51 protein-coding genes, 1 tRNA gene, 6 pseudogenes, 2 CRISPR repeat arrays and 1 riboswitch (1 of these 61 only partly in view) are annotated in these 55035 nt (G+C 71.5%); of the genes and pseudogenes, 17 read left to right on the forward strand and 41 right to left on the reverse strand.

Features of this window, described 5'->3' with window-relative positions; all coding sequences use genetic code 11:
• The first annotated feature begins 152 nt into the window (after window positions 1-152).
• The gene (locus ACFV88_RS11460; RefSeq protein ID WP_385488778.1) at window positions 153-1328 is read left to right on the forward strand and encodes a Yip1 family protein; all 1176 of its coding nucleotides are present in this window, start codon (window positions 153-155) and stop codon (window positions 1326-1328) included.
• Between the two features lie 331 nt (window positions 1329-1659).
• On the opposite strand, the gene ACFV88_RS11465 is transcribed toward ACFV88_RS11460, so the two are convergent.
• The 5 genes and pseudogenes from ACFV88_RS11465 to ACFV88_RS11485 form a co-directional block, all read right to left on the reverse strand.
• A complete protein-coding gene (locus ACFV88_RS11465) occupies window positions 1660-2529 on the reverse strand; it encodes a GNAT family N-acetyltransferase (protein ID WP_385488781.1) in 870 nt (289 codons plus the stop codon).
• 88 nt (window positions 2530-2617) lie between these two features.
• Window positions 2618-2782 carry a hypothetical protein gene (locus tag ACFV88_RS11470; protein WP_385488784.1) on the reverse strand — a complete coding sequence of 55 codons (165 nt, stop codon included), beginning with the start codon at window positions 2780-2782 and terminating at the stop codon, window positions 2618-2620.
• Complete coding sequence (locus ACFV88_RS11475) at window positions 2779-3903, reverse strand: radical SAM protein (protein ID WP_385488787.1); 1125 nt, start codon at window positions 3901-3903, stop codon at window positions 2779-2781. The genes ACFV88_RS11470 and ACFV88_RS11475 overlap by 4 nt, the downstream gene beginning before the upstream one ends.
• Window positions 3903-4373, reverse strand: coding sequence for a hypothetical protein (locus tag ACFV88_RS11480; RefSeq protein ID WP_385488790.1), 471 nt, complete (start codon window positions 4371-4373; stop codon window positions 3903-3905). Before ACFV88_RS11480 ends, ACFV88_RS11475 begins: the two co-directional genes overlap by 1 nt.
• A gap of 186 nt (window positions 4374-4559) precedes the next feature.
• A pseudogene (locus tag ACFV88_RS11485) lies at window positions 4560-4806 on the reverse strand (hypothetical protein).
• 105 nt (window positions 4807-4911) lie between these two features.
• Between ACFV88_RS11485 and ACFV88_RS11490 the strand changes: the two are divergent.
• Window positions 4912-5658 carry an XRE family transcriptional regulator gene (locus ACFV88_RS11490; protein WP_385488792.1) on the forward strand — a complete coding sequence of 249 codons (747 nt, stop codon included), beginning with the start codon at window positions 4912-4914 and terminating at the stop codon, window positions 5656-5658.
• A gap of 2 nt (window positions 5659-5660) precedes the next feature.
• The gene (locus ACFV88_RS11495; protein WP_385488794.1) at window positions 5661-6131 is read left to right on the forward strand and encodes an NUDIX hydrolase; all 471 of its coding nucleotides are present in this window, start codon (window positions 5661-5663) and stop codon (window positions 6129-6131) included.
• Window positions 6132-6667: 536 nt separating this feature from the next.
• Here ACFV88_RS11495 and ACFV88_RS11500 read toward each other — a convergent pair.
• Entirely contained in the window at window positions 6668-7177 is a 510-nt protein-coding gene (locus ACFV88_RS11500; protein ID WP_385488795.1) for a phosphoribosyltransferase, read from the reverse strand.
• On the reverse strand, window positions 7174-7749 hold the full coding sequence (dcd, locus tag ACFV88_RS11505) for a dCTP deaminase (protein ID WP_385488798.1): 576 nt from the start codon (window positions 7747-7749) through the stop codon (window positions 7174-7176). The genes ACFV88_RS11500 and dcd overlap by 4 nt, the downstream gene beginning before the upstream one ends.
• A gap of 602 nt (window positions 7750-8351) precedes the next feature.
• Here dcd and ACFV88_RS11510 point away from each other — a divergent pair.
• Window positions 8352-8425: transfer RNA gene (locus ACFV88_RS11510), tRNA-Gly, on the forward strand.
• A 353-nt stretch (window positions 8426-8778) separates the two neighbouring features.
• On the opposite strand, the pseudogene ACFV88_RS11515 reads toward ACFV88_RS11510, so the two are convergent.
• The 3 genes and pseudogenes from ACFV88_RS11515 to ACFV88_RS11525 form a co-directional block, all read right to left on the reverse strand.
• Window positions 8779-9084, reverse strand: a pseudogene (locus ACFV88_RS11515) (UTRA domain-containing protein); the annotation flags it as partial.
• A gap of 134 nt (window positions 9085-9218) precedes the next feature.
• The gene (locus tag ACFV88_RS11520) at window positions 9219-10193 is read right to left on the reverse strand and encodes a hypothetical protein (RefSeq protein WP_385488801.1); all 975 of its coding nucleotides are present in this window, start codon (window positions 10191-10193) and stop codon (window positions 9219-9221) included.
• Between the two features lie 267 nt (window positions 10194-10460).
• Window positions 10461-11105, reverse strand: coding sequence for a TetR/AcrR family transcriptional regulator (locus tag ACFV88_RS11525; RefSeq protein ID WP_385488804.1), 645 nt, complete (start codon window positions 11103-11105; stop codon window positions 10461-10463).
• A gap of 103 nt (window positions 11106-11208) precedes the next feature.
• Between ACFV88_RS11525 and ACFV88_RS11530 the strand changes: the two genes are divergently transcribed.
• A complete protein-coding gene (locus ACFV88_RS11530) occupies window positions 11209-12102 on the forward strand; it encodes an NAD(P)H-binding protein (RefSeq protein WP_385488807.1) in 894 nt (297 codons plus the stop codon).
• A gap of 43 nt (window positions 12103-12145) precedes the next feature.
• On the opposite strand, the pseudogene ACFV88_RS11535 reads toward ACFV88_RS11530, so the two are convergent.
• The 3 genes and pseudogenes from ACFV88_RS11535 to ACFV88_RS11545 all read right to left on the reverse strand — a co-directional run.
• Window positions 12146-12340: pseudogene (locus ACFV88_RS11535) on the reverse strand (CopG family transcriptional regulator); the annotation flags it as partial.
• Between the two features lie 94 nt (window positions 12341-12434).
• The gene (locus ACFV88_RS11540; protein ID WP_385488810.1) at window positions 12435-13082 is read right to left on the reverse strand and encodes a response regulator; all 648 of its coding nucleotides are present in this window, start codon (window positions 13080-13082) and stop codon (window positions 12435-12437) included.
• Entirely contained in the window at window positions 13073-14293 is a 1221-nt protein-coding gene (locus ACFV88_RS11545) for a sensor histidine kinase (RefSeq protein WP_385488812.1), read from the reverse strand. The genes ACFV88_RS11540 and ACFV88_RS11545 overlap by 10 nt, the downstream gene beginning before the upstream one ends.
• Before the next feature lie 109 nt (window positions 14294-14402).
• Between ACFV88_RS11545 and ACFV88_RS11550 the strand changes: the two genes are divergently transcribed.
• Window positions 14403-16013: a serine hydrolase domain-containing protein gene (locus ACFV88_RS11550; RefSeq protein ID WP_385488814.1), complete on the forward strand. Its 1611-nt coding sequence runs from the start codon at window positions 14403-14405 to the stop codon at window positions 16011-16013.
• Here ACFV88_RS11550 and ACFV88_RS11555 read toward each other — a convergent pair.
• Window positions 15983-16726 (reverse strand): class I SAM-dependent methyltransferase, encoded by a 744-nt coding sequence (locus tag ACFV88_RS11555; RefSeq protein ID WP_385488817.1) that lies wholly within the window; start codon window positions 16724-16726, stop codon window positions 15983-15985. The genes ACFV88_RS11550 and ACFV88_RS11555 overlap by 31 nt on opposite strands.
• 82 nt (window positions 16727-16808) lie before the next feature.
• Here ACFV88_RS11555 and ACFV88_RS11560 point away from each other — a divergent pair, with 82 nt between their 5' ends.
• Window positions 16809-17303, forward strand: a complete 495-nt coding sequence (locus ACFV88_RS11560; RefSeq protein ID WP_385488819.1) for a hypothetical protein — start codon at window positions 16809-16811, stop codon at window positions 17301-17303.
• Window positions 17304-17314: 11 nt separating this feature from the next.
• Here ACFV88_RS11560 and cobM read toward each other — a convergent pair whose 3' ends face one another.
• The 4 genes from cobM to ACFV88_RS11580 form a co-directional block, all read right to left on the reverse strand.
• A complete protein-coding gene (gene cobM, locus ACFV88_RS11565) occupies window positions 17315-18064 on the reverse strand; it encodes a precorrin-4 C(11)-methyltransferase (protein ID WP_385488821.1) in 750 nt (249 codons plus the stop codon).
• Window positions 18061-19341: a precorrin-6y C5,15-methyltransferase (decarboxylating) subunit CbiE gene (cbiE, locus tag ACFV88_RS11570; protein ID WP_385488824.1), complete on the reverse strand. Its 1281-nt coding sequence runs from the start codon at window positions 19339-19341 to the stop codon at window positions 18061-18063. The genes cobM and cbiE overlap by 4 nt, the downstream gene beginning before the upstream one ends.
• A 114-nt stretch (window positions 19342-19455) precedes the next feature.
• The gene (locus tag ACFV88_RS11575) at window positions 19456-20049 is read right to left on the reverse strand and encodes a dihydrofolate reductase family protein (protein WP_385488827.1); all 594 of its coding nucleotides are present in this window, start codon (window positions 20047-20049) and stop codon (window positions 19456-19458) included.
• 83 nt (window positions 20050-20132) lie between these two features.
• Window positions 20133-21257 (reverse strand): cobalt-precorrin-5B (C(1))-methyltransferase, encoded by a 1125-nt coding sequence (locus ACFV88_RS11580; protein ID WP_385488830.1) that lies wholly within the window; start codon window positions 21255-21257, stop codon window positions 20133-20135.
• 17 nt (window positions 21258-21274) lie between these two features.
• On the opposite strand from ACFV88_RS11580, the gene ACFV88_RS11585 reads away from it, so the two are divergent.
• Complete coding sequence (locus ACFV88_RS11585) at window positions 21275-22024, forward strand: cobalt-precorrin-6A reductase (protein ID WP_385488833.1); 750 nt, start codon at window positions 21275-21277, stop codon at window positions 22022-22024.
• Window positions 22025-22031: 7 nt separating this feature from the next.
• Here the strand turns inward: ACFV88_RS11585 and ACFV88_RS11590 are convergent, their stop codons facing one another.
• The 8 genes and pseudogenes from ACFV88_RS11590 to ACFV88_RS11625 form a co-directional block, all read right to left on the reverse strand.
• Window positions 22032-23633, reverse strand: a complete 1602-nt coding sequence (locus ACFV88_RS11590; protein ID WP_385488836.1) for a precorrin-2 C(20)-methyltransferase — start codon at window positions 23631-23633, stop codon at window positions 22032-22034.
• A 2-nt stretch (window positions 23634-23635) separates the two neighbouring features.
• Window positions 23636-24262 carry a precorrin-8X methylmutase gene (locus tag ACFV88_RS11595; protein ID WP_385488839.1) on the reverse strand — a complete coding sequence of 209 codons (627 nt, stop codon included), beginning with the start codon at window positions 24260-24262 and terminating at the stop codon, window positions 23636-23638.
• A 42-nt stretch (window positions 24263-24304) separates the two neighbouring features.
• Entirely contained in the window at window positions 24305-25675 is a 1371-nt protein-coding gene (locus tag ACFV88_RS11600) for a cobalamin biosynthesis protein CobG (protein WP_385488841.1), read from the reverse strand.
• A 32-nt stretch (window positions 25676-25707) separates the two neighbouring features.
• Window positions 25708-25861: a CRISPR direct-repeat array (repeat unit 29 nt; unit sequence GGGTCCATCCCCGCATGCGCGGGGAGCAG).
• Between the two features lie 378 nt (window positions 25862-26239).
• Window positions 26240-26806 (reverse strand): hypothetical protein, encoded by a 567-nt coding sequence (locus tag ACFV88_RS11605; RefSeq protein ID WP_385488844.1) that lies wholly within the window; start codon window positions 26804-26806, stop codon window positions 26240-26242.
• Window positions 26790-27418 (reverse strand): annotated as a pseudogene (locus ACFV88_RS11610) (HAD domain-containing protein). The gene ACFV88_RS11605 and the pseudogene ACFV88_RS11610 overlap by 17 nt, the downstream one beginning before the upstream one ends.
• 33 nt (window positions 27419-27451) lie before the next feature.
• On the reverse strand, window positions 27452-28057 hold the full coding sequence (locus tag ACFV88_RS11615; RefSeq protein WP_385489391.1) for a class I SAM-dependent methyltransferase: 606 nt from the start codon (window positions 28055-28057) through the stop codon (window positions 27452-27454).
• Between the two features lie 97 nt (window positions 28058-28154).
• On the reverse strand, window positions 28155-29066 hold the full coding sequence (locus ACFV88_RS11620; protein ID WP_385488847.1) for an aminoglycoside phosphotransferase family protein: 912 nt from the start codon (window positions 29064-29066) through the stop codon (window positions 28155-28157).
• Window positions 29067-29149: 83 nt separating this feature from the next.
• Window positions 29150-29899, reverse strand: a complete 750-nt coding sequence (locus ACFV88_RS11625) for a hypothetical protein (protein ID WP_385488849.1) — start codon at window positions 29897-29899, stop codon at window positions 29150-29152.
• Between the two features lie 228 nt (window positions 29900-30127).
• Here ACFV88_RS11625 and ACFV88_RS11630 point away from each other — a divergent pair, with 228 nt between their 5' ends.
• Window positions 30128-31483 (forward strand): tetratricopeptide repeat protein, encoded by a 1356-nt coding sequence (locus ACFV88_RS11630; protein ID WP_385488852.1) that lies wholly within the window; start codon window positions 30128-30130, stop codon window positions 31481-31483.
• Between the two features lie 140 nt (window positions 31484-31623).
• Window positions 31624-31754 (forward strand): annotated as a pseudogene (locus tag ACFV88_RS11635) (NUDIX domain-containing protein); the annotation flags it as partial.
• A 311-nt stretch (window positions 31755-32065) separates the two neighbouring features.
• Here ACFV88_RS11635 and ACFV88_RS11640 read toward each other — a convergent pair.
• Together ACFV88_RS11640 and ACFV88_RS11645 are read right to left on the reverse strand one after the other, a co-directional pair.
• Window positions 32066-32395 carry a hypothetical protein gene (locus ACFV88_RS11640; protein ID WP_385488854.1) on the reverse strand — a complete coding sequence of 110 codons (330 nt, stop codon included), beginning with the start codon at window positions 32393-32395 and terminating at the stop codon, window positions 32066-32068.
• 449 nt (window positions 32396-32844) lie between these two features.
• The gene (locus ACFV88_RS11645) at window positions 32845-33282 is read right to left on the reverse strand and encodes a hypothetical protein (RefSeq protein WP_385488856.1); all 438 of its coding nucleotides are present in this window, start codon (window positions 33280-33282) and stop codon (window positions 32845-32847) included.
• 188 nt (window positions 33283-33470) lie between these two features.
• Here ACFV88_RS11645 and ACFV88_RS11650 point away from each other — a divergent pair, with 188 nt between their 5' ends.
• On the forward strand, window positions 33471-34541 hold the full coding sequence (locus ACFV88_RS11650; protein ID WP_385488858.1) for a helix-turn-helix domain-containing protein: 1071 nt from the start codon (window positions 33471-33473) through the stop codon (window positions 34539-34541).
• 12 nt (window positions 34542-34553) lie between these two features.
• A pseudogene (locus ACFV88_RS11655) lies at window positions 34554-35126 on the forward strand (HD family hydrolase); the annotation flags it as partial.
• A 50-nt stretch (window positions 35127-35176) separates the two neighbouring features.
• A CRISPR array of direct repeats spans window positions 35177-35570; the repeat unit is 28 nt; unit sequence GGTCCATCCCCGCGTGCGCGGGGAGCAG.
• A 170-nt stretch (window positions 35571-35740) separates the two neighbouring features.
• Here the strand turns inward: ACFV88_RS11655 and ACFV88_RS11660 are convergent.
• The 4 genes from ACFV88_RS11660 to ACFV88_RS11675 form a co-directional block, all read right to left on the reverse strand.
• On the reverse strand, window positions 35741-36070 hold the full coding sequence (locus ACFV88_RS11660; RefSeq protein ID WP_385488860.1) for a hypothetical protein: 330 nt from the start codon (window positions 36068-36070) through the stop codon (window positions 35741-35743).
• 153 nt (window positions 36071-36223) lie between these two features.
• On the reverse strand, window positions 36224-36469 hold the full coding sequence (locus ACFV88_RS11665; RefSeq protein WP_385488862.1) for a hypothetical protein: 246 nt from the start codon (window positions 36467-36469) through the stop codon (window positions 36224-36226).
• A gap of 56 nt (window positions 36470-36525) precedes the next feature.
• On the reverse strand, window positions 36526-36933 hold the full coding sequence (locus ACFV88_RS11670) for a hypothetical protein (RefSeq protein WP_385488864.1): 408 nt from the start codon (window positions 36931-36933) through the stop codon (window positions 36526-36528).
• 91 nt (window positions 36934-37024) lie between these two features.
• Window positions 37025-38203 carry a helix-turn-helix domain-containing protein gene (locus ACFV88_RS11675; protein ID WP_385488867.1) on the reverse strand — a complete coding sequence of 393 codons (1179 nt, stop codon included), beginning with the start codon at window positions 38201-38203 and terminating at the stop codon, window positions 37025-37027.
• 112 nt (window positions 38204-38315) lie between these two features.
• Here ACFV88_RS11675 and ACFV88_RS11680 point away from each other — a divergent pair, with 112 nt between their 5' ends.
• Complete coding sequence (locus ACFV88_RS11680) at window positions 38316-38852, forward strand: flavoprotein (protein WP_385488869.1); 537 nt, start codon at window positions 38316-38318, stop codon at window positions 38850-38852.
• Between the two features lie 91 nt (window positions 38853-38943).
• Window positions 38944-39429 carry a hypothetical protein gene (locus ACFV88_RS11685; protein ID WP_385488872.1) on the forward strand — a complete coding sequence of 162 codons (486 nt, stop codon included), beginning with the start codon at window positions 38944-38946 and terminating at the stop codon, window positions 39427-39429.
• A gap of 466 nt (window positions 39430-39895) precedes the next feature.
• Here ACFV88_RS11685 and ACFV88_RS11690 read toward each other — a convergent pair whose 3' ends face one another.
• Both ACFV88_RS11690 and ACFV88_RS11695 read right to left on the reverse strand, forming a co-directional pair.
• Window positions 39896-40351, reverse strand: a complete 456-nt coding sequence (locus ACFV88_RS11690) for a hypothetical protein (protein WP_385488875.1) — start codon at window positions 40349-40351, stop codon at window positions 39896-39898.
• Window positions 40352-40398: 47 nt separating this feature from the next.
• The gene (locus tag ACFV88_RS11695) at window positions 40399-40902 is read right to left on the reverse strand and encodes a DinB family protein (protein WP_385488878.1); all 504 of its coding nucleotides are present in this window, start codon (window positions 40900-40902) and stop codon (window positions 40399-40401) included.
• 337 nt (window positions 40903-41239) lie between these two features.
• Window positions 41240-41314, forward strand: a riboswitch (cobalamin riboswitch).
• Window positions 41315-41367: 53 nt separating this feature from the next.
• Here ACFV88_RS11695 and cobN point away from each other — a divergent pair.
• Window positions 41368-45063 carry a cobaltochelatase subunit CobN gene (gene cobN, locus ACFV88_RS11700; RefSeq protein ID WP_385488881.1) on the forward strand — a complete coding sequence of 1232 codons (3696 nt, stop codon included), beginning with the start codon at window positions 41368-41370 and terminating at the stop codon, window positions 45061-45063.
• 64 nt (window positions 45064-45127) lie between these two features.
• Here the strand turns inward: cobN and ACFV88_RS11705 are convergent, their stop codons facing one another.
• Both ACFV88_RS11705 and ACFV88_RS11710 read right to left on the reverse strand, forming a co-directional pair.
• Window positions 45128-45538, reverse strand: coding sequence for a hypothetical protein (locus tag ACFV88_RS11705; protein ID WP_385488884.1), 411 nt, complete (start codon window positions 45536-45538; stop codon window positions 45128-45130).
• A 183-nt stretch (window positions 45539-45721) separates the two neighbouring features.
• Window positions 45722-46657 carry an RNA polymerase subunit sigma-70 gene (locus tag ACFV88_RS11710; protein WP_385488886.1) on the reverse strand — a complete coding sequence of 312 codons (936 nt, stop codon included), beginning with the start codon at window positions 46655-46657 and terminating at the stop codon, window positions 45722-45724.
• A 172-nt stretch (window positions 46658-46829) separates the two neighbouring features.
• Between ACFV88_RS11710 and ACFV88_RS11715 the strand changes: the two genes are divergently transcribed.
• Window positions 46830-47534 (forward strand): hypothetical protein, encoded by a 705-nt coding sequence (locus tag ACFV88_RS11715; protein ID WP_385488889.1) that lies wholly within the window; start codon window positions 46830-46832, stop codon window positions 47532-47534.
• A 45-nt stretch (window positions 47535-47579) separates the two neighbouring features.
• Here ACFV88_RS11715 and ACFV88_RS11720 read toward each other — a convergent pair whose 3' ends face one another.
• The gene (locus ACFV88_RS11720; protein ID WP_385488892.1) at window positions 47580-48113 is read right to left on the reverse strand and encodes a hypothetical protein; all 534 of its coding nucleotides are present in this window, start codon (window positions 48111-48113) and stop codon (window positions 47580-47582) included.
• A 112-nt stretch (window positions 48114-48225) separates the two neighbouring features.
• Here ACFV88_RS11720 and ACFV88_RS11725 point away from each other — a divergent pair, with 112 nt between their 5' ends.
• Window positions 48226-50316, forward strand: coding sequence for an NB-ARC domain-containing protein (locus ACFV88_RS11725; RefSeq protein WP_385488894.1), 2091 nt, complete (start codon window positions 48226-48228; stop codon window positions 50314-50316).
• A 14-nt stretch (window positions 50317-50330) separates the two neighbouring features.
• On the opposite strand, the gene ACFV88_RS11730 is transcribed toward ACFV88_RS11725, so the two are convergent.
• The 4 genes from ACFV88_RS11730 to ACFV88_RS11745 form a co-directional block, all read right to left on the reverse strand.
• On the reverse strand, window positions 50331-52208 hold the full coding sequence (locus ACFV88_RS11730; RefSeq protein ID WP_385488897.1) for a translation initiation factor 2: 1878 nt from the start codon (window positions 52206-52208) through the stop codon (window positions 50331-50333).
• A gap of 83 nt (window positions 52209-52291) precedes the next feature.
• The gene (locus ACFV88_RS11735; protein WP_385488900.1) at window positions 52292-53569 is read right to left on the reverse strand and encodes a YrhB domain-containing protein; all 1278 of its coding nucleotides are present in this window, start codon (window positions 53567-53569) and stop codon (window positions 52292-52294) included.
• Window positions 53566-53877, reverse strand: a complete 312-nt coding sequence (locus ACFV88_RS11740) for a YrhB domain-containing protein (protein WP_385488903.1) — start codon at window positions 53875-53877, stop codon at window positions 53566-53568. Before ACFV88_RS11740 ends, ACFV88_RS11735 begins: the two co-directional genes overlap by 4 nt.
• Before the next feature lie 20 nt (window positions 53878-53897).
• A protein-coding gene (locus tag ACFV88_RS11745) for a putative T7SS-secreted protein (RefSeq protein WP_385488905.1) crosses the window boundary here: on the reverse strand, window positions 53898-55035 show its 3' portion. The gene runs 530 nt beyond the window's last position; only the last 1138 of its 1668 coding nucleotides appear in the window; its start codon lies beyond the right edge, outside the window — the gene reads right to left on this strand; it ends in the stop codon at window positions 53898-53900.

Below are 55035 nucleotides of genomic sequence, written 5' to 3' on the forward strand. Positions count from 1 at the left end.
TCCCCTATCCGGCCACCGAGGGGGTCGGCGGGGGGGCCGCGCGGCCCCCCCGCCGAAGCCGCTCCTCCCCCTCGGGTACTACTCCTCGTGGACGAGCCGTCCGAAGTGGCCTCGACTACCCGAACGAGCCCCCGTACCTGCCCCCTTAGGGGATGTCACAGCTCGGCCGCAAAGCCCCTTCCGGTGGCCCCGCCCCGGCACACCGCCGCCGCGGACCGGGTACGTTCGATGACGTGGCTGGATTCAGGATCGGACGCGGCCGGGACAACCGCACACCCCAGACGCGGGGGCAACAACAGCCCCCGCCGCAACAGCCGTACGGGCAGCAGGCACCTCCGCCCCCGTACGGCGGACCGCCCGCGCCTGCCCCCGGACGGCCGCCGTACGGGCAACCGCAGCAGTACGGCGGCGGCCCCGGTGGCCCCGGCGGACGGGACGGTTCCGGTCGGAGACCGCCCTACGGTCAGCCGCAGCAGTACGGCGACCGCGGTGGCCAGCCCCGGCAGGGCGGCCAGGGCGGCGGCGGTTGGCCGCAGGGCCCGGGCCCCGGCCAGGGGTACGGGCAGGGCCGCGGTCAGGGACCCGGCCGGGGCGGTCAGGGCGGCGGTCACGGCGGCGGGTACGGGGAGCCGGAGTACTTCGGCGACGGTGGACACCAGCAGCACGGCGGCCCCGACCCGTACGCGGCCAACAACGCCGGCCACACCCAGGCGTTCTCCATCGGCGAGGACCCGTACCAGCAGGGCGAGACCTACCACGCGGGCCAGCAGGCGGCGCCCCCCTCCGGTCCGCCGCTGCGGTGGAAGGAACTGCTCAAGGGCATCGTGCTGCGCCCCGCGCAGACCTTCCTGCGGATGCGCGACTACACGGTCTGGGGCACCGCCCTGGTCGTGACGTTCCTCTACGGCCTGTTGGCGATCTTCGGCTTCGACGGGGCGCGCGAGGACGCGATCAGCTCGACGCTGTCGGCCGCGGTGCCGTACGTGCTGCTCACCGGTGTCGTCATGGTGTTCGGCGCGTTCGTGCTCGGCGCCGTCACCAACACCCTGGCCCGGCAGCTCGGCGGCAACGGCGCCTGGCAGCCCACGGTCGGGCTCTCGATGCTGATCATGTCGATCACCGACTCGCCCCGCCTGGTCTTCGCGATGTTCCTGGGCGGCGACGCGCCCTTCGTCCAGGTCGTCGGCTGGGTCACCTGGCTGGCGGCGGGTGCGCTGTTCACGGTGATGGTGAGCAAGTCGCACGACCTGCCGTGGCCCAAGGCCCTGGGCGCTTCGGCGATCCAGTTGGTCGCGCTGCTGTCGATCATCAAGCTCGGCACGTTCTGACCGCACGAAGGCGCGCCCCCGCTGGAGGGGGCGCGCCTTCGGTCGTCTACAGCGCGTCGCGCGAGGGGGTGACCGGCGTTCCCGCCTTGCGGACGGGCGGCTCGACGCTCCACGGCAAATGGACTGAATGACGCGATGTCACGTGCACCACCCATCAGCTCACCAGGACAACGAGGCCGGCCGAACCGCACGCCGCGCGCTCCTCTCCAACTCGACAAGTCGAAAGTGGGGTTGGAATCAGCCCGTCTCTGGGCACGACGACCACCCCGGATGCTGTCCAGGCCGAGGGGTGGTCCGGTCTTTCGTTGTCGTAGGTCAGCCCGCGATCCCACTACGCCCGTGTGGTGTGGCTGAAGCCGAGGGAGGTCAGCCCTTCGGACTGACACAGCCTGTCGGAGGGGCCACCGACCTCGGTCTGTAGGAGCTGGTAAGCGGCGCCATGGGACTGACCCCAGTGCATCGCGGCCCTCCACAGAACGCGCCCGAGGCCCTGCCCCCGGGCATCGGGCAGGACGGCGAAGTACTGGGGCATGAGCTGGGGGCAGCCGATCGCGTCGGGGCGTACTTCCATCGGGCCGATCGCGCCCACGATGCGACCGTCCACAGCGGCAGCAAGGACCGGGCCGCACCGGCCGGCCTGCATCTGCCCGTGAAGGAAGGTCAGGCCATCGGCGGCCATGGCCGAGGCGAACGGAGCAAAGGTCTCTTGAACAGCGGCTGGCCAGCCGGCGACGGGCCGGACCGGGCCGCCAGGGTCGGGACAAGGGCGAGCGGTGAAGTCCTGAAGCTGGATGCGGGTGCCATGCGGGAAGGCGGTTTCGGGACCGAGCGGGCGCACGACCCTCGCGTTGACCACGTCATGCACGACGGCGAGCTTCGCGGACAGTTCGGCCGCTTCGTCCACGACGCTGTCACGGTGCCCGTAGGCGAAGACCTTGACGGTGCCACGTCCGCGCCGGGTCAGCGTGGGGATGAGAGTGTGATCGGACTGGTGGACCACGTCGCCACGAAGAACCGTCTCGTCCTTCTCACTGCGCCAACGCCGATCCTTGTCATAGTGCAGGAAAGAACGGTCAGCGACGGCCGCCCGCAGCGTGTCCTCGAAGAGATCCACGGTGAGGACGTGGGGGTGGACCGGGCCGAGAGTCGGCACGATCGGCGCGGTCAATACGGGCCGGAGCCAGTCCCAGCGGAAGAACATGTGCGGCACCTTAACGATCGGCCGGCCAGGGCTCAGGCCCCGACGCGAAAACGCCAGGGCCTGAACGGAACCGACCGGATTCTGTCGGTTAGTGGGGGTTGTCGTCACCGGCGTCGCAGGAGCACTCCGCACTCTCCACGACCACGTCCAGGTCGAGGACAGCGGTGACCGCCGAAGCGGCGACGGGCGGGGCCGCGCGGCGCGCCGAGGCCGGCGGGCTGGAAAGGATGGTTACCGGTACGGGCGGGGTCATGAGGCGTTCTCCTTGTCTCCGTGCTGGCAGTAGCTGTGCAGCGGCGCCTTGGCCTCCTGGTAGTGCTTGGCCAGGGGGCGGCAGACCCGGCAGGTGCCGGACAGGGCGCAGCCCTCGCACCCTCCGGTGCGAAGCATGAGGCGGTCGGCGATGGAGCCGAGCCGGGCGAGGCCGTCGATGCCTTCGGCCATGAGGTCGATCTGATCGTCGCGGCCGACCTTGCAGATCGAGACCTTGGCGTGGGGGTCGGCGTGGAAGAAGGTGTGCCCCGCGTTGCAGCCGGCGAACGGCTTGCGCTGCCGCAGGTGGGCGGCGGACTGGGCGAGGAGCGGCTCTCCGCCGCCGTAGATCGTGGGCGTCATGTTCGTGTACGCGTGGTTCTCGACGTTCCACTCGTCGGCGAGGGCGGCCATCTCGTCGGCCTCGTCCGCGTTGTCCTCGGTCACCACAACGTTGATGCGCAGTGGCAACCCCGCCTCGCGGGCGGCGTCGATGCCGCGCCGGAACGCCTTCCAGGCCCCGCGGCGCTGGGTGAGCGTGTCGAAGGACTCCTCGCTCGCCCCGTACATGCTGACCACCAGCCGGTACGGCGGAGAGTCCCGGAGGAGCTTGAGGAGGTCCGGCCGCCAGAGCAGCGAGCCGTTGGTGGAGATGGTGAGCATCATCCCGGCCTGCCAGGCGTACCGGTAGGCGCCCTGGAAGTCCGGGTCCATGGTGGGCTCGCCGCCAGTGATCTGGAGCCAGAGGACGCCGGCCTCGCGCATGATGTCCAGCAGTCGCACCTTGTCCTCCCAGCCAAGGCCGGAGAAGGGCCGCTCGCCGAGGTAGCAGTGCTTGCAGCCGAAGTTGCAGCCGAGGTTGATCTCCCACGAGGCGCGGCAGTAGCCGTACGGGGACGGCTCGCGCACCAGCACCGTGCCCTGCGCGGGCCGGCCGCTCAGGTCGATGCCCCACACGTCGGACGCGGTCTGCACCGCCCAGGCGGGCAAAGCCTCACCGTCGGCAGCGGCCTGCCGCAGGCCCTCGTAGTGCTCGGCGGGGATGCGAGCCCCAGCCCTGGCGCCGGGCTTGAGGATGAGATGTCCATCAAGGAACGGGGAGGCGATCAGAGCGTGGGCCATCAGTGGTGCTCCTTCCGGATCGAGAAACGCAACGGCACGCGTGCGGCCTGGTGGTCGACGCGGCAGTAGATCTCGCCGAGCCCGTTGCGGGTGCCGCAGCTCTTGCCGGACGAGTCGGCGCCGCTGCCGCCGCAGTCCCCGCAGCTCTCGTTGCGAGAAGGGCGAAGGGGCCGGGTCAGAGTGGATGGTGCAGCTGCCACGCGGAAAACCTCCCAGGACAGGGCCAGGCGGGCGAGTCCGTCTCGTCCGGCCACGAGTCGCACTCGCGTCCGCGACGTCCGCATGACCTGGATGGGCAGCGTGGGACCCAGCACGTAGACGTTGCCGTCGGCGAACTCCAGGACCTTTCGCCCGCCCGCGACCCGCCGCACGTTCGTCACGGTGTGCGGGTTTCCGCCGATCGTGATCACGTCTCCGAGAGGGACGCCGTCACCGACCGTCGTGAGGATCTGGCTCGTCGAACCGTTCATTGCGCCTCCAGGCGTACGTCGTGGCCCCCTGCCGCGACATTCACGGACGGGAAACCGCGGATTCGGCAGCCGTCCAGGGCGGACCGGTCTAGATGCCGGCACCGAGGGCGATCCCCCTCACGAATCCGCACGAAGCGCTGATGCAGATGATGAGGACGACGCCGGCATACCGGCCGATGACGCGCATCACAGGCCGACCCGGCTGTTGTTGTTCTTCACGACCAGGAGCGCGCTCAGTTCCTCTCGCGCCTCGGGTGTCACCACGTCATCGGGCATGGCATCCCACTCGATGCCACCGCCGACCGGTCGGTCGTATCTGCACCCGGCCACCGATCTCACCCATGACGATGCCGATGCGTCCGGTCTTCTGGTCCTTGGCCAGTTCACCGATTCCCGGGCTGGCCTGCTGCTTGCTCGCCATGGGCACGAGCATGCTGCCGCTCATAAGGACGTCGGAACCTCCACCAAACCCCACTTCGGGACGTCCCGCGTCAGGTAGAACGTCCCTAGTGCCGTCCCAAGGATCAGGGGGAGACTCATGCCGAACGAGAGGCTTCGTGCCGTCATGGCGGACGGAGGCTGGACGTACGCCACCCTCGCGGAAACGGTCGACGTAGACCCCAAATCCGTAGAGCGATGGGTCAACCTCGGCCGTACGCCACGCCGTGTCACAGCCATGCGGGCGGCAGAGACCCTAGGAGAAGACGTGCACGCACTCTGGCCGGCCCTCCGGCAGGCGCGCGCGGCGCGAGCGATCAGCCCCGAGCTCGTGGCGCTCTACGACCAGCGGGCGGACATCCCCGTGTCGGCGTTCGTGGACATGCTGACGCAGGCCCGCGAGCGCATCGACGTGCTGGTGTACGCCGCCGTCTTCTTGCATGAGGCGTATCCCCGCCTCAACGAGCTCTTGCAAGAACGAGCCGCCGAGGGCTGCGTGATCCGGATCGCGGTGGGCGACGCCGAGAGTGAGAACGTTCGGGCTCGCGGCCAGGAGGAGAAGTTCGGCCACGGCATCGAGTCCCGTTGCCAACTGGCACTCATGCATTACCGGCCCTTGATCGGCGTGCCCGGCATCGACATCCGGACCCACGGGACGACGCTCTACAACTCGCTCTACCGCGCCGATGATCAGTTGCTGGTCAATGCCCACGTCTGGGGGGTCAACGCGTACGGGGCCCCGGTGTGGCATCTTCGGCGAAGCGGCGAAGGAGGCATGTTCGACACCTACGCCGAGAGCTTCAACGCGGTGTGGTCCACGGCGACGCCCGTACGGCACGAGGGGTGACCATGGCACGGACCGAGTACTACGACGACCCGAACGCGCCCAAGCCGAACAGCATGGTCGTCGCAGCTTCGGCCGTCGTCACCAACGAGCAGGGGCGCATCCTGCTCCAGCGTCGGCGCGACAACGACCTGTGGGCCCTTCCCGGCGGGGGCATGGACCTCACCGACTCGCTCCCCGGCGCAGCCGTCCGCGAGGTCAAGGAAGAGACCGGCTTGGACGTGGAGATCACGGGGCTGGTCGGCACGTACACCGACCCGAGGCACATCATCGCCTACACGGATGGCGAGGTGCGCCGGCAATTCAACGTCTGCTTCACCGCGCGGATCATCGGCGGAGAACTTGAGATCTCCGACGAGTCGACGGAGCTGCGGTTCGTCTCTCCGGACGGGCTGGACCAACTTCCGATGCACCACACGCAGCGCCTCAGGCTCAGCCACTTCCTGGAGCATCGCGAGCAGCCCTATCTCGGCTGACCTCATCGGTTCCGACCGGCTGCGACTGCCTGACCGTCCCCAACCTGTGCCGGCGGACGCTCCGACACCAGAAGAATGATCGAGCCGGAAAGCCCCTTTATTTCCACCCGTGAAAGTTGGGCAAATGTGAAGTACGCCCGATTGGAGCACGCACCGCGCTAGGCAACCTTGGCCGTCAAGCGGACTGTTTCAGCAGGTCAGAGGCATACGATCGATGCTTGAGCACCAGCTCCTCCAGGGTGCCCCCCGGTTGCACCCAGGACCGAGCTCAGGCGTGGAGTTCAAGCGAGCCCGGCCGAGTAGACAACGGCCAGGCTCGTTTCTTGCTGCCCAACCTTGATCGTTTCCTTCGTGCTTCGACGTCCGCCTTCTTGCCATGTCGCACCACCAATCCGGTGAAACGGTCCCCATAGAACTGGGTTCCTCGACCTCCTGGCCGAGGCGCAGGATGGACCGGAAGTGGACGGCAAGAGCATGTATGTAGGCACCAACACCAGCCGGGGGCTGAACCGTCGGCGCCTACCGCCGCTCCAGGACTACAGTGCTTCCAGGTTCGGCTTGGGCGGCTCGCCCGACCTACTTACTGGAGGCAAGACCGACCACGGGAAGTTGATCCAGTCGTCGGTGCGCTTCCACACGTACTCGCACTTCACGAGCGAGTGCGACTTCTCGTAGACGACGGCGGACCGGACCTCGGCGACGTGGTCGAGGCAGAAGTCGTGCACCAGCTTCAGCGTCTTCCCGGTGTCGGCGACGTCATCCGCGATCAGCACCTTCTTGTCGGTGAAGTCGATCGCGTTCGGCACCGGTGCGAGCATCACCGGCATGGCGAGCGTGGTGCCGACCCCGGTGTAGAACTCGACGTTGACCAGATGAAGGTTCTTGCAGTCCAGGGCGTACGCGAGCCCACCGGCGACGAAGACCCCGCCGCGCGCGATGGAGAGGATCACGTCGGGCTGGTAGCCGTCGTCCGCGATGGTCTGCGCCAGCTCGCGCACGGCGGTGCCGAACCGCTCGTACGTGAGGTTCTCGCGCTCGCCGCTCATACCTGGGTCCGGTGGAAGTTCATGAAGGAGCGCGAGGCGGTCGGCCCGCGCTGTCCCTGGTAGCGGGAGCCGTAGCGCTCGGTGCCGTACGGGAACTCGGAGGGCGAGCTGAGCCGGAACATGCAGAGCTGGCCGATCTTCATCCCCGGCCACAACTTGATCGGCAGCGTCGCCAGGTTGGAGAGTTCGAGCGTGACGTGCCCGGAGAACCCGGGGTCGATGAACCCCGCGGTGGAGTGCGTCACCAGTCCGAGGCGCCCGAGGCTGGACTTGCCCTCCAACCGGCTCGCGAGGTCGGCGGGCAGCGAGATGACCTCGTACGTCGAGGCGAGCACGAACTCGCCCGGGTGCAGGATGAACGGCTCGTCGCCCTCGGGCTCCACCAGTCGCGTCAGGTCCGCCTGCTCGACCGAGGGGTCGATGTGCGGGTACCGGTGGTTCTCGAACACCCGGAAGTAGCGGTCGAGGCGCACGTCGATACTCGACGGCTGCACCATGGATTCGTCGTACGGGTCGATGCGCACCCGTCCCGCGTCGATCTCGGCCCGGATGTCCTTGTCTGAGAGAAGCACGTCCCGAGGATACGCAGTGCGGCCCGCCCGCCGCGCCGCCGGGCGCGTCGGCCCCTGGACGGGGCGGGTCGCGGGGGTGCTCGGCGCGGGCCCACGGTGCCGGGCGGCAGCCCGCCCGGGCCCGTGGCTAGCGCTTGGTCAGCGGGACGGGGACGGGGACGGCGCTGCGGAGCCTGGCGCACCGCGGGCAGCGCAGGAGCCGCCCGGGGCCGAGCCGCCCGGCCTGCTGCATCGGAAACGAAGCGGTGCTGAACACGTGCCCTTCGGCACAACGAACTACCGTGCGCTCCATCAAGTCCTCTGAGCCCCTTCCCCACGATCCGCGAATGGGCGCCGGGCACCGGGAGCCACCCATCTGGGGGCCGCCAGGCCGGCACGAAGCGCTACATTACGGGACGAATAGGGCGGCCCTCCAGGCGGCACTCCGATACCGGGAAGCCCTCCCGGTCGGCCCGTGCGCGGGGCCACCGTACGCCCCAACTCCCGCCACCCGCACACGCGTCCAGCCGCCCACGACACCCGGGGCGTGCGGCGGGGACGTCGGGGGTCCGGCATGCGGTAGAGTGAGCGGCGATGCACCACCGGTTCAACCGAGTGCACTCGCGGGTGTAGTTTAATGGTAGAACATCAGCTTCCCAAGCTGAGAGCGCGAGTTCGATTCTCGTCACCCGCTCCACGGCCAAGGCCCAGGTCACAGACCCGGGCCTTTTTGCTATCCGCCGCGATCGGCGCTCATGGCCAGATCCACACCAGAACGTGATCGTCACGATCAACGGCAACGTCGTCCGAACCTTGGACTCAGAGGCCTCGGTCAGCAGAATCGCCACAGCCGAGCTCTCGACACGAATGACGCGCAAGGCAGTTCGCCCATCCGCTCGTCGACACGTCGCGCACCTTGCGAACCCGAGCCCTCCAGCCCACGCGGACAACCTTGCCACACCACCACTTGCCGACTCGTCGACACCAGTACGCCTGTTGGGGGTACGAGTCGGGGAAGCCCTCCCCCGCGCACCACCACATATCACCCCATCACGTCGCTGAAAGCTGATACGCCAGCACGTAGGCGTCTGCCGCCATGACGGTGTCCCAGACCTCCACGGTCCGACCCTCCGTGTCGAACGCGGTCCGGATCAGGTGGCACTGGGACGCCGGAGGCCAGTCGAAGCGTCTTCACCTCAGCGGCGAAGGCATCCGCGCGCACAGATCTCCTCCTTCCACGCTGAAGGCGGACTTCCCCTGCTCCCCGTGGCGGCGGCCGAACCGGTCCGAGGCGAGTCGCCGCACCAGCGGCCGGGGCCGCACGAAGACGCCCTCGCCGTCGGCAGCGGGACAGAGCGGTGGTCGAGGAGGCGTCCGCAGGTCGCGCCGCCGGTACTCAAATGCGGTTGCCCTGATGGAGAGCGAGACATGGCGTCGTGCGGCACCAACAAGGCCGGCACATTATGTCGAGCGCTGATCAAATACCCGTTCTACACGGAACGATCGGCCAGCCGCAGACGAGCCACATGGTAAGCCCACGCATGGGTGGACACTTTCTTTTCGACGGCAAAATGACGCCCAGTTGCCGCATCTAGGACTCGATGATACTCCTCCATGAACTCCCAAGAGACTGCCGCGAAATCATCTTCTGACCAGCCATGCAAATGGCGCAGCTCGAACTGAACGGCAGCAAGGAACTCCATTTCGCCGCGATCAACGGGCTCAGTTCTGCCACCATGAGCTTTCACCCAAAGCTTCACCTCTTCTGGTACCCGCAGCCACTTACTTCCGGAATCCCGCTGCTCCGCATAGTCAACCCAGGCCCAGAAAGATTCCGCATCGGCTATATCCGGCGCCTGTTTATGATGATCTACACACAGAAGGGCGAAGTTACGGACATCCATAGAACCTCCCAGTGAGGCAGGGACAACGTGAGCCCGTTCAACTGGAGAGTCCCAGCAGATTAGACACTCTTCACCGATGCCGAGGTAATCCATGATGGCCCGCTTAGTCGGATAGGTCTTCCTGCTGCTCCCCTTAGCCTCCCTCGTGCGCAAGGGGAGCGACTCAATGTCATACCAAAATTCCCTTTCCTCACCTTCCGGGTACCCGATTCGCATCTCCGCAGGAACGTCATTGATCTGCCGCCGAGGATTTTTAGCTGCATACATCGGCGTATGCAACTCCGCAAGATAAGGGAGTGCCACATCGAGTAGAAAATATTTGATCATCTCCCAAGCGTCTCGATCGTATCCGTTTTCGCTATTTCGGTGCCCCTGCACGTCAAAGTAGAGAATTCGCGGGACATTCGGTTTGGCTTCCTGCGCTTTAGCAATGACCTCGAAGATTCGAGGCGCACAGCGCTCAAAGTTTTCATAAACAGCCATATCGTGATAGAGCGCGATGGGCTTGACCGCGGTTGGCTGCCTCCTGGTGCTCTTCCTTCTGGCGTTCTTCTTGGGCACCTCTGCTAGCTCCCGATCTGGAGGGTGTGAGACGAGAACAGGGTGCCACCACCCACTGACACTGCCTCAACGACGAGTAGCTTTTCCCTGGCGGCAGTTGATGAGGAGCTACTCAGACGGTGCCACGGGCAGATTGATCAGCGATCCCGTCACGGCATCATGAGGCTGGCGGTTCTCATCGCCTGACACCTGGCGCGACTGTCCCCGGTGCTCCGTCCGTACGAGTGACGTCCGCAAGGGCGCTCAATTGGCTCCATGCAGGGCGAGTTATGTCCCTCGGGTTTCCACACAGGGCCTCACAGAACTCCCGGACGACCTAAGGGCGTTCCCGGACGGGCCGGTGAGCAGGGTGGTGGTGAAGGCGGCGAGGTCGGCGCGTAGTTGCTCGCGCGATCTGTGTTGGCGGTCGACCAGGTGGTCGACGAGGTCGGCGCGGACAGCGGCGAGGAGGGCGTGTGCGGCGAAGTCGGCGCTCGGGAAGCCGGGCAGCCGCTCCAGTGCGCGGCGCAGCGTGTCGTGCCACCAGTCGTAGTGTTCCGCGCCGTAGGGGCTGTCGTGCCCCGTTCCCTCCAGCGCGAGCGAGAGGTGGCGGTGGTCGAGTTTGAAGCACAGGAGCGCGTCGAGCAGGGCGAGTACGCGTTCGCGGGGCGGGGTGTCGGGGCCGAGGGGGCGCGGGCCGTCCGTGACGGCCCGGCGGACCGGTTCGAGCCGGGCTGCGTAGAGCGCGTGGATGAGGCCGGTGCGGTCGGTGAAGCCGCGGAAGAGGGTCGCCTTGCCGACGCCGGCCGCGGCTGCGACGTCGGCCATGGTGACCTGCTCGGGCCGGTCGCGGTCGGCGAAGAGGCGGTCGGCCGCCGCCAGGACGGCTTCGCGGTTGCGGACGGCGTCCGCGCGGGGCTTGCGCTCGGGCACGGGGTTCCTCGGGGTTCCTTCAGTTGCACAAACGGACCCGGGGTCCGTATCTTGCTCAGCAGTAACCGGACCCGGGGTCCGTATCGTATCCGAGGGAGCCCCCATGACCGAGCCCGCCGCCGTCCTCGTCATCGGGGCCACCGGTACCACCGGAAGTCGGGTGGTCCGAGGGCTCGTCGCCCGGGGGCACCGGGTCAGGGCGGCCAGCCGGAGCGGCGCTCTCGTCCCCGGCGCGCAGGGGGTCCGCTTCGACTGGTACGAGCACGCGACGCACGCGCCGGCCCTCGACGGTACGGACCGCGTCTACCTCGTGCCGCCGCCGGCCTGCGCGGACCCGGCCAGCACGATGCTCCCGTTCCTGGAGTTGGCCCGTGCGTCGGGGGTGCGGCGTGCCGTGCTGCTCAGTTCGTCGGCGATCCCCGCGGGAGGCCCGGCCGTAGGACGGGTGCACCGGGCGCTGCCCGAGCTGTTCGAGGAGTGGGCGGCGCTGCGGCCGTCCTGGTTCATGCAGAACTTCACCGGTGACCACGCGCACGCCCGGAGCATCCGCGAGGAGGGGACGATCCGTACCGCGACGGGCGGCGGGCGGGTGGCCTTCGTCGACGCGGACGACATCGCGGACGTCGCCGTGCACGCGCTGACCGATGCCCGGGTCCCGGGTACGGACCTGGTCGTCACCGGTCCCGCGGCGCTCGGCTACGACGAGGTCGCGACGATCCTCAGTGAGGTCGGCGGGCGGACCGTCACCCACCGGCAGTTGACGTACGAGCAGTTGCGCGACCGGCTGGCCCTGGCGATGCCCGTGGAGTTCGCTGCGGTGCTCGCCGGTTTGGACGGGGACATCGCCGCGGGGGCCGAGGACCGCACCACCGACACGGTCCTGCGGGTCACCGGTCGTCGGCCCCGCGACTTCCGCACGCACGTGGAGCGGGCTGCGGCGGGGGCGGGCACGCGGCGAGGGCCTGGCCCGGCCCGTCCGCCCCGCCCGGGCGCGTGAGTGCGTCAGTGGCGCAGTCGGCCGCCCGGGGCACGTTCACCGGCTTGGAGGGCGTACGGCCCGAGCCCTCGAAGGTGCGGGAGAACAACGGCTCGTCCCAGGCCCGGTTGAGCATCGCCGCGAGGTGGATTCCCTGGCGGATGATCTCGGCCTCGCTCACCCCCCGGCGTTTCGCGGCCTCTTTGATGATCTCCAGGTCCTCCGGGTCGACGTGGACGCTGGTTCGTTTCATGGGCATGCGCCAAGAGTGGCCCATGGAGCGCAGCCGCAAGGGAGTTGGCTGGTGGACGTGTTCGCCCAGCTCACCGCTCCGGGGGACGTCGGGTCGCGGGTCAGGCGCGGAGGTAGGCGAGGACGGCGAGGACGCGGCGGTGGCCCTCGCCGTCGAGGTGGAGTTCGAGCTTCTGGAGGATGTTGCCGACGTGCTTGTTCACGGCCGCCTCGGTGACGTACAGCGCGCGGGCGATCTCGCCGTTGGCGCGGCCCTGCGCCATCAGGCCCAGCACCTCCCGTTCGCGGGGGGTGAGGCGTTGCAGGGGGTCGCGGCGGCGGTTGAGGAGTTGGCGCACCACTTCGGGGTCCACGACCGTGGCGCCGCCGGCGACCTGGGTGACCGCGTCCACGAACTCGCTGACCGCGCTGACCCGGTCCTTGAGCAGGTAGCCGACTCCGCTGTCGCTGCCCAGGTCGAGCAGATGGGCAGCGTAGGACTGCTCGATGTACTGGCTGAGGACCAGGACCGGCAGGGTGGGGGACTCGGCGCGCAGGGCGATGGCGGCGCGCAGGCCGTCGTCGGTGTGGTCCGGTGGCATGCGGACGTCGGTGACGACGATGTCGGGGCGGTGTTCGCGGACCGCGGTGACCAGGGCGTCCGCGTCGCCGACCGCGGCGAGCACCTGGTGGCCGAAGCGGGTGAGCAGCCCGACCAGGCCGTCGCGCATCAGGGGGGAGTCCTCGGCGAGGACGACGGTCAACGGCACGGCAGCTCCACGTGCAACAGCGTAGGGCCGCCCGGCGGGCTGGAGATCCTCAGGCGGCCGTCCGCCGCGGCGACCCGGTCGGCCAGCCCGGTCAGTCCGGTGCCGCCCTCCGGGGCGGCGCCGCCCGTGCCGTCGTCGCGGATGGAGAGGGTGAGCACATCGGTGTGCAGTCGGGCGAGCACCTCGACACCGGTCGCCGCGCTGTGCTTGGTGGCGTTGGTCAGGGCTTCGGCGATCACGAAGTACGCGGTGGTCTCCACGGCCACGGGCATCCGGTGCGGCAGCCGGATGTCGACCGTGACGGGGAGGGCCGAGCGGCCCGCGAGGTTCTCGGCGGCGGCGGCCAGCCCGTGGTCGGTGAGGGCCTTCGGGTGGACGCCGCGGCTCAGCTCCCGCAGTTCGTCGACGGCGAGCCCAACCTGGTCCTGGGCCCGGGCGAGTTGTTCGGCCAGCGGGAGGTCGGGGCCGGCGTCGAGGCGGGCCAGGCCGAGCAGCACGTTCAGGGAGACCAGTCGCTGTTGGGCCCCGTCGTGCAGGTCCCGTTCGATGCGGCGGCGCTCCGCGTCGAAGGCGTCGACCAGTCGTGCCCGTGAGGCCCGCACATCGGTGAGTTGATGGCCGAGTTCGCTGTCGCGCGGGGTCAGCATCAGCCGGGTCACCGCGGCCCTGGCACCGGCCCAGGCGGTGATCGTGTACGGCGCCGGGGCGAGCAGGCAGACGCCGACGACCGCCAGCGGCCAGGCGTGCGGGTCGCCGATCGGGGACACCATCACCAGTACCGGGACGACCAGGGCGAAGCCCAGGACGAGGAGGTCCATCCACCACAGCGCGGTCGCCGACACCGCGGTGAAGCCGAGTTCGCGCCAGGTCGCGGTCTCCCCCAGCCGCGTCCGCAGCCAGCCGACCGCTCCGGGCGGCTCGGGGGCACGGTGCGGGTCGGGTACGGGGTCCAGGTCCACCAGGCGCAGCCGCCACCGTTCGAACCGGCTGACGGCGACGCCGGACAGGGCCACGCCGAGCAGGATCAACGGTCCGACCACCAGGACCAGGGTGACGAGGCCCGCGACCAGCGCGAGGGCGAGGCCGGTGCTGGTGAGGGCGCCGAAGGCGGCGCCGGACAGCAGGTAGGCGAAGGACCGCCAGGGCCAACTGGAGCGGAGGACCCGCAGCGGGTTCTGGCCGAGGGCCTGCCAGGCGGTTCTGTGGTGCATCCCGTGACCGTAGGGCAGGCGGGAACGGGTGTCGGTAGTGCGGGCACTACCCCCGGGACTCCCGTGCGTGCCCGTGTGCGGAGGGCGGGCACGGCGGTGGACTGTCGTCATGAAGCCGTTCGCCTCCCGTTCCCCCGTCCGCCGCCCACCCGGTGCCCTTCCGGCCGCGTTCCGGACCGCCGTGATCGCCGTGATCGCCTTGGCCGCCGCGGTCACCGTGACCGTCGCGCCCGGCACCTCGGTGGCCAGCTCCACCGCCTCCCTGGACCCGGCCTCGATCGACCGGTTCGTCCGCGACTACGTGAAGGAGACCCGTCTCCCGGGTGCGGTCGTCGCCGTGACCAGGGGCGACCGGGTGGTGCACACCGCGGGGTACGGGCGCACCGCGTCCGGCCGGCCCATGACCGCACGGACCCGGGTCCCGGTGGCCTCCCTGTCGAAGGCCATGACCGCGCTGGCCGTCATGCAGTTGGTCGAGGCGGGCGAGGTCGAACTCGACCGTCCCGTACGCCAGTACCTGCCCGAGTTCACCATGGCCGATCGGCGCGCCGGGGAGATCACCGTCCGGCAGTTGCTGACCCAGACCTCCGGCATGGCCGACTCCGCCCATCCGGATCTGACCCTCGCCCAACCCCGCACGCTGGAACAGGCGGTCGCCGCGATGCGCGGGGCGCCCCTCGCCACCGATCCGGGGCGTCGGCACCGGTACCACAACCCCAACTTCTTCGTCGCCGCACGGCTGGTCGAGGTGGTGAGCGGGCGGCCCTTCGCCGAGCAGCTGTCCGCCGAGCTGTTCGAGCCGCTGGGGATGGAGCGCACCGCGTCCGTCGGCAGCACCACCGAGATGCCCGACCGGGCCCGTGGTTACGTCCGTGCCTACGGCACCACGGTCGCCCGTCCCCAGCCGCGTTGGTTCGCGACCGGCAGCCACGGCGTCGTCACCACCGCCGAGGACTTCGCGCAGTGGTTGATCGCGCAGAACAACGAAGGGGTGTCCGCTGACGGCCGGCGCATCGCCACGGCGCGCACCGTCGCGCTGACGCACACTCCGCCCGGGGCGACGAAGGACACCGACTACGCGATGGGTTGGTGGGTGAACCGGGAGGGGAACGGGCCCCCGGCGATCCAGCACACGGGTCAGCTGCTGACCCACAACTCGATGGCGACGCTGCTGCCCGAGCAGGGGATCGGGATCGCGGTCGTCACCAACACCGGGATGATCGCGGGAGACGACGCCCCGCAGATCATGGAGGGGTTGGTCGACCTCGCCCGGGGCGAGGAGCCGGAGGTGTCCGCGCCCTTCTCCATGACGGCCGACTGGGTCCTGGCGGCGTTCACCCTGCTGGCGGCGGGCCTCGGGGTGCGCGGCGTGGTGCGGGCCGGGCCCTGGGTGCGGCGTGCCGTCCGGCGGCGGTGGTGGGTGGTGGCGTTGCGGCTGCTGCCCCAGGCCCTGCCGATCCTGTTGCTCGCACAACTCGCCGCGCTGATGGGCCTGTTGATGAACCGCTCCGGGACCCTGGCCCAGGTCGCCTACGCCTGGCCCGCGCTCGTCGTCTGGGCGGCCGTCGGCGCCCTCGCCTCCGGTGCGGTGCTCGCGGCGCGGGGGCTCGCCTTCGTCCGCCACCGCCGTCGCGTCCGGCGCGGGGCCCCCGACGCGGTGGGTGCGTCGGGGGAGGTGTCGGGGCCCGCTCAGCCGGCGGTGAACACGGCGACGTCGTAGCGTTCGGTGACGGGGGCGGGACGGGTCGGCGGCTCGCTGCGGGCGTCGGCGGCCAGGCACCGTAGGCCGTGGTCGAACTCCGCGGGGGTGAGCTGGGTGAACTTCGACTGGGGGCGGGCGGTCATCCGGGCGTGGTAGGCGCCCAGGCTCGGGGTGACGGTGTGGACGGTGAATCCCGCTCCGGTGAAGTCCCGCACCACCTGGTCCCGGGACGGGAACCGTCGTTCGTCCAGTTCGCGCAGGCGCGGCCAGTAGTCGTAGACCAGTGCGTCCAGTGCGTCCCGGAACGTCGTGCGGATGACGGCCACGCCACCGGGGCGCAGGACCCGGGCCAGTTCTCGTGCCGCCCGGGGCCGGTCGGGCAGGTGGTGGACCACCCGGGACAGGAGGGCGAGGTCGAACAGGTCGTCGCGGGTGGGGAGGGCTTCGGCGGTGCCGGTCACGTAGTGGACCGCGGGGTGCGGGTTGCGGTGCCGGGCCTGTGTGAGCATGGGCGTGGAGGGCTCCACCCCGACCACGGTCGACGCGTCCAGCCCGCGGGCCATCGCCGAGCAGAACATGCCGGTGCCCGAGCCGACTTCGACGATCGCGGGGGCCGTACGGCTCGCGAAGGAGCCGATCAGCCGTGTCCAGGCGGACAGCGCGTCGTCGGGCATCTCGTTGCCGCTCTCGTAGACCCCGGCCAACCGTTCGTCGTCATAGACCCTGTTCATGCCCGGCATGCTTCCGGTCGCGGTGCTCCGGGGCCAGACCGTCTCCCTCCGTTCGGTGGGACCCCTCACGTTGGATGGGGGCATGACGGAGCTGGTGGGGCTGGGCGATGTGGTGGAGCTGTTGCGTGGGGTGCGGGAGCTGATGCCCGTGACCGGGGTGGGTGTGGCGGGCGGGTTCGCGGCCCGGGGGTGGGCGCCCGGCGGGCGGTTGCGGGACGGGTTCGAGTCGTCGTGGGACAAGGGCGGGGTACGGGGGTGGGTGCACCCCTACGACGGAGGCGTACGCGTCGAGTTGACCGTGTGGATGCGGGACGTGGACGAGGACACCGGGTACTTCGGGGACCTGGAAGCGGTCTACCGGGACGGTGAGGCGGTACTGGCGGACGTGGTCGCCGGGCTCGCCGCGTCGCGGCTCTCCGTCGACCTCGTGGTGACGGACGGGGAGAGCCGGGACGCGGACGACTTCGTCGCGTTCAGGCGGTGGGCCCTGGGGGAACGGGTGTTGCTCGCCGGGGTCGTCCAGGAGGACACGGACCTCCCGGTCAGGGTCGTCGTGGTGTGGGAGGAGGAACGGTGAGCGGTGGGGCGTCAGTTGGGGGTGCGGTCGCGGTCCGGGGAGTAGAGGTAGCTGTCGGGGAAGGCGGACGCGCCCAGCGTGCGGCCGACGATGATCACCGCGGTACGCAGCACGCCCGCCGCGCGGACCTGTTCGGCGATGCCGGCGAGCGGCCCGCGCAGCACGACCTCCTCCGGGCGACTGGCGTAGGCGACCACCGCGGCCGGGCAGTCCGCGCCGTAGTGCGGCAGCAGCTCCGCGACCACCCGGTCCGCGTACCGGGCCGCGAGGTGCAGCACGAGCAGCGCGCCGCTGCGGCCGAGCGTCGCCAGGTCCTCGCCGGGCGGCATCGGGGTGGCCCGCTGGGCGATGCGGGTGAGGACGACGGTCTGCCCCACGGTGGGCACCGTCAGCTCCCGCCCCAGCGCTGCCGCCGCGGCGGCGAAGGCCGGTACGCCCGGCACCATCGCGTACGGCACCCCGGCCGCGTCGAGCCGGCGCATCTGCTCGGCCACCGCGCTGAACACGGAGGGGTCGCCGGAGTGCAGTCGGGCCACGTCGTGGCCCTGTTCGTGGGCGCGCACCAGTTCCTCGGTGATCCGGTCGAGGTCGAGGTTCGCGGTGTCGATCAGCCGGGCGTCCGGCGGGCACTCGGCGAGCAGTTCCCGGGGGACGAGGCTGCCCGCGTACAGGCAGACCCGGCAGGAGCCGAGCAGTCGGGCGCCCCGGACGGTGATCAGGTCGGGGGCTCCGGGGCCCGCGCCGATGAAGTACACGGTCATGCGCCGTCTCCCTGGTGCCGGACGGATTCCGGCGTCGCCGCGTCGAGTTCCTTGCGTGCCGCCCACTGGGTGACGGGCATGGCCTGGCGCCAGCCGGTGAACCGGCCCACCGGCACGGCGTGCGCCACGGCCAGCCGGACGAGTTCGCCGCCGTGGCGGTGGCGGGCCTCGGCGAGCAGCGCCTCGGACTCCAGGGTCACCGTGTTCGCGACGAGCCGTCCGCCGGGGCGCAGCGCCGCCCAGCAGCGGTCGAGCAGTCCGGGTGCGGTGAGGCCGCCGCCGATGAACACCGCGTCGGGGGCCGGTAGTCCGTCGAGCACGTCGGGGGCCGCCCCGGTGACGACCCGCAGTCCGGGTACGCCGAGGGTGCGGGCGTTGCGGGTGATGCGTTCGGCCCGGTCCGGGTCGCGTTCCACGCTCACGGCCCGGCAGGACGGGTGGGCCCGTAGCCACTCCACGGCGATGGAGCCCGAGCCGCCGCCGACGTCCCACAGCAGTTCGCCGGGTTCGGGGGCCAGCACGGCGAGGGTCGCGGCCCGCACGTGTCGTTTGGTGAGCTGGCCGTCGTTCTCGTAGGCGGCGTCCGGCAGGCCGGGCACGGTGCCGAGCGCCACGGCGTCCGGGGCGCGTACGCACTCCACGGCGACCAGGTTCAGGGCGGCGCCGGGCGGGCGGGTCCACGCGTCGGCGCGCTGCGCTTGGGTGAGGTGTTCGTCGGGGGCGCCGAGGCGTTCCAGGACGCGGACGGGGCTGGGGCCGAAGCCGCGGTCGCGCAGCAGTGCGGCCACCGCGGCGGGGCCGTCGGCGTCGGCGCTGAGCACCAGGACCCGGCGGCCCGGGTGCAGCAGCGCCGCGAGGCGGTCCACGGGGCGGCCGACGGCCGTGACCACGTCGGTGTCCTCGACGGGCCAGCCGAGGCGGGCGCAGGCGAGGGAGACGGACGACGGGTGCGGGTGGACGTCCAGTGCGGTCGGTCCGACGACTTCCGCGAGGGCGCGGCCGATGCCGTGGAACATGGGGTCGCCGCTGGCCAGCACCGCGAGGCGGCGGTCCGCGTGGGCGGCGAGGAGGGCGGGGACCGCCGGGCGCAGGGGGGACGGCCAGGGGACGCGGTCCGCGGGGCACTCCGTGGGCAGCAGGGCGAGTTGGCGGGGGGCGCCGAGGATCACGTCCGCGGCGCGGAGGGCTTCGCGGGACGCGTCGGGTAGGCCCGGCCAGCCGTCCGCGCCGATGCCGATGAGGGCCACGGGGTGGGGGTGGGGGGCTTCGGTCGTCACCGACGCACTTTATCCGGGGGGTCCGGGGGGTTCCTGGTGGGGGCGGTTCCGTGCGGGGTGGCGCGGCTCCTGGTCGGCGTGTGGCCGCGGGTGCGTCGCGCACCCCCCGGGGGGTCAGGGGGTGCGGGTGTAGGTGAGGAAGACGGCGCCGCTCGGGAGGGCGGTGTGGTCGGTGAGGGTCCAGGTGCGCGGGTCGAACGCGGCCCCGCGGGAGAACAGCGGGATGCCGTCCCCGATGGCCAGCGGTCCCACCTTCAGGATCAGCGCGTCGATCTCGCCGTACAGGGAGCCCGCCAGTTCGCCGCCGCCGAGCAGCCAGATGTCCTTGCCCGGCTCCTGCTTGAGCTTGCGCACGGTCTCCACCGGATCGTCAGCGACCAGCTCCACCGACGGGTTCGGGCTCTCGGTCATCGTGCGGGAGAACACCAGGTGGCGCAGGTGGGGGTAGGCGTCGGTGAGTCCGGCGGCGAGCCCGATCTCGTAGGTGCGCCGGCCTTCGAGCACCGTGTCGAAGTGGGTGCCCTCGGCAGTGACGGACAGGGCCTGTCGGGCGGGCCCGGGCAGCGTCTCCGGGTACTCGGCGGCCAGGTGCTGGACGTAGTCCTGGGGGACGGGCCAGAAGCCGTTCGGGCCGGTGGGGTCGGCACCGTCCGGGCCGGCGATGTATCCGTCGAGCGTGGTGGCGACGTAGTAGACGAGTTTGCGCATGCCATGTTTCTAGTCCACGTGTCCGAGCAGGGACACCCCCGAAAGGCCGGTGGGCCACCGGTACCGGCGACGCGCCAGCGCCGTCAGGGGGTGCGGCCGACGATCAGACCCGCGCGGTCGATGCAGACGACGTCCACCGCGACGGGCGCCCCCCGCAACACGGCGAGGGCCTCGCTGCGCGCCTGCGCGGCGACCAGATCACCGAGCGGCACGCCGGCCTCCTCCGCGAGCCGCAGGGCCGCGAGTCCCGTGTTCGCGGTGCTGATCGCCCCGGTCAGCGCCGCGTCCGCGCCGGCGCCCGCCGCCAGGGATGCCAGGAACCCCTTGTCCACCTGGGACCGCGCCGAATGCAGGTCGAGGTGGCCGGCCGCCAGCTTGGACAGCTTGGCGAAGCCGCCGCAGACGGTGAGCCGGTCGACGGGGTGGCGGCGCAGGTACTTGAGGACGGCGCCCGCGAAGTCGCCCATGTCGAGCAGGGCGTCCTCCGGCAGCCCGTGCAGCTCGGTGACCGTCCGCTCCGAGGTGGCGCCCGTGCACGCGGCGACATGGGTGCGGCCCGCCGCCCGGGCGACGTCCACCCCGCGTCGGATGGAGTCGATCCACGCCGAGCACGAGTAGGGCACGACGATGCCGGTGGTGCCGAGGATGGACAGCCCGCCGAGGATGCCCAGCCGGGGGTTCCAGGTGGAGCGGGCCAACTCCTCGCCGTGGTCGACGGAGACGGTGACCTCGCAGTCGCCGCCGCCCCCGTACCGTGCGGCGACCCGGGCCACGTGTTCGCGCATCATCTGCCGGGGCACCGGGTTCACCGCGGGTTCGCCGACCGGCAGCGGCAGCCCGGGCCGGGTGACCGTACCGACGCCGGGGCCCGCCCGGAACACCACCCCGGAACCCGGCGGCAGCACCCGTACCGTGGCGCGGACCAGCGCCCCGTGCGTGACGTCCGGGTCGTCGCCGGCGTCCTTGACGATTCCGGCGGTCGCCGAACCGTCCGCGGACAGGTCCTCGACGGCGAGCGCGAAGGACGGGGTCTGGCCCCGGGGCAGGGTGATCGTCACCGGGTCGGGGAACTCGCCGGTGAGCAGGGCGGTGTATGCGGCGGTCGTCGCCGCGGTGGCGCAGGCACCGGTCGTCCAGCCGGGCCGCAGACCGGTGTGTTTGAGTTGGGCTCCGCGTCCGCCCAAGGGGCCGGCGGGGTCAGTGGTCATGAGGGGAGTCCGGTTCCGTGCACGTACTGGTCCTGGGAGGGACGGCCGAGGCCCGTCGGCTCGCCGCGCTGCTCGTCGGGAGCGCACCGGACCTACGGGTGACGTCCTCGCTGGCCGGGCGGGTCGCCGCGCCCCGGCTGCCGCCCGGTGAGGTGCGGATCGGCGGCTTCGGCGGGACGGACGGGCTCGCCGCGTGGCTGGTACGGGAGCGGGTGGACGTGCTGGTGGACGCCACGCACCCGTTCGCCGAGCGGATGAGTGCGAACGCCGTGGGGGCCGCGGCGGCGACCGGGGTGCCGCTGGTGGTGCTGCGGCGGCCCGGCTGGCGGCCGGTGGACGGCGACGACTGGCACCCGGTCGATTCGCTGGCCGGGGCCGCGGCGCTGCTGCCGACGCTCGGGGCGCGGGTGTTCCTCACCACCGGGCGGATGGGGCTCGCCGCGTTCACGGGCACGGCGGAACTGGACCGGCTGTGGTTCCTGGTGCGGTCCGTGGACCCGCCGGAGCCGCCCGTGCCGCCGCGGATGCACGTCCTGCTGGACCGGGGACCGTTCGTGCTGGACGACGAGCGCGCGTTGCTCGCCGCGCACCGCGTCGACGTGCTGGTCACCAAGGACAGCGGCGGTCCGGCCACCGCGCCGAAGCTCACCGCCGCCCGCGAGGCCCGGGTGCCCGTGGTGATCGTCCGCCGGCCGCCCGTGCCGGCGGGGGTGCCGGTGGTGACGGGTCCCGAGGAGGCCGCCCGGTGGGTCCGCGGGGAGCGCTGAGGTCGGCTCACGCCTCGGGCGCGCCGCTGGGCTGCTCGGCTCCGGCCCGTGGTGAGTCGCCGGGCGTCTCGGGGTAGCGGCGGGGCGTCCACACGATCGTCTCGCCGTCACCGTCGCCGCGCCGCACCGTGCGGGTCTGCGAGGAGCCGACGAGCAGGATCGTGCGCATGTCCACCTCGGCCGGGTCGAGCGTGCCGAGGGTGACGACCCTGACCCGTTCGCCGTCCCCGCCGACGTCCCGGGCGACCACCACCGGGGTGTCCGGGGCTCGGTGCTCCAGCAGCAGGTCACGGGCCTTGCCGACCTGCCAGGTGCGGGAGCGGGAGCCCGGGTTGTAGAGGGCGAGGACCAGATCGGCGCGGGCCGCGGCGTGCAGCCGCTCCGCGACGACCTCCCACGGCTTGAGCCGGTCGGACAGCGAGATCGTCGCGTAGTCGTGGCCGAGCGGGGCGCCGGCGCGGGCCGCCGCGGCGTTCGCGGCGGTCACCCCCGGCAGGACCCGTACCGGAACGTCCCGGTACGCCTCCTCGGAGGCGACCTCCAGGACGGCGGTCGCCATGGCGAAGATCCCGGGGTCGCCGCCGGAGACGACGGCGACCTTCCGGCCGCGCGCGGCGAGTTGCAGGGCGAACTCGGCGCGCTCCGACTCGACCCGGTTGTCGGAGGCGTGCCGCACCTGGCCGGGGCGGTGCGGCACCCGGTCCACGTAGGTGGTGTAGCCGACGAGGTCGTCCGCGGCGGCGAGGGCGCCCCGCGACTCGGGGGTGAGCCACAGCGGACCCGCCGGTCCGGTGCCGACCACGACGACCTCGCCGCGCTGGCGGACCGGGCGCGGTGCGTCGATCCGGCTCGGCAGCACGGCGACCGAGAAGTACGGTACGGAGTCCTCGGCGACGTCCGCGAGGTGCGCGGTGCGCTCGCCGTCCATCGTGGCCCGCTCCACGTACCGGGCCTCGGCGAGGCGCCCGGACGCCTCCAGGGCGCGGCGGACCTTGCCGAAGGTGCGGCCGAGCTTCATCACCACGGCGGAGTCGGTCGCGGCGAGGCGGGCCGTCAACTCTTCCTCGGGCAGGGTGCCCGGCAGGATCGTCAGGACCTCCTCCGCCTCCACGAGGGGCGTGCCGAGGCGGGCCGCCGACGCGCTGACCGAGGTGACGCCGGGCACCACCTCGGTGGGGTAGCGGTGCGCGAGCCGCTTGTGCATGTGCTGGTAGGAGCCGTAGAACAGCGGGTCGCCCTCGGCGAGGACGGCGACGCTGCGGCCCGCGTCCAGGTGCGCGGCGAGCCGGGCGGCAGCCTCCTCGTAGAACTCGTCCATCGCGCCGCGGTAGCCGCCGGGGTGGTCGGTGGTCTCCGTGGTGAGCGGGTAGACGAGCGGTTCCTCGACGTGGTCCGCGCGCAGGTGGCGGGCCGCGATGGAACGCGCGATGGAACGTCCGTGGCGGGCGCTGTGGTACGCGATGACGTCCGCGGCGGCGATGACCTCGACGGCCCGGACGGTCATCAGGGACGGGTCGCCCGGCCCGAGCCCGACCCCGTACAAACGTCCCGTCCGCGGGCTCCCTTCGGTGGCGCTGTTGCTGTGGTGGTCGGCTTCGGTGCCCCGCATGCTCATTCTTCCTCGCTCGCGATGGCGTTCAGCGCGGCGGCGGCCATGGCGCTGCCCCCGCGTCGGCCGCGCACCACCAGGTACTCCAGGCCCGACGGGTCGGCGGCCAACGCGTCCTTCGACTCGGCGGCGCCGATGAACCCGACGGGCACCCCGATCACGGCGGCCGGGCGCGGGGCGCCCTCGCGGACCATCTCCAGCAGCCGGAACAGTGCGGTGGGCGCGTTGCCGACCGCGACGACGGAGCCCTCCAGGCGGTCCCGCCACAGTTCGAGTGCGGCGGCGCTACGGGTGGTGCCCAGCTCGGCCGCGAGTTCCGGCACGGCCGGGTCGGACAGGGTGCACAGCACCTCGTTGTCGGCGGGCAGCCGCTTGCGGGTCACGCCGCTCGCCACCATGTTCGCGTCGCACAGGATGGGCGCGCCGGCGAGCAGCGCTTCGCGGGCGCGGGCCACCACGTCGGGCGAGTGGGCGAGGTCGCGTACGAGGTCGACCATGCCGCAGGCGTGGATCATCCGGACCGCGACCCGACTGACGTCGGAGGGCAGCCCGGTCAGGTCCGCCTCGGCGCGGATGGTGGCAAAGGACTGGCGGTAGATCGACGCGCCGTCCTTCTCGTAGTCGAACACTCTGTTCTCGCTTCGTGGTGGTCCGTGGTGGTTCGCGGCTGCTCAGGGTGCGGTGCGTGCCGCCGCAACGGTAGTCGCGAGGGTTGCGGTGCCCGTCACCGAGGTGGGGTGCGCGGGGCCGCTGCCGCGGACGGTGCTGACCTCGTACCCGGTGGGGGTCGCCACGACGTCGACCCGTGCGCCGCGGGGACGGCCGCAGCGGCGGGCGCAGCCCGACCAGTGCACGGGCAGCCCCCGTACGGTGCGGCGGGCGGCGGCTGCGTCGGCGCGGACGTCGGCGAGCGACTTGGCGCAGCCGGGGTGGCCGACGCAGGCGGTGACCCCGTCCCACGGGGAGCCGGGGGTGGTGACCAGTCCGGTGGCCGCGAGGGCGGGCAGGTCGGCCCGGGTCGCGCCGGGGACGATCACTCCGCGCCAGGGCGTGAGGCGGAGTTCGGCACCGGTGCGGTCGGCGAGTTCCCGCAGGGCGGTCCATTGGGTGGGGGTGATCCGCCCGAGCGGGACGAGGACGCTGACGCCGCCGGGGAGGGCGCCGGGGGGCGGGGGTTCGCCGGGGGCGGGTTCGCCGGGGGCGAGGGTGCTCGTCGTCGGGGTGGGGCGGGCGGTGCCGGTGCGGGGGGCGGTGCCGGTCTGGCGGGCCGTGTCCGTGTGGCGGGCGGCGCCGGTGCGACGGGCCGTGCCGGTGCGGCGGGCGGTGTCCGTGGCCAGGGCGTGGACGGCTTCGGGGCCGCCCGGCAGTTCGGCGATCCGCCAGACGCGGTCGGCGCCCGTCGCGTGGGCCGCGCTGGCCGCTGCGAGGAACGCTTCGGCTGCATGCAGGGCGGTGCGCGGGGCTTCGGACGCGGGGACGGTGAGGGTCGCGACGTCGCCCAGGTGCACGGTTGCGGTGCCGCTGCCCGGTTCGTCGGCGATCAGGGTGATGTCCGGTTCCAGAGCGGCCATGTCGCCGCGGCCGTCGTCCACGGCGAACAGGAACCGTCCGGACAGCGCCGAGGTGCGGGGGCTGGCGCACAGCAGGGCGTCCAGTTCGCGGAGCCAGGGGCCGACGGGGCGGTGGCCCTGGCCGTCGAGGCCGGACAGGGGGGACGCGACGATGTTGCGCACCCGCTCGTGGGCCACCGAAGGGAGCAGGCCGGCTTCGGTCAGTGCGGTGGCGAGGGCCGCTCCGCAGTCCTCGCCCAGGCCTCTGAGCTGGAGGTTTCCGCGGGAGGTGAGGTGCAGGTCGCCGTCGCCCAGGTGGGCGGCGGCGGCGCTCAGGTGTTCCGCCTGGGCGGGGGTCAGGACGCCGCCGGGTATCCGTACCCGGGCCAGGGCGCCATCGTCGGAGGGGTGCAGTCGCAGCGCACCCGGGCATGCGTCGCCGGTCACCCCGGGTGGGGGGACTTCCGCTCGGTTCGGGTACGTGTTCTGCACCCTTTGAGCGTACCTAGGTGGGGGTGGCGGGGGCGGGTCCATCCCCGCATGCGCGGGGAGCAGATCGAGCAGGCGACCGCCCAGCAGCTCGACACGGGTCCATCCCCGCATGCGCGGGGAGCAGTTCTTGGCCCGGTCCGGGAGCAGCGGCCGGGGGGGTCCATCCCCGCATGCGCGGGGAGCAGAGGAGCTGACCTGCGACGTTAGCCGGCCGAAGGGCCATTTTCATTAACAAGTTGAGAATCCAGCAAATCACTCAAAGACGTCGAAAAGGTAAGCGGGAGATTCGCCTGTTGCACTTGTGGGTCCTCCTTGCCAGGGTGTTTCTGCTCAGAGTCAAAGTACGTCGCCCGCCTAGCGGTTGGACCCCGTCGAGCACTGCTCTCGGTGCGATTGGGCGTGGGTCGGGTAGGGGTGGCCGCATAGGCGGAGGCGCCCGGGCGGCGTCGACGGTCGCCTCGGCCGGGCGGAGGCTTCCGCTCGGCACGGCTCCGGAGTCGGCGCCCCTTGAGCATGCCGCGGGGGCGCCGGGTGCGGGAGCTGTCCGCTTCCGGGGCTCGGACGTCAGGACAGCGAGGCGAGGAGCCCGAGCCGCGGTGCCAGGACCCCGGGCTGTCCGAGTGCGCGGAAGTCCGCCTCGACCGCCGCCAGGTCGAGGGCACCGGCGCGCACGGCGTGGTAGCGGACGATCGACCACACGAAGACGTCGAGGTTGTCGAACTGGGTACCGGCCTCGATGACTTCCTCCTCGTGGAACCACACCGCGACCCGGCCGCTGGCGAGCACGACGTAGTAGTTGCCGCCGCCGTCGGCTCCGATCGACCACACGTCGGCGTCGGAGAGTTCCGTCTCGTAGTCGGAGTCGAGGATCTGGCAGTCGTTGGCTGCGAAGTCGAAGGCGTACGACCAGTCGTGTATGTCGAGGCGCTGCGGCAGGGACCCCGCACGGACCCTGCGGTCGAAGCCGGCCAGCGCGGTCGCCACGGCGGGCGGGAGCTGTGCGAGGAACGGTTCGACCGAACGCGTCGACGCCGGGATGTCGACCCCAGGCTCCTCGGGGAACCAGCGTGCGAGGTCGGCGTCCAGATCCCGTTCCACGTACCCGGTCAGTTGCTCAAGGGTGAGAGGCATGCGGGGAGGTTAGCGGAGGGGTATGCGGCAGGGGCACGGGCAGGGTAGAGGATCCCCTGCCGCGGCGACCTGCGGTGCGGGCGATGGCCAACTGAGCGGCCCACACCACGACCTGGACCAGGTGTTCGGTTTGGAGTCCGATGCCGGGGTCGGGCTGGACGAGGAGGGTCGGCGTGCTTCGGGCGGTGCGGGTCGCGGCCCAGTCGTGGTCGAGGGCGGTGAAGTCGTCGTCGATCCAGACGGCGGGTGCGTCGCCGAGCCAGCCGTCGACGTGGTCGCGCTTCCACAGGTAGCCGTCGGGTGGCTGGTGGTGATCTGCGGGCGTGGCAGATCGACGTACGGGAGGCTGGGCAGGCCGAGGAGGGGGCCGACGAGGGTGGCGGCGTCCTGCCGCCAACTGGTGCACCAGACAGGGGTGACCAGGCCGCTGCGGATCACCTCCGTGAGCAGGCCGCTGTGGGTGGGGTCGAGCCAGATGGTGACCGGGTCGTCGGCGCTGCGGCCGGTGGGGACGACGTCGTGGCGGGTGTGGCCGGCCGGGATCGAGCGGTCCGGTCCGGGGAAGGGGATGAGGACACCGTCGACGTCGAGGAGTAGATAGGGCGGGCGCATTCGTTCCTCCAGGCGAGCCGGGACGAGTGGCTGTCAGCGCTTGCGGGCGCGGATCAGCAGGGTGGTGGGCCAATGGCCCGTGCGGGGGTCGTGGAACTCCTGGACTGAGGTGAGTCGGAAGTCCGCGCGGTTGAGGTGTTTCTCCCAGCGATCGGTGGCGAACTCCCAGCGAGTGATGGGGAGTTTGGTGCGGTCGGGGAGGGTGACGTGGTCCCGGCGGGGTCGGTCGTCGCCGGACGGACTCCGACCCCCGCGCTGCGGGTGCGGGACGGAGAAGGCGAGGACCCGGCCCGGGGGGAGGCGCTGGGCGATCGCCGGGAGCAGGAGTTCGGGGGCGATGAGGCCGACGGCGCCGAAGACGGAGTAGATCGCGTCGAACCGTTCGTCGGAGGCGTGCAGGGCGTGCAGGGCGTGCCCGGCGACGAAGGTGAGGTTCTTGAGCCGTCCGTAGTGGGAGCGGGCGCGGCGGATCTGGAGGCCGACCAGGTCGACCGCGGTGACGTGGGCGCCGTGGCAGGTGGCGAGGTGGGCGGCGTTGTGGCCGGGACCGCAGCCGAGTTCCAGGACCTTCTTGCCGCGCAGGTCGGGCCCGAGGACTTCGGCGCCGGGACCCTGTCCGGGGCGCGTGGTCCACTCCATCCGGGTGGGGACGGAGAGGGGTTCGGCGGGTTCGGCGGCGGTGCGCTGGAGGGCGTGGGCGTGCCACGGGGAGGCTCGGGAGGCAGGGGCGAGCACGTCAGACCTCCAGGAAGTGGAGGACGTCGTGGAGGTGGCGGCGGACGACCTTCAGGTAGAGGGGGTCGGTGGCCGGTTCGTCGACCCAGCGGACGGACTGCTCCATGAACCACTCGACAACCCACACGCGGTGCCAGCCCAGGGCCCAGCGCTCCGCGGCGAGTCCACCGCGCGGGGCGAGGGCGTCGGGGGTGCCGCCGGCGGTGACGTACTGCTCCAGGAGGGTGCGTAGCCGCCCGGGCTGCGGGGGCTCGACGGTGCCGTGCCAACTGGCGAGGTCGAGCAGGCCGGGACCGGTGAAGGCGCGCGCGAAGTCGAGCATCCGCCACCCCCGTTGGCCGATGTGGAGGCTGGTGGGGTGGAACTCGGAGTGCACCCAGCCGAAGGGGGCCAGGGTCGCCCCGGCCGAGCGGGCCCCGGCGGCCCGGGTGATCCGGTCGAGTGCGTCCTCGACGTCATCGGCCTCCGGCCACCGGTCGGCCTTGCGGAGCCGTTCGAGGTGTTCCAGCGCCCGGCTCGGCAGCCTGCGCAGTCGCTCCTGGTCGAGGACGGGCAGGGGCGGAGCCGTGCGGGCTCCGTGCAGCACCACGGCCGCGGCGACACCGTCCAGTTCATCGGCTTCACGGACGGACGGACCGAGGTCTTCCATGAACATGCCGAGCCAACCGTCCAGGACGGCGGAGGCGTGGACCTGGGGGACGGGGAGGCCGTGGGTGCGGGCGAGCCGGAGGGCCTGGTCCTCGCTGTCGAAGGGCTTCTTGGCGTACTTGAAGACGGCCGTGGAGCAGTCGGGGAAGGTCACGCGCTCGACACCGGACAAGGACCACACGCGTACCTCCTCCCGTACGGCGGTGAACTGACCGGCCAGGGTGAGCAGGTTGTCGAGGAGTTCGGCGCTGGGGTTCGTGGTCATGTGAGGGCTCCGGGGAGTGGTGGCGTCCGGGGCGGGCGGTCGGGAGACGCTGGCCCGCCCCGGAGCCTGATTTCGGGTGGTGGCTACGCGGCGGGGCGCACGCGGTGGGCGTAGACCTGCTCGATCCAGCCCTCCTTGAACGCGGCGAGGTCGTCGCGGAAGGTGGCCATCGAGGCACCGTAGGGCGCGACGACGCCGCCGGACTGGTTCGGCACGGACTGGCAACCGTGGACGAGGCGACCGCCGAGCGCGGCGTGGGCCTTGATGGACTCGATCCGGCGGTGCTCGTTGAACCAGCCGCCGTGGTAGACCTCGTCGAGCATCCCGCCCATCTCGTCGTCGAGGTCGAAGACGACGGAGGTGGCGGCCGGGAAGAACCAGCACGGGCCGACGTTGGAGATGTGCCCGTCCAGCTCGATCTTGTTGAGCGCCATGAGGGTGGCGGCCTCGCGGAGCATCAGCAGGTGGTCGGCCGTGATCCGCGGCAGCCCGAGGCCGGTCAGGTGCTCCTCCCGGAAAAGGTACGCGTACACCTCGTACGCGGTCGTCAGGACCCGGGCCGCGTCGGAGGTGGACTCGCCGTGCTGCTTGACGAAGTCGAGCGCGAGCTGTTCGACCGCGCTCTCGGTCGTCTCGTCCAGGTCCAGGAGCTGGGACGCAACCAACTCCCAGTCGGCGACGAGCCAGGTGTGCGACTCGAAGCGGAAGAAGTACGCGGCCGGGTCGACGGTCAGGCGTCGGCCTTCGATCCGGAGGCCGGGCAGCCGGCTCCAGCGCGGGTCGAACGCCTCGGGCAGCTCGACCGTGATGGGCGTGGTGTCGATGGTGGTCACCAATCTCTCCGTTTCTGATCGTCCGGTTCGGGCACAGGAGTGCCCGAACCCGGCGTGGAAGTAAGGAAGTTCAGGGAGCTGTCCGGGCCCGCCGGGGAGAGACCGTGGATCGCGGGCGCGCCGGTTCCGACAGCTACCGATGAGTGAACCGGCCGTCACGCTCAGTTGGTACGGTGGACGGCAGTCGAAGCGGTCTACGCGGTTTACAGCTCCGAGGTGGAGGCGATCGTGGCGGCGCCCAGGAACCCCAATTCCCTTCTGCGTGAGGTCATCGAAGGCGTCGGCTGCACTTACGACGCCCTCGCCAGGGACGTGCGGCGCATCGCCGCTGAGAACGGCGAGATCCTCCAGACCAACAAGTCGGCCATCTCCCACTGGGTGAACGGCATCCGCACGCCTTCCGGGCAGATGGGCCAGTACCTGGCCGAAGCACTGTCCCGCCGTGCGGGTCGCGTGATCACCCGGACCGCGATCGGGCTCCGCGTCGGTGATGTCGAAGCGCCGACGGAACCCGACCCCGTCCTCGCCGTCATCGACCTGGGCCGTGCCGACGTCGAGCGCCGCCGTTTCCTCACCATCGCCGCCTTCACCACCGCCGGTGTGGCCATGCCGCTCGGCTACGGCCACGAGGCGTCCGCCCGCATGCTCCGCGCCCGCACCGGCACGTCCCTGGTCGGCGCGGAGGACGTGGACGTCGTACGTCAGATCACCGCAGCCTTCAGCGCGGCCGACGAGCGTCTTGGCGGTGGGCACGGTCTGACCACGGTCACCGCCTACCTCGCCGACACCGCGGCACCCATGCTGCGTGGACGCTTCCCCAGCGAAGCCCTACGCCGGGCCGCTTTCGGCGCGGTCGCCGAACTCGCCTACCTCGCAGGGTGGAAGCACCACGACCTCGGTCAGGAGGGCGCCGCCCAGCGCTACTACCAGGTCGGCTACCAACTCGCCTGCGAAGCCGACCCCCATGGCCACGCCGCCTGGATGATGCGTTCTCTGGCCCATCAGGCTCTGAAGCTCAAGCAGCCTCACCACTGCGTCGATCTCGTCGAGGCCGCTCTGCAACGCGGCCTCGGCCACGTTGACGGTCAGACCGAAGCCCTCCTCCACATCACCCACGCGCGCGCTTGCGCCGCCGTCGGTGAAAACGCCTCGGCCAGCCGTGCTCTGCTCGCCGCTGAAGACGCACTTCTCCGCGAGGGCCGACCTCAGCCCAGTTACTCCCTCTTGAGTGGACCAGCCGCAGGCACCGTGGCCAGCCACACGGCCAAGGCGCTGACCGAGATGAAGGACTTCGTCGGAACGGAGCAGCAGCACCGTGATGCCCTCACTCGTTGGGACCCGGTCCAGTTCAAGCGCGTGCACGTGCTCACGTACGCCGATCTGGGGGACAGCCTTGCCGCTCAGGCCCGCGCGGACGAGGCTGTCGCCGCCTGGACCCAGGCCCTGGCCCTCATGGAGGGCATGGCCTCCGACCGTACCCACAAGGCGATCACCTCCATCCGCTCCACGCTCGCGCTCTACCAGCGTCGCCGTGTCCCCGGTGCCGCCGACCTCGCCCGCCGCGCCCGCGAAGCCGTCGCCTGACCCGCCCGAGAAGCCACCCGGTGACGTTCCGTGGTTCGGCTGAGGGCCACCGACCAGGGCCGGGAGCTGCCCGTCCTGCCAATCGTCGCGGCCATCGTCCTCGACGAGCTGTCACCCGCGCTGCCCTCATCCAGTTGGGCGCGGAGGCCAAGTTCGCCGTCGGGCATGTGGGGCCGACCCGTCGGCAAGAGCAACCCCGGCGAGCCCATCACGGAGACCGCGGTCCGCGAGCTCTACGAGGAGACCGGCCTCACCGTGAAGCCCGATTCCCCGCGTGCGCGGGGAGCAGTTCTTCGGCTTCATGGTCCAGTGCCTGAACGAGGGTCCATCCCCGCATGCGCGGGGAGCAGGTGGCCGTCTGCCACAACACCCATCGCCCCACGGGTCCATCCCCGCGTGCGTGGGGAGCAGAGGAGCTGACCTGCGACGTTAGCCGGCCGAAGGGCCGTTTTCATTAACAAGTCGAGAATCCGACCAATCACCCAAAGCGGCCGAGAAAGCATACGGGAGTTCCGCCTGCTGCACTTGTGCATCCTCCCTCTATCGAGACGCTTCTGCGCAGGGTCAAAGTATGGCGCCTGTCTAGCGGTTGGTGTCCCGTCGGGCGCGGTTCTGGGTGCGGCAGGGGCATGGGCAGGGTTGGGGGCGGTCGCGCAGGCGGAGGCGGAGTCGTAGCCGGCCTTGGTGGATCTCGGGGCTGGTGGGGGTCCAGAGGTGGCAGGTGTGTTCGGGTAGGTCGAAGATGCGGGCCTTCAGGCAGGGGGCGCAGGGTGTGGTGGTGGGGATGCAGTGGTGGTGGAGGTGGAGGGTGGTGCCGGGTCCGGAGTCGGAGTAGCTGAGTAGGTGGGTGCGGCGTTGCCAGGGGCGGATGGGTTCCTGGCAGCGGGCGCAGTGGAGGTGGGTGCGGCGCATGGGTGTCCCTTGGATGACGGACGGGGTCGACGAGGGTGGCTCGGCGGGGTGTGGTTCAGGGGTGGGTGGTGATGCCGTACGCAAGGGCGCCGAGCAGCGCGGCGAGCGTCAGGACGTACAGCACCTGTTCGGTGCGGGGGCTCACGGCGCGGTCTACCGAGCCTCGGTGTCGGGTCCGGGTCCGGCCGTGGCCGTCCACGCCGCACGCAGCTCCCGCCCGAGCGGGCAGCCGAGGTGACCGGAGGCGCAGTCGGTGCAGGTGGTGACGTGGTCCAAGTACCGGCGCGTGACAGCGACCCGCTCAGCCGACACGACGACCCGAACGGGCCCCGGCGTCGGGCACTCCACGTGGGCGTAGGCCCGGTACAGAGTGCCGACCGGGGACTGACGCACCTGCGAGTCGTACCGCTGACCCTCGCGAATCAGCAGCAGGCACCGCACGCAGAACATCACCACGCCCGCGTACCCACCGCGATCGTGTCCACCCCGGCCAACGCCGCCAACGCACGCAACACGATCGCAAGCCGCCGCTCACCCAAGTTCTCCACCTGCCAGAGCGGCACGAGTCGCGGAAACCCCACCGCCACAACGAGATCCAGGAACGCCCGCTCACTGGTGTCGAGGACGAGGGCCGTACGGTACTGAGCTTCGAACCGCGGCCAGTCCAACGACGCCTCCTCCCCCGTATCCACGACGAGGAGGTCACGGACGTCCCCGCGGGCCAGCACGTCGCCCTCCTGGATCAGCGCGGCGACCGCAGCCCGCTCACCCAAATCCCGAGGGCGCGCCCACTCCGTCAACCGGTCGGTTAGCAAAAGCGCTTTCGATTTCAGCAGGGGCTCAGACTCGCCCTCAGAGTTGTTCGCAGTCTGTTCAACCAGGCCCACGGTGCCACCTTCCCTACTACGCTGAGTTGCCAGCCGTGACTGGAACACGACGATAGGCACCGCGGACCCACACGCGAAGTGACCCCCAGTACGGATGGTTCAAGGCAGTGCGGCCTGATTTCACGGAAGGAAAGCCCTTCATGCACAGGGCAGCACCAGATACCCCGACTGCCAGTCAGGGACCACCAATGCGAGGCCGGACAGGTGTCATTTCTGGCTACGTCTTCCGACTCATCCGCGAGCAGCTTGGGCATACCCAGGAGACCTTGGCCGGGCAACTTCGCGTCTCAGCAGACTCCATCGCCGGATGGGAGGCAGGACGACGCCCGCTCATGGCCATGTCCGTCGGCCAGATGCTCGTACACCGACACCGCCTCATGCGACTCGGTGCTGCGCCTGCCTTGCTGATGAGCCTTGAGCGAGCGGTGGACGCCGACGTCTTGCTAACAAGTTGCCTCGACGGCCAAGTTCCAGCGAACGACAGCCCAATGGGCTCATGGGTCCTCCAACGTGACCTCGTTGAAGTTCTCGCATGGCCCCTCAACGGCGTAACGCCGGATGCTTTGAGGAGCCTGCCCACCCCGCCGAAGCTCCGCCATGGTCCCACGCCCAACGGACCGGAAGTCCCTGCCGACGGCCGGTCCCGCTTCTTCACCCGTATGCGGCAGACAGCCGAACGGGCCCAAGGGGCAGGTCAGTTTCTTCTGCGTCGACAAGCCCTCTACCTGGCCGGCTACGACAAGCGCAAAGACACCGCTGACTGGCTCACGCATCAACAACGCACCCAGCGTCCCGACGGCTGGCTGGAATCATGGCTCAATGAACGTTCCGTCGCCACAGTCTCCGCGCGGCAAGGAGATCGCGACCGGATGTCCCACTTCATCACCCGAAGCCTCGGGGATGACGAGAAGACGGAGGCAGCGAACCTGAACTACTGGGCCTACTGGATCGGTGAGGCACCACACGTTCAGCTGTCCGACGACTTCATCGCTGACCCCGTACAAGGGACCTGGCAGGGAAACCGCCTGTACGCACATCTCGTCAAGGGGCTAACTCCTCAACACGGATTCTTCGATCTCAATGTGCATACCTTGTGGGCCCTGTTGTCAATACGCCCCCACCTTCTGCACGTACCGTCCCAAGCAGGCAGTCTCCTGCGCGAACGACTTCCCGTGATGTTGGATGACCACCAGATCTCGCAACAGACCCGCCGGGAGCTGGACGGCATCCGGTACGCAATCCGCCTTGCCGAGGCGTGAGAGGAGATGGACGTGGCCGATGACCTGTCCCAGGTGGCGCACTTCCTGTTCGAAGCGGGAACGCTGAAGAACGCCCGCCGAACGGGCTGGTGGATGGCCGGGGTGCGGGACCCAGAGAGCGTGGCCGAGCACTCCTGGCGCACCGCCTTGATCGCTTCGGTCATCGCGAAGCTCGAAGGCGCCGACCCCGCTCGTGCCGCCCTCCTGGCCGTCTGGCACGACACGCAGGAGACCCGCACCGGCGACGTCAACCACCTCGGCAAGAGGTACGCGGCACCCGGCGACCCCGAAGCGGTGACGGCCGACCAGACCCGCGGCATGCCCGAACCGCTGGCCACGGCCGTACGCGAACTCGTCACCGAGTACGAGGGCAAGGAAACGCCGGAGGCGATCTGCGCCCGGGACGCCGACAAGCTGGAGTGCATGCTCCAGGGCATCGAGTACCGGGCCCAGGGCCACGAACACGCACAACGCTGGATCGACAACAGCCGCACCCGACTCGTCACCGAGTCCGGAATCCGCCTCGCCGACGAGCTGCTGTCACAAGGTCCACTGGACTGGCTGCACGCCGCCATGGGAGAGAAAGGCCGAACCTCATCGGCCACACAGGGCAGGAGCAGCCAGCCCACGCCCCAGGATTACCCCCGCGTGCGTGGGGAGCAGTAGAACACCGACGGCGGCCGCGCGTTGAGCGGAGGTCCATCCCCGCATGCGCGGGGAGCAGCCCCGCCTGTCCTCCACCCCGAACAGGTAGACGGGTCCATCCCCGCGGGCGCGGGGAGCAGACGCGGATGCGCACGCCATCACGGTCCAGCCGGGGTCCATCCCCGCGGGCGCGGGGAGCAGCGGCTCCTGGCCTGGCACGGCGATGTCCTGGTGGGTCCATCCCCGCGTGCGCGGGGAGCAGCGCCGTCTTCGACGGCAAGACCTCTGACCCCCGGGTCCATCCCCGCGTGCGCGGGGAGCAGTACCTCGCCGCGGGGTTCACCGAGCCGCAGTCGGGTCCATCCCCGCGTGCGCGGGGAGCAGAGGAACTGACCTGCGACGTTAGCCGGCCGAAGGGCCGTTTTCATTAACAAGTCGAGAATCCGACCAATCACTCAAAGCAGCCGAAAACGTGAGCGGGATTTTCACCTGCTGCACTGTGCACCCTCCCTCTGTCGAGACGCTTCTGCGCAGGGTCAAAGTATGTCGTCTGTCTAGCGGTTGGTGCCCCGTCGGGCGGGGTTCTGGGTGCGGCAGGGGCATGGGCAGGGTTGGGGGCGGTCGCGCAGGCGGAGGCGGAGTCGCATGCGGCCTTGGTGGATCTCGGGGCTGGTGGGGGTCCAGCGGTGGCAGGTGTGTTCGGGTAGGCCGAAGATGCGGGCCTTCAGGCAGGGCGCGCAGGGCATTGTCGCGGGGATGCAGCGTTGGTGGAGGTGGAGGGTGGTGCCGGGTCCGGAGTCGGAGTAGCTGAGCAGGTGGGTACGGCGCTGCCAGGGGCGGATGGGTTGTTGACAGCGGGCGCAGTGGAGGCGGGTGCGGCGCATGGGTGTCCCTTGGGTGACGGGCAGGGTCAGCGAGGGTGGCTCGGCGGGTGTGGTTCAGGGGTGGGTGGTGATGCCGTACGCGAGGGCGCCGAGCAACGCGGCGAGGGTCAGGACGTACAGCACCTGTTCGGTACGGGGGCTCACGACTCGGGCCTAACGGTCCTCGGCGTCGGGTCCGGGTCCGGGTCCGGCCGTGGCCTTCCACGCCGCACGCAGCTCCCGCCCGGGCGAGCAGCCGAGGTGTCCGGAGGTGCAGTCGGCGCAGGTGGTGACGTGGTCCAAGTACCGGCGCGTGACCGCGACCCGCTCCGCCGACACAACGACCCGAGCGGGCCCCGGGGCAGGACACTCCACGTGGGCGTAGGCCCGGTACAGGGTGCCGACCGGGGACTGACGCACCTGCGCGTCATGCCGCTGACCCTCGCGAATCGGCAGCAGGCACCGCACGCAGAACATCACCACGCCCGCGTACCCACCGCGATCGTGTCGCAGCCGGCCAACGCTGCCAACGCACGCAACACGATCGCAAGCCGCCGCTCACCCAAGTTCTCCACCTGCCAGAGCGGCACGAGTCGCGGAAACCCCACCGCCACGACGAGATCCAGGAACGCACGCTCGCTGGTGTCGAGAACGAGGGCCATACGGTACTGGCCTTCGAACCGCGGCCAGTCCAACGACGCCACCTTCCCCGTATCCACCACCAGCAAGTCCCGCACATCCCCACGAGACAACACGTCACCCTCATGGATCAGTGCGGCGACCGCAGCCCGCTCACCCACATCACGGGAACGCGCCCACATCGTGAGGCGATCACTCAGCAGCGTTGGTGTGTGGTTCGGCTGTGACTCGTGTGCTGTCGTCATGCGCCCCTCACTCGGCCTCTGGTCGGTACTGACCCCAGAGTGCGGGCTCACGCAGGGCGGAACGCTCACAGTCTTGTGAGCGCTGTGAGCATCAGATTCCGACCCAGCGGGCCATGTACGCGAGGCTGTCGGGTGTCCGGCGACTGAGGTGCACCAGCCCGGTGATCGTTTCTTTGGTGCCGGAGTAGTAACGGGTCTGTTCAGGAGCTACGTGCCTGGCCTGGGCGAGGTGCCGGAGCGACGAGTCCAGATGCCCGGTCTCCATCTCCGCACGGGCCCGGTCTACGAGGAAGCGAGCCCGGCGGCTGGTCAGGGTTGAGGGCGGCACCCTGATCGACCGCGCCCGAGAGAGGGCATCGTCGTAGCAGCCCATGGCCACTGCGGCGCCGAACGCATGCAGGTCAGCGTTTCTCGCTCCGAAGGAGAGCCAGTGGACCTCTGGTGCCTCGCCGCCGACACGGGCAGCAAGATTCCGGGCGGAGGCCAGATGCGCGTCGACCAACCCGCCCTCTCCGGCTCGGGCGGCAAGCGCAGACGCCCCCAGGTGGAGCTGACCGGAAACGGCCAACGCTTCCCGCGTAGTCTCACCTTCCAACAGCCGATGGCCTTCGGCAATGAGACGCAAACCAGTGCTGTGACTTCCCGATTTGTAGAGCAGTGCCCGTTTGTACTGGCGCACAGCGGCAAGATGCGGGTCCGAGGCGCGTTCCGCAGCCCAGTACATGCGGTCAAGTGCCACCTGTGAGAGGTCCGGATGGCCAAGCTTCAGAGTGATGTCGTGGGCCGTCCGGTAAGTGGACGCGAGGGCTCGCCACACAGGAGTTGTTGGAGCAGTCCATGCCAGATGGGTCAACTCAGCGATGACCCCTGGCAGGACACCCGTAGCTTTCCGTAGACGGGCTGCTCTGACGAGCTGGCACACGCGGTCGGCCTCAGCTGCAAGAACAGCGACGGGGCGGCAGACCGGTTCGGGAAGTGGTTCGAGATCGTAAATGTCGAGCGCTTCGCGAATGGGCGCGACGACTGCTGCGGGATGGTCTTGGTGCAGCTCATCGCCCATCGTGCTGGTCAGTAAGGCGGCATCGATACCGAGGACGTCAGCCACGGCCGATACGAAGTCGGGCGTGGCCCGCCGGGCGCCACATTCCACCTGGTTGAGGAGGCTGTACGAGTACGGCAGCCGGTCGGCGAGCTGCCGTTGGTTGAGGTGCGCGAGCCTGCGCTGCTCCTTGATGCGGGTTCCGATGTGACCGTCGTCGGGTGCGGGCATGCTGGATCTCCGTTCCTGACTCGTCATCTGGGAAGCTACTCGCGCATGCCCACGTTGCGCCCCCTTCTCTCCTTAAGTGCGAGGGTGATTGCCGTGTGGTCGGATGGGGCGCATGTCGAAGACCGTGTACCTGTTCGGGAGTGCGGCGCCGCCCGTGCTGGAGATCGACCGGGCCGTCGAGGAACTGCAACGGCGCGGTTGGGACGTGTGTCTGGGGTTGACGCCCACCGCGGCGGACTGGCTTGCGGACCGCATCGGGGAGTTGGAGGCGCTCACCGGACACCCGGTACGGTCCGCGTACAAACGTCCCGGTGCAGCAGAAGCCTGGCCGCGCGCTGACGTGATCCTCTTCGCCCCCGCGACCTTCCATTCGATCAACGCGTGGGCCCTCGGACTCACGGACCGGTTCGTGGTGGGCGTGGTGGCGGAAGCGTTCGGCAAGGGCATCCCGACCGTGGCGATGCCCTGCGTGAACGCCGCGTACGCACAACACACCCAGCTCGACGTGAGCGTGGCACGACTGCGCGCGATGCAGGTGGAAGTGCTCTACGGGGAGGGAGGCTTCGTACCCAACCCTCCCGGTGAGCGACGGCCGTACCCCTGGCAGTTGGCCTTCGACGCCGTCGACCTCGTGCCGGCACGCGACTGACCGTGGAACGCTGGGGCGAGCGTCACGCGTTTCGCCCCGAACCGTTCCCGGAGACCGGGCGACGCCGATCCTGACGTTGAGGGAGAGAGGCATGACGACGATCGCCGTCACGGGGCACATGGACCTGACCACTGCCAGCGTGCCGTTGGTCCGGACCGCGCTGGCGCAGACGCTGGCACCGCACGCCGGGGACCTAGTGGGCATCTCCTGCATCGCCCAGGGCGCCGACTCGCTCTTCGCCGAGGCAGTGCTGAAGGCCGGTGGTCGTCTGGTCGTGGTGATCCCCTCGCGGGACTACCGCGAACGGAAGGTCCGCCCCGACCACGCAGAGACCTTCGACCGCCTCGTCACCGCAGCCGATGAGGTCGTCGTCCTCCCCTACGAGACCGCCGACCGGCAGGCGTACGCCGCCGCCAACTCCGAACTTCTCCAACGTGCCGACCGGTTGGCGGCCGTGTGGGACGGCGAGCCGGCATCGGGCAAGGGCGGCGGAACCGCAGACACCGTCCTCGAAGCGCAAGCCGCGGGCATCCCCATCGACCGCATCTGGCCAACGGGCACAGCCCGGCTCCGATGAATTCGAATCGGTGGCGACCCTACCGGTGGGGTCATCAAGCGCGAGCGGTTCGGTGGATGGCATCCCCACGTGCACGGGGAGCAGCGGTGGGTTGCTTCGCTGCCGGTGAGGACCTCGGGTCCATCCCCGCGTGCGCGGGGAGCAGTGGTCACCCTCCGGGTTGCTGGCCCGGTAGGAGGGTCCATCCCCGCGTGCGCGGGGAGCAGGCGGCGTGCTCCTGTACGCCGGTCTGCGCGGCGGGTCCATCCCCGCGTGCGCGGGGAGCAGAGGAGCTGACCTGCGACGTTAGCCGGCTGAGGGGCCGTTTTCATTAAGAAGTCGAGAATCCGACCAATCGATCAAAGCAGCCGAAAAGGTAGCCGAGAGTTCCGGCTGAGGCACTGTGGATGCTCCTTCTGCTCAGGGGCAAAGCATGGCGCCCGGCACGCGGTTGGTCATCCGTCAGGCAGCCGTGACGTGTCGGAGGCTACAGGCCCAGGCTCGTGGCGAAGTCCGAGAAGGTGGGGGCGACGATCCGCCATCGGCACGCGCTGGCGTCCGCCCAGAAGTCGCTGCCGGCGATGCGCGGGTCCGCGGGGTCGGAGCGGTAGTCGAGGGCCAGGGCGCCGTCGTCACCGGGGGTGCGGGTGATGGCGATCAGCACGGCCCGCTCGGCGTCGAGCCAGGGGAGTTCGAGCGGGCCGGCGGTCCTGCTTCCGCGGGCCACGCTGAAGTAGGTGGCGTGCGGATCGTCGGCGAGGAGGTCCATCGACTGCGAGGCGAACGTCATCTGTTCCGGGTTGCGCACGAAGGCGAGCGGGTCTTCGAACCACGGGACGGCTTCCGTCAGCGCGGCGGCGCCCGGGTGGCGCCAGCGGCCGCGGGCGATGAGGGACGTCAGCCGGGCGGGCAGGGCGAGTCCGCGAACTGTCGAGGGCACCATGGCGCACAGCTTCACACGGCACGGCACGCCACCGAGACGGACGGGCCCTACCCCGTCGTGCCGTCCAGGAGTTCGCGCAGGATGTCCAGGTGGCCGTTGTGGCGGGCCGTCTCCTCGGTGAGGTGGAGGAGGATCCAGCGCAGGTCGACGTGGACGTCGTCGCGCACGGCCCGATCGGCCCGGCGGTCGAGGGCGTTCGCGGCGACCAGGGCACGGTAGCGGGCGCTCTGCTCGGCGTACTCGTCGAGCAGCTGGCCGAGGGGGAAGCCGACGGCGATGCGCATCTCGCGGTCCGGGTCCTCGTCGGTCCAGGGGCCCGCGTCCTCCTCGCCGAGGAAGACCACCTGGAACCAGTAGTACTCGACCCAGCGGAGGTGGTTGATCAAGCCGCTCACGGTCATCAGCGGCGAGCCCGGCAGCAGCGCCTTGCGGGCGTCCTCCGCGGAGACGCCGTCGCACTTGGCGCGGGCGGTGTCGCGTGCGTAGTCGAGGAACGTGGTGAGCTGGGTGCGCTCGTCCCACGCGGGTGGCGTGTCGTCGATTCTGGTCATCGCGGGAAGCGTCCCTGATCGCCGTGCCGATGTCGAAGCATTTGTCGGCGGGCCCGACCGGGCCGACCCCCTCGGTCAGCGGACACCCGGGACCAGGGACCGGCCCGCGCTGGAAGGCCGGGGGCGGCCCCACCGGCAGGGTGTGCGGGGCGCACCGCACACCCGGGGCGTCGCGGGGAGGGTCACCGCGCTCGTACAAAGGGTGTGGTCGGGCTGCGTCAAGGGGGAGGGGAGTGACGAATCCGCACGTGAGGCGCCATTCAGCGCCGGGCGGGAACTGCATACGATGGTCCGTGGCGGGCCAACCGGGCCCGCCATCGCCACGACGGCGACAGGGGAGGAAGCCGGTGCGAATCCGGCGCGGTCCCGCCACTGTGTCCCGGCCCCCGTGGGCCGGACGAGCCAGGAACTCCCGCCGTCCGACACCACCCGGGGCGCGGACACCCCGAGGAAGGCCGATGCCGCATGCTGCACTCCCCCGATGAGACCGGCGAAACGGACGGCGCACAGCCCGAGCCGGTCGCGCCCCGCATCCTCCTCCTCTCGACGTCCGACACGGACCTGCTGAGCGCACGTGCGGCGAACCGCACGGGCAACCCCGTCCCCTATGTCTTCGCGAACCCGTCCCGGTTGCCGCTCGGCGATCTGCCGGCGCTGCTGGACGGGGTCGCGCTGGTCGTCGTGCGGCTGCTCGGCGGGGTCCGGGCCTGGCAGGACGGCCTCGACCAGCTGACCGCGACGGGCCTGCCGGTGGTCGTGCTGACCGGTGAACAGGCGCCGGACGCCCAGTTGATGGCGGCGTCCACGGTGCCCGTGGGCATCGCCGCGGAGGCGCACGCGTACCTCGCGCACGGCGGGCCGGCGAACCTGTCGCAGCTCGCCCGGTTCCTGTCGGACACCGTGCTGCTCACCGGTCACGGTTTCGAGCCGCCGGCGCCCGCCCCCGCCTGGGGCCCCTTGGAGCGCACCCCGGTGAGGGCCGAAGCGGACGGCGTGCCGACGGTGGCCGTCCTCTATTACCGGGCGCACCACATGAGCGGCAACACCGCGTTCGTCGCCGCGCTGTGCGAGGCGGTGGAGCACGCGGGCGGCCGGCCGCTGCCGCTGTACGTGGCCTCGCTGCGCAGCCCCGAGCCCGAGTTGTTGGACACCCTGCGCGCGGCGGACGTCATCGTGACGACGGTGCTCGCCGCGGGCGGTACCCGGCCGGCCGAGGCGTCGGCGGGCGGCGACGACGAGTCCTGGGACGCGGGCGCGCTGACCGGGCTGGACGTGCCGGTGCTCCAGGCGCTGTGTCTGACCTCGTCGCGGGCCGACTGGGAGGCCAACGACGAGGGCGTGTCCCCGTTGGACGCGGCGAGCCAGATCGCGGTGCCGGAGTTCGACGGCCGGCTGATCACCGTCCCGTTCTCGTTCAAGGAGATCGACGAGGACGGGTTGCCCGCCTACGCGGCCGACCCGGAGCGGGCGGCGCGGGTCGCCGGGATCGCGGTGCGGCACGCGCGGCTGCGGTACATCCCGGCCGCGGAGAAGCGGATCGCGTTGGTGTTGTCGGCGTATCCGACGAAGCACGCCCGGATCGGCAACGCGGTCGGCCTGGACACGCCCGCCAGTGCGGTGGCGCTGTTGCGGCGGCTGCGTGCGGAGGGGTACGAGTTCGGGCCCGTGGAGGACATCCCGGGGCTGGTGTCGGGCGACGGCGACGAGTTGATCCGGGCTTTGATCGACGCGGGCGGCCATGACCAGGACTGGTTGACCGAGGAGCAGTTGGCTGCGAACCCGGTGCGCATTCCGGCGGCCGACTACCGTCGCTGGTTCGCGACGCTGCCCGAGGAGCTGCGGTCGGCGGTGGAGCGGCACTGGGGCCCGGCGCCCGGTGAGATGTTCGTGGACCGCACGCACAACCCGGAGGGTGACATCGTGCTCGCGGCGCTGCGCCGCGAGAACCTGCTGATCGTGATCCAGCCGCCGCGGGGCTTCGGCGAGAACCCGATCGCGATCTACCACGACCCGGACCTGCCGCCCTCGCACCACTACCTGGCGGCGTACCGGTGGATCGCGGCGCCCCGTGAGGACGGCGGCTTCGGCGCCGACGCCATGGTGCACCTGGGCAAGCACGGCAACCTGGAGTGGCTGCCCGGCAAGAACGCGGGTCTTTCCGCGGCGTGCGCGCCCGATGCGGCCCTCGGTGACCTGCCGTTGGTGTACCCGTTCCTGGTGAACGACCCGGGCGAGGGCACCCAGGCCAAGCGGCGGGTGCACGCGACGCTGATCGACCACCTGGTGCCGCCGATGGCCCGCGCCGACTCGTACGGGGACATCGCACGGCTGGAGCAGCTGCTCGACGAGTACGCGCAGATCTCGTCGATGGACCCGGCGAAGCTGCCGGCGATCCGGGCGCAGATCTGGACGTTGATCCAGGCGGCCCGGCTCGACCACGACCTGGGGTTGGAGGACCGCCCCGACGACGACGGCTTCGACGACTTCCTGCTGCACGTCGACGGGTGGCTGTGCGAGGTCAAGGACGCGCAGATCCGCGACGGTCTGCACGTGCTGGGCGCGCCGCCGGCGGCCGGGGACCGGGTGAACCTGGTGCTGGCGATCCTGCGGGCCCGGCAGATCTGGGGCGGCACCACCGCCCTGCCGGGGCTGCGGGAGGCGCTGGGCCTGGACGAGTCGGCGGCGACCCGCACCGGGGCCGACGCGGCGGAGGAGGCGGCGCGGGCGCTGGTCGAGGCGATGGAGGCGGCCGACTGGGACCCGGCGGCGGTCGCGGTGGTGGCCGCCGACCACGGGCCGGACGTGGCGCGGGTGTTGGACTTCGCGGCGCACGAGGTGGTGCCGCGGCTCAACGCCACGCACCAGGAACTCGACCACGCGGTGCACGCGTTGAACGGCGGTTTCGTGCCGGCGGGGCCCTCGGGTTCGCCGTTGCGGGGTCTGGTGAACGTGCTGCCGACGGGCCGCAACTTCTACTCCGTCGACCCGAAGGCCGTGCCGTCCCGGCTGGCCTGGGAGACCGGTCAGGCCCTCGCCGACTCGCTGTTGGCCCGTTACCGCGAGGACAACGGCGACTGGCCCACGTCGGTGGGTCTGTCGCTGTGGGGGACGAGCGCGATGCGCACCGCGGGCGACGACATCGCGGAGGCGCTGGCGCTGCTCGGGGTGCGCCCGGTGTGGGACGACGCCTCGCGCCGGGTCACCGGGGTGGAGGCGGTGCCGGCCGAGGAGCTGGGGCGGCCCCGCGTCGATGTGACGCTGCGCATCTCGGGCTTCTTCCGGGACGCGTTCCCGCACGTCATCGGCTTGTTGGACGATGCGGTGCGGCTGGTCGCGGACCTCGACGAGGCGGACGAGGCGAACTACGTGCGGGCGCACGTGAAGGCGGACCTCGCGGCGCACGGTGACGAGCGCCGGGCCACCACCCGCATCTTCGGTTCCCGCCCGGGGACGTACGGGGCGGGGCTGCTCCAGCTGATCGACTCGCGGGACTGGCGCACCGATGCGGACCTCGCCGAGGTGTACACGGTGTGGGGCGGTTACGCGTACGGGCGCGAGTTGGACGGCCGGCCGGCGCGGGAGGAGATGGAGACCGCGTACAAGCGGATCGCGGTCGCGGCGAAGAACACGGACACCCGCGAGCACGACATCGCCGACTCGGACGACTACTTCCAGTACCACGGGGGCATGGTGGCGACCGTGCGGGCGCTGCGCGGTACGGCGCCCGAGGCGTACATCGGTGACTCGACCCGGCCGGAGACGGTGCGCACCCGGACCCTGGTCGAGGAGACCTCGCGGGTGTTCCGGGCCCGGGTGGTCAACCCGAAGTGGATCGAGGCGATGCGTCGCCACGGCTACAAGGGTGCGTTCGAGCTGGCGGCGACGGTCGACTACCTCTTCGGTTACGACGCCACGACCGGGGTGATCGCGGACTGGATGTACGACAAGCTCACGCAGGCGTACGTCCTCGACCCGGAGAACCGTGCCTTCCTCCAGGAGGCCAACCCCTGGGCGTTGCACGGCATCACGGAGCGGCTGTTGGAGGCCGAGTCGCGGGGGCTGTGGGCGAAGCCGGACCCGGCGACGTTGGACGCGCTGCGCCAGGTGTTCCTGGAGACGGAGGGTGATCTGGAGGGGGGCGCGGAGGGCGCCGAGGGCTGAGCGGGACCGGCCCGGGGGTGCGGTGTGCCGCGCCCCCGGGAACTCCGGTCGTGGATACGGGGGTTCAGGTGGCCGTGCGGGTCATGGTGGACGCGTAGCCGCCGCCCCCGGGGTAGGTCCAGGCACCGCTGACGGTGTCGCCTCCGGCGTTGAAGGTGCCCCGGTAGTGGGCGGGCGAGCCCACCTCGCCGGCCCAGATGACCAGCGTGTCGCCCTCGATCTCGTAGAGGTAGTCGAAGGTGTTGCCCTCGCTGTCGTAGTAGCGGGAGTGCACGTGCTCGCTGGGCTCCTCCGCGCCGAACGGCTTCAGCCGGCCGATGACCTCGATGCCGGTGACGGCCTGCCCGTACTGGGTGAGGTCGACGTCCTGGACGAGGAACTGCTCGCCGGGGAGCCAGCGGTAGGTGACGGTGCCCTCGGCGCCGCCGGTGACGTTCCAGGTGCCGAGCAGTCGGTCGAAGTTCTTCATGCTCATGGTTGGGTTCCTCTTTCGCGGAGTCGCGTCGGCGCTGCGTCTGGGCTGCGTCTGCGCTGCGTCTGCGCTGCGTCGTTGCGTGGGACGCCCCTATGACGGGTGCCGCCGGGGAAAAGGAATCGGCCGGCGCGCTGTGACCTGGGTCACCGTGCGCCGGCCGTGGTGTCGCGGGGGCTACGGGGTCTACAGGGTCGGGGACAGTCCCAGTGCGGGCAGGACCTCCGGTCCGAAGGTGGTGATCTCGGCGACCAGCCCGTCCTCGATCCGCAGCACGTCGATGTTGACCGCGCGGTACTCGGTGTCCCCGGGTTCGCGGACGTAGTTCACGGCCGCGGGCTGCCGGTTGACGGTGACCTCCACGGTCCGCCACTCGCCCCACCGGTCCGGGCCCTGAAGCACCGGCCGCCACAGGTCGAGGATCGCGGTGCGGCCCTCGTAGACGCGGGCCACCGGCGGCATGGTCTGCCGGGCGTCCTCCCGTAGCAGGGCGGTCAGTTCGGAGAGGTCGGCGTTCTGCGAGGCGGTCACGTAGCGGCGCAGGGTGGCCCGTTCCTCGGCGCTCGGCTCGGTCGCCGGGCCCCAGTCGGCGCGGCGCTGCGGGAGGTGGGCGCGCAGGGTGGCGCGGGCCCGTTGGAGTGCGCTCTTGACCGCGGCGACGGTGACCTCCAGGGTCCTCGCCGTCTCGTCCGCCGGGAAGCCGAGGACGTCCCGCAGGATGAGTACGGCCCGCTGGCGCGGCGGGAGGTGCTGGATCGCCGCGAGGTACGCCAGCTCGATGGTCTCCCGGGCGATCGTCCCCTCCAGCAGGGAGTCGGGGTACGGCTCCAGCCAGCGCACCTCGGCGATGGCGGAGGTGGCGGTGGCGACCTCGCGGGACCGGGCCGGGCCGCCGAGGAAGTCCAGGCAGACGCGGGTCGCGATGCGGTAGAGCCAGGGGCGCAGCCGCTCGGGGTCGTCCAGGGACTCCCGCCCCCGCCAGGCGCGGATCAGCGTCTCCTGGACGAGGTCCTCGGCGTCCGTGTACGAGCCGACCATCCGGTAGCAGTGGACGCGTAGTTCCCCGCGGTGCCGTTCCGCGCGCGCGGTCAGGTCCTCGGCCGTCGTTGTCTCGTGCGTCATCGCGTGAGGTTAACCGTCCAGGTGGCAGGGGGCGGGGCGCCGGTTCCCCACGGTGGGCCGGGTGGTGGGGGACGCGCGCCGGCGGATCACTCCGGCGCCCGCGTGCTGGTGCGCGCCCGGCGGTGCGTGAAACGATGAGGACCTGGGCAGGAGGGGGACGACGATTCAGTCGGTGCTGGGGAACATCGTGATCGGGCTGGTGACCAGTTTCCTGGGCGGTGCCCTGGTCTGGTTGTGGGAGCGGGCGAAACGGTCCCGCGCGGTGAACAAACGGGCCGCGTTCTTCGGGGTCCGCCCCGGGCAGAGTTGTCTGATCGTGTTGGGCAACAAGCACCACTCGCCCCAGACCGCGACCTACCGCGACGTCGAGGCCGCCATGGCACTGGCCCTGTTGGTCGGTGAGTTGGACTGCAAGGTGGTCCTGGAGGCCGGGAGCTTCCGGGGCAGCAACGCCGATCGCACCGAGTTCTGCGTGGGCGGACCCACCGGGGGCGCCAACCTGCGCACGGGCGGCCACCTGGCCGCGCATCTGCCCGGAGTCACCCTCCACCCCTACGAACCCGGGCATCCGGACTCGGTGGCCATCGAGGTCGACGGGGAGAAGTACCCGTTCGACAAGGACAACCGGGAGTTCGCGCTCGTCGCCAAGTTCCAGCCGGTGGAGTCCGAGTGCCCGGTGTTCGTGGTGTCGGGCCAGACGTCCACGGCCAACCTGGCCGCGGTCCACTTCCTGCGGCGCGAGTACGAGCAGGTGGGCGAGCGGCTGGCGTCGGTGGAGCGGTTCTGCCTGGTCATCCAGGTCTCCGGCATCGGGACCTACGGGTTCTACCGCGCCGAACTGGAACGGGACGTCACCGCTGCCGCGTTCACGGCGTGAGCGCCCGCCCCGCGCGGGGACGGTGGCCCAACGTCCGGGCCGGGCTCAGAGGTTGAACGTGATGTCGGAGAAGTCCCGGCCCTGGACGACCGGACCGGTCACCGTGCCGGTGACGGAGTTCTCGACCGTGCCGGCCGCTTCGGCGACGGGGCGGGCCTCCTCCCACCACCGGGCCAGCCACGCCCGGAACTCGGGATCGCTCGCCGCCCGCTCGTCCAGCGCCCGCGCCAGGGCCTCGGCGCGCGCCGGGTCCTGCGGCGCCTGGGTCAACGCGACCAGTTCCCGACTCCCCGGCTCCGTCGCCCGGTCGTCCGCGTCATCCGCGGGGGCTGCGGGGGCTGCGGCAACCTCGGCGTCGACCACGACCTCGGCGTCCACCACGTCCCCGTCGGGCTGACCGGACCGGCCGGACTCCCCCGCACGGGACCCCGTACCGGCCTCCGTACCGGCGTCGGCCGGCTCACCGTGTCGGAACGGGCGCCGGACCAGCTTGGCGAGCCCCAGCCACGCCTGCCGCCCGGCCTCCCCGGCCACCCCCGTGGCCAGCGCCGCGAGCACCGCCGCCGAGATCGGATCCATGAACACGCTCCCCGGGTCGACTACCTGCACCCACCATAGGAGCAACAGGCGCCCAACCCGCCGGGTTCCGGGAAGCCTCACCCGGTGACGGCCGGGAACGTAGTGTGGGGGAATGGCCGAGGAGACCCACAACAGTCTGGACGGGCGGGCGGACGTGGTCGTCCAGGCCGGGCGCATCGGGGAACTGCACCAGCACTGGCACGGGCCGACCCCCTCGGGCCCCCCGGTCCCCTACCAACTACCGCCCGCACCGGTGCACTTCGAGAACCGGCTCGTCGAGCAGGAACGCGTCGCCCGGGCCGCCGAAGCGCACGGGGACGGGCCCGGCCCCCTGGTCGTCGCCCTGACCGGCATCGGCGGCATCGGCAAGACCGCCCTCGGCTTCCAGCTCGCCCGCACGCTCGGCGAACGCTTCCCCGACGGGGTGCTCTACGTCGACCTCGACGACCTGCGCCGCGACGGCACCGTAGAGGTGTCCGAGGCCGTGGCGGATCTACTGACCGGCCTCGGGGTCACCCCGGACTGGTGGGAACGCACCTTCGCGGGCCGCTCCCAGCAGTACTGGACCCGCACCCGGGACAAGCGGCTCATCGTCGTCATCGACAACGCCCGGTACGGCGCCGAGGTCCTGCCTCTGCTGCCGTCGTCCGCCGGTAGCCTCGCCATCGTGTCCAGCCAGGGCGCCCTCTACGACCTGGACGGCGTCGCCGCGGTCGACGTGCCCGTCGATCCGCTGGCCGCCGACGACGCCCTGCGGCTGCTCGGCCGCCTGGTGGACGACCCGCGGTTGACGGCGGAACCCGCCGCCGCGGCCGAACTCGCCCGGTGCTGCGCCGGGCTGCCCGCCGCCCTGCACGTGGCGGGCCGCTGGGTGCGCAAACACCGTCGGCGCACCCTGCCCCGGCTGGTCGCCGAGCTCACCACGGAACTCCACGAGAAGGGCATCCCGATGGTGGAAGCGGTGTGGGACGCCGCCCATGCGGGGCTCGGTGCGGACGCCGCGCGGCTCTACGTCCTGCTCCCCCAGCACCCGGCGCCCTGCGTCACCGCGCACGACGCCGCCGCCCTGCTGGGCACGGACCTCCCCGCGGCGGAGGACGCCCTGGAGGAGCTGGAGACCGCCGGACTGCTGGACGGCCGGCCCGGCGGACTCCGACTGCACGAACTGCTGCGCGGCCACGCCGAGCGACGGGCCCGGGACGCCGACCCCGAGGGCACGGTGCGCGATGCGGGACGCGAGCGGCTGATCCGCTGGTACCGGCGTCAGGCGGCCCGCGCCGACCTGCTGGCGGCGGGCCCGCGTCTGACCTTCGCCGCACCCGGCCCGCCCGTGCCCGGCGTCCCCGACCTGGAGTTCACCGACAAACCCGCGGCGCTGGGCTGGTTGGAGTCGCGCCGGCTCGCCCTGTTCGGCTGCGTCCGGCTGGCCTTCGACAGCGGACGGTACGAGGACGCCTGGGCGCTCTGCGAACCGCTGTGGACCTACTTCCTGGACCATCCGCACCACGCGGACGTCACCGACGCGTTCCGCATCGGCGTCGCGGCGGCCGACCGGGCCGAGCACCTGCCCGCACAGGTGCGCATGCGGTGCCAACTGGCCCGGCCCCTGTGGGAGCAGAAGCAGTACGAACGGGCCGCGGAGCAGGTGGAACGGGCCCTGCGGGCCGCCGAGTCGCTGGGCGGGACGCAACAGGAACGCAAGCTGCGGGCCTCGGCCGTGGAGTTCCGGGGCCTGCTGAAGTCGGCCCGGGGCGACTGGACGGGGGCCGCCGCCGACTTCACGGCCGCCCGGGACGCCCACGCGGCGATCCCCAACGCGTACGGGGTGCTGCTCCAGACGCACCTGCTGGGGCGCACCGCGTTGAACCGGGGGGCGGCCGACGAGGCGGTCGTGCTGCTGGCCCGGGCGCACCGGATGGCGCGGGAACAGCAGCGGGAACGGATGACCGCACGCACCGGCTTCGAACTCGGCCGGGCGCTGCGGGCGGCCGGCCGTCCGGCCGAGGCGGTGGCCCTGGTGCGGGCGGCCCTGGACGGTGCCCGGGAACGGGGCTCCACCTCCGACGAGGTGCGCGTACTGGAGGAACTGGCCTGCCTCGAAGAGGTGTTGGGGAATGCCACGGAAGCCGCGGAGCACCGTGCGGCGGCCCGGGTCCTGGCGGAGCGCTCCGGCGGACTGATCGAGCCGGACGGGGAGCCGTAGCCGGCGGGGACCGGTCAGAGTTCGTGGCCGAGGTCGCTCTCGTCGGCGGCCGTCAGCTCGGCGCGGACGGTGAGCGGGCCGATCGTGCAGTGCAACGTCACCGGCCCGGTCCACGGCGGGGCGGTGGCCAGCCAGGCGTGCACCGCGGACAGCACCGCCGCCGGATCGGCGCGCAGGACCCGCCCGGCCGTCCGGTGCGGCTCGACGCGGACGCCGAACGTGCCCGCCGTGCGGTGCCGCAGCAGACAGCGCCCCGGGGAGAGCACCACGGCGGCGGTCCGGCAGCCCGGGTGGTCGGCGAGGACCCGGTCCGTCCAGCCGGCCGCCGTCCACGCGCTGGTGTGCGGGGCGGTGGCGGCGGGCCGGGTCCGGCACCACACCACCGCGGCGCTCTGCGTCTCGCGCTCGGTCGCCTCGGGGTGTTCGACGGCCAGGTGGTGCACCGCCTCGCGGGTGTACGGGGGGAGACGGGTGACCCTCACCCGGTGTCCGTCCACCTCGGCCCGCACCGCGAAGGCGGCCGGCGCTCGGTGGGGGCCCTCCGGGCGGGGCAGCGGCCGGGGCGTGACCGGCACGTTCCGCGGCTCCAGCTGCAACAGCCGGTAGAGCCGGTCGCGCAGCCCCGGCAGCGCCCGGCCGGGCAGGGCGAACGCGGCGGTCGCGGCGGCACGGCCGGCCCGGTGGCCGGCGGCGCCGAGGGCCCGTTCCACGTCCGCGGCCCCCGCCGCCCGGGGCAGCCGGGGCGCCCGGGACAGCAGGCGGTCCATGGGGCTGCCGGGGATCAGTTCGTCACCGCCGTCGTGGGCGCCGATCACCGGCCGGCCCAGGGCCGCGGCGTACAGCGCGGTGGAACCGTGGTCGCTGATCACCGCGTCGGACGCGACCAGCAGCGCCGCCCACTCCTCGTACGGACCGGCCAGGACCAGGCCGGCGCCGCGGGCGGGGGCGAGGTGGCGCGCGAGGTCGAACGAGCCGGTGCGGCTGTACTCGTTGGGGTGCAGCACCAGGGCGAGTTGGTACGCGTCGTGGGGGAGCCCGCCGAGCAGCTCGCCCGGCAGTTCGGGACGGCGGGCCAACAGCGACTGGGGTCCCCAGGTGGAGGTGAGCACGAGCAGCCGGCGCCCGCCCGTGCCCAGGGCGGCCCGGTAGTCGTCCCGGCGGGCGAGCGAACCGAGCAGCCGGTCCAGGGTCGGGTCCCCCACGACGGTCGCCCGGGCGGCGGCCTCGGGACAGTACGCGAGGAGCCGGGCCACCTGCTCGTCGTGCCCGAGGGCGTGCAGGTCGGCCCAGGGTGCCCCGTCGTCGAGCAGGTAGTGCGGGTCGAGACCGGAGGGGAGCCGTGGTGAGCCGTCCGCGCCGACCGTCTTGTTGAAGCCGGCGCCGTGCGGCAGCAGTACCCGGGGGCCGGTCAGCGCCCGCAGGGCGCCCTTGGGGCTGGCGGCCAGCACCAGATCGTGCCGGCGGCTGCGCGCCCGGGCCCAGTCGAGGGTGCGGGCGCCCGCCCGCTCCAGTGCGGCGAGGGCGTCCACGTCGAACTCCGAACCGGGGACGAGCGTGACGCGCACGGCGAGGCGTTCGTCGCCGTCGAAGACGGGCAGGACGTCGAGCAGCCGGTGCAGGGCCGTCGCCGAACGGACCGCGAGGAGCACGGTGCGACGCTCGCGGGCCGCGGGGGTGCCCGTCCCGGTTCCCTGACCGGTGGCGCCCGTCGTGGTCCCGGGGCCGGTGGCGCCCGTCGTGGTCCCGGAGCCGAGGTCGGGTTCGGGGTCGGGGTCAGAGCCGGAGTCGGTGGCGTCCGGCATGGTCCCGGGGGCGTCCGGCGTGGTCCCCGGGGCGGGAGCGGGTTCGCCCCGGACCGGCGGGGAGCAGTCCTCACGGGCCTCGGGCGGCATGCGGCCGATCGTACCGGCGGACCGATCACCCGCCCCCGTCGGTCACCGGCTGCTCCGGGCTCCCCCGTCCGGGCCGGGCGGGCTCACCGGTAGCGGATGACCCGCACCCCGCACTCCCGCAGCCCCGCAAGACCGCTGAACGTCTGCGCCGAACCGTCCACCAGACCCACCGCGCCCTGCGCGGTGCGGAACCCGGTCAACAGCACACCGGTCGACGGGCGGCCCCGCCCGTCCAGCCGGCGCACCCACACCAGGGCCCGACCGCCCGGCGGCAGCGCGGCCAAGGACGCGACCGCCTCGGTCGCCGTCGCGTGCTCCGTCACCGCGAGCACCCCGCCCAACTCCGCGAGCGTGGGCGCGAACCAGGACGCCCGCCCCGGCTGCGGCACCGGGCCCGCCGGACCGCCCCGGTCCCAGGCCGCGAAGTGGCCCCACGGATCGGAGTTCGGCAGCAGGAACGGCTCCTGGTCGTCCTTCGGCACCACCACCGCCGCGTCGACCATCGACTCCCGCCAGTTGCCGGTGCGCAGGAACGCCGTGGTGTCGCAGGCGAACAGCCAGCCGCGGGCCGTCTCGTCCGCCGGATCGGGCGCCACCAGTTCCACCGGCTCCGACCAGGACGCGCGCACCCACTCCTCGGCCTTGCGGCGGGCCGCCCCGAAGTCGGGCGCGGGCGCCGCGCCGGACCCCGCCGGCCGCACCCGCGCGAACGTCAACTCCCTTACGCCGATGTTGTCCAGCCTGCCTAGGCCGCCCGTCATCCCGTCCAGGAAGACGACGTTCCCGCCGTCGTTGAGCACGTACAGCAGGTGCCCGCTGGCCTCCGCGCCGCCGGCCTCGCGCCGGACCCAGACCACGCCCCGGGTGCCGGGCCCGGGTTCCTTCGCCCGGCGCACGACCTCGTCCCAGTCGGCGCAGCGCAGCGCCTCGGCACCGGGGAAGTACCGGCGCAGCAGCAGGTTCCACCAGCCGGGCGCCTCGTGCACCGGCCGCCACGGCAACGGCGTCGACGGGACGCCGCCGGTCACCTGCGCGGCGACCGTGACCACGCAGCCCCGGGCGTTCAACCGCCGTGCGCGGGCGCCAGGTTGTTGTGTCTCCGGGGGCCCGGGGTAGCCGGCCGCGTCCCCGAACGGGTCGTCGGACGCGGGGTGGAACGGCTCGCCCCCGTCCTTCGGCACCACCACCGAGGAGGCCAGCATCGGGGTGCTCGGGTAACCGGGCTGGGGGACCGTGCGGCAGCTGAACATCCAGGTGCGGGCGTCCTGCGCGACGGGGTGCGGGGCGGCGAGTTCCACGAGGCCGCCGTAGGTGCGGTGCAGCCAGTTCCGGGCGGCGCCGGACGGGTCGGGGGCGTTCATCGCGCGTCTCCGCCCGCCGGCCACTCGCCTGCGGCGAGCTTTTCCAGGTAGTCCGGGACGGGGATGTTCGTGGGAGGGAACTCCGGCTCCGAGCCGTCGTCGGGGACGAGGAGGATCTTCATCATGGGGCCCACCCACGGCTGTCCACTGTCCAGGGCTTCCTGCGAATCGAACCGCACCGCCCAACCCGCGTGGTACCGGTACGACCCGTCGGGCAGAACGACGATCGTCCATCCCGAGGAGTCGTCGGCATAGGCCGCTTCCAGGAACTGGCGTGCCGCCTGGAGGGCTTCTTCCTTGCTCAACATGAGGTGTCCGTCCTGCGCTACTACTTGTACGGGATGTGGGCAATCATCGTGGTCCCCTTCTCCAACATGGCGAGGCCACCGCTCTGGCCATCGAGGAAGACCACTCCGTCCGGTGTCTTCACCGCGTTGAACACGTGGGCTGACGTCTCCCGGCCGATGTAGACCACGCTACGGGCACCGTCCCCGCGCGCGTTCAGGTCCCGGACGATGTCGTCGTAGCTCTTCACCTGGGTGAACGACTCGGGGCCGACTCCCAGTTCCTTGAAGGGAATGTCACCGGGCTTCGACCGGGGCGCCGCACTGACCTCGACGCCGTCGAGCCGCCGGTCAACGGTCACGACATTGAAGGTGCAGTTCTGCGTGTAGCCGGGCTGGTTCGTGTTGTTGAGGTCCCGCAGCCAGGGGAACTGTTCGTCGAGGTACTTCTGTGCGGTGGCGGGGTCCACGGAGTCGGCGTGGATCGCCTTCTCCTTGACCGTGTCGGTCGACTTCGCGAGGTCCCCCCACGAGGGCGTCGCCGGCGCCGCCTTCGCCGCGTCCGCGACGTCGTCCGCAACCCGGGCCGTGGTGCGGACCGCGCCCAGGCCCTTCGTGCCGAGCAGCTCCGGGACCAGCCGGCCGAACCCCTCGCTGGGGTCCTCCTTGAAGCTGTCCCACAGCGCCCCGGGGATGCGCTGCGGGTTCGCCGCGGCCGACACCACCCCGGCCAGCGTGGTGGCGACGTTCTGCCCGTACTGCGCGGGGTGCGTGAGGTTGTAGAGGTCCAGGGGGTTGATTCCACGCACGAAGTTGACGGCCCCCGCGGCGCCCTTCAGCACGCCGCCCGCAACATGGGTCAGCTCGATCGCCTGCCCCACGGCGTGGTCGGCGACGTTCAGCACCATCCGGTCCGTGGGCGGCGGCTCGGCCGGTGCGTGCTCCAGCGCGTCCTGGAGGATGCGTTGCGCCTCGCGCGCCGCCTCGTCGCGTTGCCGGCGGGCCTCCCGGAGCAGGTCGTGGGCCTGACGCCGGTCGGCGGCCCCGGGGTCGGTGAAGGGCGGCGGTACGGGGCCCGGGTCCCGGTCGGCGGTGACGGCCGCGTTGTACGCGTCGACCCGGGTGTTGTGCGCCTCGACCGCGTCCTGTGACGCCTTCTTGCCGGTCCGGTACAGCTCGATC

The organism is Streptomyces sp. NPDC059816, from assembly GCF_042732055.1.
GTDB lineage: Bacteria > Actinomycetota > Actinomycetes > Streptomycetales > Streptomycetaceae > Streptomyces.

Coding starts and splice junctions, on each gene's coding strand:
- cobN (WP_385488881.1), top strand. CDS start 41,368: ATGCTGCACTCCCCCGATGAGACCGGCGAAACGGACGGCGCACAGCCC.
- ACFV88_RS11740 (WP_385488903.1), bottom strand. CDS start 53,877: ATGTTGAGCAAGGAAGAAGCCCTCCAGGCGGCACGCCAGTTCCTGGAA.
- ACFV88_RS11685 (WP_385488872.1), top strand. CDS start 38,944: ATGACGACGATCGCCGTCACGGGGCACATGGACCTGACCACTGCCAGC.
- ACFV88_RS11720 (WP_385488892.1), bottom strand. CDS start 48,113: ATGGATCCGATCTCGGCGGCGGTGCTCGCGGCGCTGGCCACGGGGGTG.
- ACFV88_RS11530 (WP_385488807.1), top strand. CDS start 11,209: ATGACCGAGCCCGCCGCCGTCCTCGTCATCGGGGCCACCGGTACCACC.
- ACFV88_RS11690 (WP_385488875.1), bottom strand. CDS start 40,351: ATGGTGCCCTCGACAGTTCGCGGACTCGCCCTGCCCGCCCGGCTGACG.
- ACFV88_RS11460 (WP_385488778.1), top strand. CDS start 153: ATGTCACAGCTCGGCCGCAAAGCCCCTTCCGGTGGCCCCGCCCCGGCA.
- ACFV88_RS11580 (WP_385488830.1), bottom strand. CDS start 21,257: ATGACCACTGACCCCGCCGGCCCCTTGGGCGGACGCGGAGCCCAACTC.
- ACFV88_RS11475 (WP_385488787.1), bottom strand. CDS start 3,903: ATGGCCCACGCTCTGATCGCCTCCCCGTTCCTTGATGGACATCTCATC.
- ACFV88_RS11555 (WP_385488817.1), bottom strand. CDS start 16,726: ATGAACAGGGTCTATGACGACGAACGGTTGGCCGGGGTCTACGAGAGC.
- ACFV88_RS11550 (WP_385488814.1), top strand. CDS start 14,403: ATGAAGCCGTTCGCCTCCCGTTCCCCCGTCCGCCGCCCACCCGGTGCC.
- ACFV88_RS11575 (WP_385488827.1), bottom strand. CDS start 20,049: ATGCGCAAACTCGTCTACTACGTCGCCACCACGCTCGACGGATACATC.
- ACFV88_RS11730 (WP_385488897.1), bottom strand. CDS start 52,208: ATGCCGCCCGAGGCCCGTGAGGACTGCTCCCCGCCGGTCCGGGGCGAA.
- ACFV88_RS11675 (WP_385488867.1), bottom strand. CDS start 38,203: ATGCCCGCACCCGACGACGGTCACATCGGAACCCGCATCAAGGAGCAG.
- ACFV88_RS11495 (WP_385488794.1), top strand. CDS start 5,661: ATGGCACGGACCGAGTACTACGACGACCCGAACGCGCCCAAGCCGAAC.
- cobM (WP_385488821.1), bottom strand. CDS start 18,064: ATGACCGTGTACTTCATCGGCGCGGGCCCCGGAGCCCCCGACCTGATC.
- ACFV88_RS11560 (WP_385488819.1), top strand. CDS start 16,809: ATGACGGAGCTGGTGGGGCTGGGCGATGTGGTGGAGCTGTTGCGTGGG.
- ACFV88_RS11725 (WP_385488894.1), top strand. CDS start 48,226: ATGGCCGAGGAGACCCACAACAGTCTGGACGGGCGGGCGGACGTGGTC.
- ACFV88_RS11705 (WP_385488884.1), bottom strand. CDS start 45,538: ATGAGCATGAAGAACTTCGACCGACTGCTCGGCACCTGGAACGTCACC.
- ACFV88_RS11480 (WP_385488790.1), bottom strand. CDS start 4,373: ATGAACGGTTCGACGAGCCAGATCCTCACGACGGTCGGTGACGGCGTC.
- ACFV88_RS11620 (WP_385488847.1), bottom strand. CDS start 29,066: ATGACCACGAACCCCAGCGCCGAACTCCTCGACAACCTGCTCACCCTG.
- ACFV88_RS11465 (WP_385488781.1), bottom strand. CDS start 2,529: ATGTTCTTCCGCTGGGACTGGCTCCGGCCCGTATTGACCGCGCCGATC.
- ACFV88_RS11590 (WP_385488836.1), bottom strand. CDS start 23,633: ATGCGGGGCACCGAAGCCGACCACCACAGCAACAGCGCCACCGAAGGG.
- ACFV88_RS11640 (WP_385488854.1), bottom strand. CDS start 32,395: ATGCGCCGCACCCACCTCCACTGCGCCCGCTGCCAGGAACCCATCCGC.
- ACFV88_RS11470 (WP_385488784.1), bottom strand. CDS start 2,782: ATGACCCCGCCCGTACCGGTAACCATCCTTTCCAGCCCGCCGGCCTCG.
- ACFV88_RS11490 (WP_385488792.1), top strand. CDS start 4,912: ATGCCGAACGAGAGGCTTCGTGCCGTCATGGCGGACGGAGGCTGGACG.
- ACFV88_RS11650 (WP_385488858.1), top strand. CDS start 33,471: ATGCGAGGCCGGACAGGTGTCATTTCTGGCTACGTCTTCCGACTCATC.
- ACFV88_RS11605 (WP_385488844.1), bottom strand. CDS start 26,806: ATGCCTCTCACCCTTGAGCAACTGACCGGGTACGTGGAACGGGATCTG.
- ACFV88_RS11545 (WP_385488812.1), bottom strand. CDS start 14,293: ATGCACCACAGAACCGCCTGGCAGGCCCTCGGCCAGAACCCGCTGCGG.
- ACFV88_RS11670 (WP_385488864.1), bottom strand. CDS start 36,933: ATGACGACAGCACACGAGTCACAGCCGAACCACACACCAACGCTGCTG.
- ACFV88_RS11695 (WP_385488878.1), bottom strand. CDS start 40,902: ATGACCAGAATCGACGACACGCCACCCGCGTGGGACGAGCGCACCCAG.
- ACFV88_RS11615 (WP_385489391.1), bottom strand. CDS start 28,057: ATGGAGTGGACCACGCGCCCCGGACAGGGTCCCGGCGCCGAAGTCCTC.
- ACFV88_RS11710 (WP_385488886.1), bottom strand. CDS start 46,657: ATGACGCACGAGACAACGACGGCCGAGGACCTGACCGCGCGCGCGGAA.
- ACFV88_RS11660 (WP_385488860.1), bottom strand. CDS start 36,070: ATGCGCCGCACCCGCCTCCACTGCGCCCGCTGTCAACAACCCATCCGC.
- ACFV88_RS11735 (WP_385488900.1), bottom strand. CDS start 53,569: ATGAACGCCCCCGACCCGTCCGGCGCCGCCCGGAACTGGCTGCACCGC.
- ACFV88_RS11680 (WP_385488869.1), top strand. CDS start 38,316: ATGTCGAAGACCGTGTACCTGTTCGGGAGTGCGGCGCCGCCCGTGCTG.
- ACFV88_RS11500 (WP_385488795.1), bottom strand. CDS start 7,177: ATGAGCGGCGAGCGCGAGAACCTCACGTACGAGCGGTTCGGCACCGCC.